Genomic DNA, 57,671 nt, shown 5'->3' with positions numbered 1-57,671 from the left:
CAAAATCAATAACAGCTCGACCATCGAATACACTGTCCAAGTCAGAAGCTAACGGCTCCTCTGATAATTTCCAAAGTTCTTTACGGTACTTAGCTTTCATAACTTGAGGAAGCATCACTTGCAGACAGGAGATGTAAAAGCTGAGGGTCTTTTTAGACAACCACATCCCCAAATCGAGTAATTCTTCTGTCAGTGTCGGAATCACATCTAATACATCTGTGATCTTCTTTACTGAAGAGAAAGAACTGGTTTCGGATAAAGAAATTACATAGCCCATGATTTTTCTTGGACCAAAAGGAACGATGACCCTGACTCCGGGCTGGACAATGCCCTCATATTTCTCTGGTATTTCATAATCAAACGGACGGTTCGTGTTTTGGGAAGGGACGTCCACAATCACATTTGCGATTGTCACGGGGATTCACTCTCCAACTCTTCTACTGTTTCTTTCAAGATATTCATTGCCAGCTCGTCTTTACTCCTTAGTGGATAAGTCATTTCCTTCCCTTTTTGGGTAATGAAAAGAGAGGCGTTGGTATCTGTGCCAAATCCTGATCCTTCTGAAGCCACGTTATTAATGACGATAGCATCCAGATGCTTCTTAGCGAGCTTTTCCCGTCCGTATCGTTCAGGCTCATCCGTTTCAGCGGCAAAGCCGATCAAATACTGATGTTCCTTCCGCTCACCTAGTTCCATCAAAATATCTTTCGTCCGTTCCATTTCTACAACATAATCTCCAGGTGATTTTTTCATTTTATGTTCGTAGGTGTTTTTTGGCCGGTAATCCGCTACAGCTGCTGCTTTTATGACGATATCACAGTCAGCATAGCGTCTGATCACTTGTTCATACATCTCATCCGCAGTAGTTACATCAATGCGGTCAACACTTTTTGGAGTGTCGATCGCGACTGGCCCGGAAATTAAGATGACCTCGGCTCCCATGGAAGCCGCCTGACGAGCCAAAGCATAACCCATTTTCCCTGTCGAAGGGTTTGTGAAGTAGCGGACCGGGTCAATCTTTTCCCTCGTCGGTCCAGCTGTGATGAGCACTTTTTTCCCATTGAGGATTTTCTCTTGTTCATATTCCCTCTCAAGAACGCGCACGATGCTCTCCGGTTCTTCCAATCGTCCTTTGCCCACATACCCGCAAGCAAGGTACCCTTCACCTGGTTCTATGAAACGAAAGCCCCAATCATCGAGTTGTTTCATATTGTTCATCACAGCCGGGTGACTGTACATATGGACATTCATGGCAGGTGCAATATACACAGGGGCTTCTGTTGCCAGCAAAGTCGTTGAAAGCATATCATCCGCCAATCCTCCGGCAATTTTCCCTATTACATTTGCCGTAGCTGGGGCAATCAACACAAGATCCGCCCAATCAGCCACATCGATATGTTGAATTTGGGAGGGATCCTGTTCATCAAATGTATCCGTATACACTGGTTGTCTCGATAAAGCCTGGAAAGTGGTAGGAGCGACAAACTTCTTCGCGCTTTCAGTCATAATCACTTTCACAATAGCGCCTGACTGTACGAGTTTACTCGTTAATGCTGCTGCTTTATAAGCGGCTATTCCCCCTGAGACTCCCAAAACGATTTTTTTATTTTTCAGCATTTGAGGTACCCCTTTGTTCAAAAATGTGGTCTCTAAAACACGTAGGAAAAGCCGCGCTAGATCTCTCAAGAAAGCGCGGCTTTTCCTACATCTTAATCATATAACGAAAAATAATTTATGTTGTTTCAGTACGTTCCTGTATTTCATCCGCTTCAATATAGTGAAGTTTACCGCTTTGGATTTCTTCTAAAGCAACACCGACTTGCTGGTGGGACGTCGGTTTGTCAATCATTGGTGCACTTCCTTGTTTCAGTTCACGAGCTCTTCTCGCTGATAGGGTGACAAGTGTGTACTTCGATTTGATCTTTTCTTGTAATGAATCAATGGATGGCTCTAACATCATGATTATTCATCCTCCAATGCTTTTTTATATTGCTGTGCTACTCGTTCGCGCTTGCAGTGTTCACTGGCAACGATAGACTCCACTTTGGTCACAGCATTGTCAATTTGATCGTTGACCACTACGTAATCATAAGCATCCATCATTTCGATTTCTTCTTTTGCAGCCAACAGACGGTTTTTAACCTTATCTTCCGTCTCTGTTCCACGATTGACAATCCTGTCTTTCAACTCTTCCAGAGAAGGAGGAATCAAAAAGACAAAGACTCCCTGTGGAAAATTCTCCCGTACTTTCAGAGCACCCTGTACTTCAATTTCAAGAAATACATCTTTTCCTTTTTCTAAGGTCTGTTCCACATATTGCCTTGGAGTGCCGTAATAATTCCCGACATATTCGGCATGCTCAATCAACTGACCTTCACTGATCAACTTCTCGAATTCATCTCTCGATTTAAAGAAATAATCGACCCCATCCACTTCCCCTTCCCGGGGGGCGCGGGTCGTCATGCTGATCGAATAGCGTAAATCTGTAGACTGGTCGAACAAAGCTTTACGGACCGTACCTTTCCCTACCCCCGAAGGGCCGGAAAGGATGAATAAAATACCTTTCTGATCTATCACTGCAGCAAGTCCTCCTAATTTTCGTCTGAAATCTCATCATTATTTATGACACGCTGACCGACTGTTTCCGGCTGTACCGCAGAAAGGACAACATGGTCACTATCAGTTACGATGACCGCACGAGTACGACGGCCATATGTAGCATCTACTAGTTTATTATTGTCACGAGCGACTGTAATGATACGTTTGATCGGAGCGGACTCCGGTGAAACGATCGAAATGATACGGTTGGCAGATACAACGTTACCAAAACCTATATTGATTAACTTTAAACTCAAAGCTGACTCCTCCTTCTTCTGGCCAAGTACAATGATCACTAACTCTATTATATGAAAAAACTAGGGATAAACACAATTGTTATTCAACATTTTGCACTTGTTCTTTCATTTTTTCTATTTCACTCTTCAAGTTGACGACCGCTTCCATCACTTCTCCATCATTGGATTTCGACCCGATGGTATTCACTTCCCGATGCATTTCCTGGACGATGAAATCAAGGCGGCGACCAATCGGTTCGTTCCGATCCAGGGTGGATGCAAATTGGATAAGATGAGATTCCAAACGAGTAAGCTCTTCGGTCACATCCCCTTTTTCCGCTAACAGGGCTACTTCCTGGAGAACTCTCGTCTCGTCAGGATGAATTTGCTCCTTCATGTATTCCTCTACTCTTGATCGTATTCTTTCTTTAAATTCTTCAATTACGATCGGTCTGCGTTCTTCTAATTCCCGGAGCAAATGACGGATATTCGTAACACGAAATCTGAGGTCTTTATGCAGTTGTTCACCTTCAACAGAACGCATTTGCATTACTTGCTTAACTGCTTCATCAACAGCCTCCAACAATGCATTTTGTAAGGTTCCTGTATCCTCTTCCACTTCTTGCACAGAAAAAACTTCTTCTAACTTGGATACCATATCAATAGTTATTTCACCCGTCAAATCATAGCGGCTCTTCAATTCATCTAATTTTCTTATGTATTGATCGACGATCGGCCAGTCGACAGTAATCTTCTTTCCGAACAAACTTTCTCCTTCAATCGTCACGAAAAGATCGACACGGCCTCTTGATAACCTGTTTTTCACTTGTCTCTTCATCTGATCTTCCAGAAATAGCAGCGTACGCGGAATTTTCACAGCGATATCAAGAAAACGGTGGTTGACCGAGCGCACTTCCACGTGCAGCCGCGATTCCCCTACTTCTATTGTCTGTTTCCCATAACCTGTCATACTCTTTGTCATAATCCATCACACCCATATGTAAAATATGTACTGGATTCTATTTTATCAAATTCCCCGGCGATTAAGCGAATCATTGAGCATTTTAATGGATTCTCTTAGAACTCAAGCTTTGAATCATGCTATACTTGCAACATTAGAGAGGTGAAGAGGATGTCTTTTGACGGAATTGTAACCCGGGCGATCACACATGAACTCAATGAAACGATCCAGTCCGGACGAATTATGAAAATATACCAACCAACAGAAACGGAACTTGTCTTTACAGTCCGTTCCCAACGAAAGAATCATACACTGCTGCTATCCGCTCACCCGAGCTATGCACGCTTCCATTTAACAGAAGATCAATACAACAACCCGAAAGAACCACCAATGTTATGTATGCTGTTACGAAAACATTTGATCGGTGGTTTTATTGAGAGCATAGAGCAAGTAAGTATGGAACGAATCGTCAAATTCCAAGTACGGACCCGGAATGAAGTCGGTGATGAAACACTGAAAACACTTGTCATCGAAGTGATGGGGAAACACTCGAACCTCCTTCTCATCGATGAAGAAGAGGGTCATATGTTAGACAGCATCAAACATTTACCACCTTCTCAAAACCGGCATAGGACGATAATGCCCGGCCAGCCATACAAACTGCCTCCAGAACAAGGCAAAATTAATCCTGTGGAGCTTGAGCCGGAAACCTTCATTAAAAAATTGGATTTCAATTCTGGGAAAATGGACAAACAAATCTTGAATATCGTAATGGGATTCTCCCCAATGATGACTAAGGAGATTGTCCATCAAGCAGGTCTCGGTGGTGCGAATGCATATATGGAAGCTTATCGAAACATCCGGAACCGGATATTGGAGCATGATTATGAACCCCAAGTCCATCTAGCAGATCGCGAACAATTTTATGTGGTACCTCTACAGGCTTTCACAGAAGAAGTCGAAAACTATGCCACTGTCAGCCAGATGCTCGATGATTATTACTCAGGGAAAGCAGAACGGGATCGTGTGAAACAACAGGCCGGCGACCTTCACCGTTTCTTGAAAAATGAGCGGGATAAGAATTTACGAAAAATCAAAAAGCACCAAGGAACGCTTAAGAAATCCGAATCTGCTGCTGAATACCAGCGACTGGGCGAGCTGTTGACCGCACACATGCACCTGGTTAAAACGGGGGATTCTGAAGTAACAGTCATCGATTACTATGATCCGGACCAATCCGAAATGACAATCGAATTGAACCCGAATAAGTCTCCTAGTGACAATGCTCAGAACTACTTCCAAACTTATCAGAAAATGAAAAAATCGAAAGAAGTCGTTCAAAAAGAAATTACAAAAGCGGAAGATGAAATCCTCTACTTCGAGCGCTTGCTTCAGCAAGTGGAATCCGCTCGTGAGGAGGACATCGAAGAAATACGTGAAGAACTTCGCGAACAAGGTTATTTAAAGAGAAAGCCCGCCTCGAAAGGGAATAAGAAAAACAAACCATCCAAGCCTTCACCAGAAAGCTTTGAATCAAGTGATGGAACTCTTATTTATGTCGGTCGAAATAATAAGCAAAACGAATACCTGACCAACCGCCTGGCGAATAAAACAGATATTTGGCTCCATGCCAAAGATATTCCAGGTTCGCACGTGGTGATACGTGATGAAGATCCTAGTGAAGATACGCTCTTTGAAGCGGCTCAACTTGCTGCCAACTTCAGTAAATCGAGCCGTTCCTCTACAGTCCCTGTCGACTATACGAAAATCCGTCATGTTAAAAAACCTTCAGGAGCGAAACCGGGTTATGTCACTTACGATCATCAGCAAACCCTATTCGTAACACCCGATGCTTCTTTCGTTAAAAAGCTGAAAAGCCGAACTTAAAGAATTACCCTCATGCTCTTGACCGGCATGAGGGTTTTTTACATAATCCCCCCTGTATATTTGCAAACTAATCATGCCGTTTACTTTTTTCGAGAGGAGGAATGAAGCAATGAGCAAGAATTCAAAGTCTAAACGCAATCCACAAAAAAGCAAAGACGCAGTCCAGCCGAGCACGGGAGAGGAAAGAATCACCATCTCAAAATCCGGGAAGACTTTTAATGACCCGCAAAGATAGACAAGTATAGGATTTTTCACAATAAAAACACGAACCAGCATGGATAGGTTCGTGTTTTTTTCTTAGCTTTATTTATCGTAACGAATTTTTTGTATCAGGTGACTCCCGTTTTATAAAAGGAGCAACTAAATTCATCCCACAAACAAGCAGGATAGAGGAAGACTTGATTCTCTGCTATAGTTTGGCTGTTCCGTCTTCAGGTGAGGAGAAGGTGGTCGGGGAAATAACTCGCTTTCCGTGGGAGCACGGTGAGCCGCCTCGGACTTCGTCGTGCGGGGTCTCACCATGTCCTCTGACCCCACAGGAGTCTTGTCATTTCCCCGGCCACCTTACCCTAAATAGGAGGAACGGAACAATGAAAAATCATAGAATTCGCCTCGCTGCCTTTGGTACTTCATTTTGTTCACATTATGCAGGGACCCCCTACTATGGTCCGTTCGTAAAAATAAGCAGGGAGGGCAGGGAAACACAGGAATCTCCTGCGGGAAAAGTTGGACTAGACGGGACCCCGCAGAGCGAATAGGAGGCCACTGAAGAACTTCAAATTTTGAGTTATGCATCAAATAAAAGAAGCCGAGTTGGACGATTGTTCATCGTTCAACCCGGCCTTCTTTATTACGATGAGATATTAGGGCTCTTACATCTCCATGAACTTTAGTATTCGTTTTGATATTGACGGTGGTTATCGCCACCGTCCCTTGTACACGTGGAGTGATTTTCTTTTATAATCAATGGAAATCACTCTTTTCAGATGGGCTTCTGTTGTTTCCACGATGAGCGTACGGTGGTGACGCCTGCGGGAACAGCGCGAGCCGAAGATCCACTTGGTCAAGGGATCTTCTTGAACAAGTTAGCTGAGGCCGTGCCCGCGGCAAGCACCCACCGACAAGCGATTCGTGAGAAGCAACAACAAACATTAACTGCTCTTCTAGATTGAAAAGTTTTTTTCAGTAGCCTCGCGAATAGCCGTCTATCCGCGGAAAGCGAGTGATTTCCCGCACCTTCAATCTATATCCTTAGTAACGGAAACTTTGTATTATATGTATAAATTATAACAGGTTACAGCTACTTCTTTGTGTATAGAATGATTGCAATAAGCATCAAGACCATCCCAGCTATCCGCTGACCATCTAATGGAATTTGTCTCATGCCCAGCCACCCATAATGGTCGATCAAAGAACTTGCAATCAACTGCGCTGAGATAAGGGTGAAAATTGCAGCACCTACCCCGATACGCGGCACAGATAAAACCATGACCGACACAAAAAAGGCTCCCAGCAATCCTCCGGTGAGCTGCCACTTCGGAACCTGAAAAACCTGTATGATGTTCCCTCTTCCGAAAAAAAGCATAACGATGAATAAGACGACTGTACCTACTAAAAAGGATACAAACGCACCTTCAAACACTCCGATTTTCTGACCTAAGCCACCATTCACCGAGGATTGTATAGCCACACCTACCCCACCGATAAAAACAAGCAGCATCAATATCCATTGCATACCGTTGCACCTCTCTCCTGCTGTATTTCTTTAAATCGATTCTTTCCATCCACCAGGAAACTTCTTTTGCAATAAGTACTAGTATTTCAAACCTGGATAATTTTCTCAATCATTACGACTCTCAAATGCTTCAAAAATGAACCCGTCCCTCTTATGAGGGGCAGGTAAGTGATCCAGCTAACTCTCTTTATTTTTTTCATCCAAACCAAGCTCCTCTCCGATCAATAGCAAGGCTTGATTGATTTTCCATATATAGTATAAATGATGGACAAGATCCCCTTGATTTTCATGATGACCAGGGGCACGGCGTTCAATTTCTTCCCGTTCTGAATGCAAATTATAGAAGGATCCGGAAATTTCCTTCGTTTCAATCAGCGCTTTAAGGACTTGGATGTTATGACTCAATTTTTCTTCCATCGAATGGAATAGCATACCGACTTCATCAGGATATTGAAAGTTCTTTTGATAGGAAGACGCCACTAAGTGCTTGGCGTAATAGTTGATCGCAGTGAATAGTGTGATCAATCTCGGTAGCCCTGAATACTTCCTCCCCCCGGGCCCCTGTAATATAGGCTTTGACTCGTCCTCGATCGCTTGAATTTTTTCATCCATATCGAAGGCGAGATCGGCTAGGCCTTTGACACTCGCCATTTTTTGAAAGCTTTTCACATACTCTGTGACATATGCATCGAGGTCCACTAAATAATCGATGAATACTTCTGATACTTTATCCATCGTTCTCGTAGGATAAATCAATGCAGAAACACCGAGAGCGATCGCTGCACCCGCAATCGTATCCACCACTCTTGCTTCAAGCAGCTCATAGCTGATACCTCCAAGAATCAAATCATACATGAAAGCAATCAACATCGTAATGAACATAGTCATCAATGTATAGGATACGGAGAGTAAATAAAAGGCAAGAAAGATGACGGTAAACAGTAACACGACTTCTAATTCTGAATGCCCCGACACCAATTTCGCTAAAATGAAACCGATTCCTGCCCCAATGACCGTGCCAATTGACCGTTCCAATCCTTTCAGGTATGTGCGGCCTACCGTTTCTGTTCCTAATTGCACAATGAACGTGGTCAATAAAACCCAATATGGTTGAATGGGGGAGATCAAATAACCGACTATGATTGCTATCGTACCAGCGATCAGCGACTGTATCGCTTTTTTGGTGGTCGGTTTCATTCCTTCATCCTCTTCTTCCTCTTCCTCCTCAGCCGGTCCTTCCTCGATAGTTTCAAAAGCAGATAGGTCCCGGATATAATATTGGACATCGATGGCGCCTTTCGTTACATGGGTCGCGATCGCCTCGATCCGACGCAATAAATAAAGCCACCCTTCTGGTTGATCCATTCTTTGTTCAAAAAGATCATCAATCGTCTGTCGAAGCGAATGGACGACCTTTTCTGCTTCCTGTAAATTCTGTTCTTGGTGTGCTTCATCAAGAACGTCGGCGTTTTTCAAAGTTGATATGACTTCTACCAATATTGTGCGTAGCTCCACCGTTTCCAGTGCGTCATCTTTTTTCAATTTCTGTAAACTATCTGACAGGGTCATTATGAACATTGCTGCATCGAAGACATAGAGACGCAGTTGATTCGGCTTCAATCCCGGCCAAAGCTTACGAATGTCCTGGGCATTCAAGTCGGTGGCTACATTGCTTGCATATTTGCGAAGCTTGCCGATGTTATAGTCCAATTTCTTCTTTCTTGACTCTTTGATTTCTGGATCCTCTATGATTTCAATTAGAAGGTGAAAGGTGAGATTCGCCTGTCGATGAAAAGACTGCATACTTCTTTTCAGCATTTGAACAGAATCCTTGAACAAAATGAAATTGTAAAGAAAGGCGTAGCTTACACCTATAACGATCGCCACATAAAACCAGGGAAATTGGTCTGGAGAAAGTTGTAAAAAAGATGAAAAATAAACAGTGAAAAAACCGATCATCCCAAGGGAAAAGTAACGGCTACCGAACCTGGAGAAATAAAAGCTGCTGAATATGATGACTATCATCAGGGTGGAAACCAAGAAAGCATTCCAAGCTAGCAAAGATCCGAGCGTAACCCCTATTCCAGCTGATAAGGCAAGTAACGCTGTCGTCACTTGCTTTTTTTCTTTCGTTTCATCCATCACTATCATAATTCCCATTAAGCCGGCAATCCCTGAAATGATTGAAGGAAGTAAAGTTTGCTGGTCCAACAAGTTGAGAATCATCATCGTTGTAAATACAGATGAAATGAGACTGACTGTGGCTTTTCCTGCCTGATTAAGTCTTTTCCGTCCCGGATCCGAAGCAAGCAGCCGGCGCAGCCAGTAAGATTGAACGAAAGGCACCTTCATGGTGACCCCCCTTCCTTTATGTAGTATGTTCGGTTACTTTACCTATCGTAATTCGTTTTCCATTCAAGGACAACTGATACACTCCTGTTTTTCTTACAGAATCAGTATTCAGGTACTGTTATTTTCAACGATAAAAAAGCCACGAGGGATTTCGTGGCTTCATGTCAAGAAATAGGCAAAAATCGCAATGGATCCAAGATAGGAAAAAATCGCCTGTGCCCAATACCGCTTCTGTTCCCTTTTCAACATATAAACATTCCATATGATGAAAATGGTTATTGAACCAGCAAGGCTAAGCAATGGTTCCCAGGACCACATCGATTCCATAAAAGAGAACGCCACCCATGTATATAAATAAACGAAACATGTCAATAAACCGAGGGAGGCATTCATGAGAATGAAAAAAGAATGTTTGTTGGATTTCATCATCATCACCAATACTCTTTGATGTCTTCATCCTACTAGGAGCTACCTTAAATAGCAACTCCTGGTTTTTTAAGATTGTGTAAAAACATAAGGGTCCTGGCGCCATTTTTCCATCAGCTTACGCTCATCTGCTTTCATGACGTTCTCTTCTACAAGTTGATCAAGAAGGTTCTCATAGCTTGCGATGGCACTATAGGTGTAACCCTTTTCCGTAAATGCTTCCTCCGCTCTTTTCAATCCGTAGGTGAAGATCGATAAAACTTCCACGACCTCTACTCCCGCTTTTTCCAATGCATCTGCTGCTGCAATGGAAGACTTTCCTGTGGAAATCAGATCTTCAATGACAACAACTCTCTGACCTGATTCAATCTGGCCTTCAATTTGATTGCCTTTGCCGTGTTTCTTAGCAGAAGATCGTACATATACCATCGGCAAGTCCATCTGGTCTGCTACCCAGGCAGCATGAGGGATGCCAGCTGTGGCACAGCCAGCTATCACACCGATAGCCGGCTCGATCCTGTTGATTTTTTTTACGAACGTTTCTGCAATCTGCCTTCGTATCTTCGGGTAAGACATTGTCAACCGGTTATCACAATAAACCGGTGACTTAATACCAGAGGTCCAAGTGAAAAAATCTTCCGTTTCTATTCTGACCGCACCGATCGCTAGTAAATCACTGATGAGTTGTTGGTTCTTCATTATGGAAAGCCTCCTTGATCTGTTCATATGCAGCTGCCGGATTGTCCGCTTCTCTGATCGCCCGTCCGACAACGATGGCGTCACTCCCTTTTTCATGTGCGACTTCTGGTGTTGCTACACGTTTTTGATCATGGGTCTCCCCACCATTCGGTCGGATGCCAGGAGTCAATGTTAAAAGGTTGGTGTGTGTTTTTACCAGTTCTGCTTCTTCAACCGAACAAACGACTCCGTCCATTCCGCTCTTTTCCGCAATCTCGGCAAAATGACGGACCACTTCTGGGAGCTTATGTGAAAGCAGCAATTCCTCTTCCACCATCGTTTGATCGGAGGATGTCAACATTGTCACAGCAAGTAGTAGTGGGCGCTTTCCTTGCGCACCTTCTTCCAGTCCTTCTTTTGCAGCTCTCATCATCGTTGTGCCGCCCTGAGCATGGACGTTGACAACATCAACATCCAGCTTTGCTATATTACGCATCGACCGTCTGACAGTTTCCGGGATGTCATGTAACTTCAAGTCGAGGAAAATGTCATGCCCCTGTTGTTTCAATTGGGTGATCACTTCAGGTCCTTCTCGATAAAAAAGCTCCATCCCCACCTTGACAGGAATTCCTTCCAGACGGTGTTTTTTCAAAAATTGAACAGCTTCAATTCCTGTTTCAAAGTCAAGAGCGAAATACACGGTTTTCAGTTGACTCATCATGTGCACCTCCAATAACTTCTTCCACCGACGTGAAGCCATATTTTTGCAGCGTATTTGGTAACTCATCAATGATTTCTTTACATATTAAAGGGTTTTTGAAGTTGGCACTGCCGACCGCTACGGCGCTTGCCCCAGCGAGAAGGTATTCAATGACATCTTCAGCACTTTCAATACCACCCATACCGATAATCGGCAAGTTGACCGCTTCATATACTTGATGGATCATCCGGATGCTCACAGGTTTGATGGCGGCGCCTGAGAGCCCACCTGTCTTATTTGACAGGATCGGCTTTCTTGTTTTCGGATCGATTCGCATTGCCGTCAATGTATTGATCATGGACAAACCGCTTGCTCCCGCCACTTCTACAGCCTTTGCCATAGTTATAATGTCCGTTACATTCGGTGAGAGCTTCACATAGACAGGCACACGGCTTGCTTCAACGACACGTCTAGTCACATCTTCGGCAAGACCTGCGTCTGTACCGAACTGGACACCACCCTCTTTCACATTTGGACAGGAAATGTTCAGTTCTAGTGCATCTACATGTTCCGATATTTTTTCAGCGACCTCTACATATTCATCCACCGTTCCTCCAGCGACATTAGCAATGATCGGCATGCCGTGTTCTTTCAAAAATGGAATTTCTTCTGTAATGATCCCTTCCACTCCTGGATTTTGCAGACCGATCGCATTCAACATACCGCTGGAGGCTTCAGCAACCCTTGGTGTATCATTTCCGAAACGCTTTTCTGCGGTTGCCGCTTTCATGATGACGGCTCCCAGCTCGGACAACTCGTAAAATTGTGCGAACTCTTTCCCGAACCCGAAACACCCGGAGGCAGGCATGATTGGATTCTTCAAAGTTAAGCCTGGCAGTGATAGGTTCATATTCATTTTAAAACAACCTCCCTGGAATCAAAGACAGGACCATCACAACAAATTCTCCTGTAGCCTTTCTCATCATGCGATTCAACTACACAAGCAAAACATGCCCCTATGCCGCAGCCCATCCGTTCTTCCATCGAAATATATCCGGGAACATCTGGAAGCTCATGAGAAACTGCTTTCAACATAACTGTCGGACCGCAGGTGAAGTACATATCGAATGTTCCTTGCAGATCAGCAAGCAGATCTGTAACTCTTCCTTGATGACCAAGCGTTCCATCATCCGTGGTCACAAACACGTCGCCCAGCGCACCGAATTCTTTTATCAAAAAGGCATCAGATCGGGATTGGAATCCTAAAATACTGGTGACGTGGATACCTTTATCTCTCAGCTGTCTTGCCAGGTTATAGAGTGGCGGTACACCGATGCCTCCGCCGATGAGGAGCGCATGTTTACATTCGACCTCATCGACCGGAAACCCTTTCCCTCCTGGACCAAGCACATCCAATTGGTTACCTGCCTTTTTTTCTGTCAAAGCTTCTGTCCCCTTACCCAACACTTTATATAGAAGAGTCATTGTGCCATTTTGCGGGTCAATATCACATATAGAAACCGGTCTTCTCAAATAGTAATCACTGCCGATTCGGATATGGACAAACTGACCAGGTTGCACTACCTCATCAGCCATAGCCCCTTTAAGAATCATCCGATACGTATCTTTCGCAACCAAATGATGCTCAGTGATCTCCATTAGTTCACGTTTCATTCGGTCACTCCTTCCATCGGGGTGATGGCTCGAGCACTGAAGGACATAGCGTTGATGACATCAACAATCGACTTAGCTGTATCCAGGCTTGTCAGACAAGCGATGCCATGCTCGACCGCTTCCCGACGAATTCTGAAGCCGTCCGACCTTGCACGCATCCCCTTGTTCAGTGTGTTCACGACGACTTGTACCTCGCCTGTCTGGATCAAATCGATGACGTCGCGCTGATCTGAGCCTACTTTCCCGACCGCCTCCACTGGAATATCCGCTTGTTGAATGATTGTAGCAGTTCCTTCTGTAGCAAACAGTCTGAAACCAAGTTCGTAAAAGGTGCGCGCAATCTCAAGCATTTCTCCTTTATCTTTATCTGCTACTGTCAAGAGTACAGAGCCTTGAGTGGGGATTTTCAATCCTGCTGATGTCATTCCTTTGTAAAGGGCTTTTTCAAGTGTCTGATCATACCCGATGACTTCCCCGGTCGATTTCATTTCAGGTCCCAGCGTTGTATCAACACTACGCAGTTTTTCAAATGAGAACACAGGGACTTTCACATAGACGCCGTCCGGTTTACGGGCTACCCCTGAACTATACCCGTGTGCCTGTAAAGAATCACCAAGGATGACTTGAGTAGCCAGCCTCGCCATAGGCACCCCTGTAATCTTACTTAAGAAAGGTACTGTTCTGCTCGCCCGTGGGTTGACTTCAAGCACATAAGCTGTCCCTTTGAAAACGACGAACTGAATATTGATCAATCCTTTCATATTCAGTTCGCGGGCAATTTTCGTTGTCGCTTCCACACATTGGTTTTCAAGTTCTTGTGTGAGGCGCTGGGTCGGATAAACAGCCATGGAATCCCCTGAATGGACCCCTGCGCGTTCAATATGTTCCATAATCCCAGGAATAAAAACATCTTTTCCATCTGAAATCGCATCGACTTCTATTTCCATCCCTGTCATATATTTATCAATCAATATCGGATGACCATTATGAACAGTTACATTGTTTTCTAAATAAGATTCTAATTCCTCATCTGAATAGACGATTGCCATCGCCCGCCCACCAAGTACGTAGGATGGTCGTACAACTAGAGGATAACCGATTTTCTCAGCTGCCTTGTAAGCTTCTTCTTCACTTGTGACGCTTTCTCCTCCTGGTTTAGGGATTTCAAGTTTGTTCAGCAACTGTTCGAATAAATCGCGGTCTTCTGTTTGGTCGATCGACTCCATTGTTGTTCCGAGAATCCTGACTCCTTCACTGGTTAATTCATCCACAAGGTTGATAGCTGTCTGACCACCGAATTGTACGATGACTCCTTCTGGCTGCTCTAAATCGATGACATTCATGACATCCTCAAGTGTCAGTGGTTCAAAATACAATTTATCTGAGACACTGAAGTCTGTGGAAACCGTCTCTGGGTTATTGTTCATAATGATAGCTTCATAACCCATTTCTTTCAGTGCCAGCACTGAGTGGACAGTCGCATAGTCGAACTCGACTCCTTGACCGATCCGGATGGGTCCGGAGCCGATAACGAGCACTTTTTTGTTCGATGAAGCAATGGATTCATTTTCGTCTTCATAACTGCTATAAAAATAAGGAGTTTCAGAAACGAATTCCCCTGCACAAGTGTCGACCATTTTATAAACCGGACGGATGCCTCTCTCTCTTCTCACTTGTAAAACTTCTGATGCGGTCGTTCCTGTTAACCTTGCAATTTGTTGATCAGAGAAGCCAGTCTTTTTCACTGATTCCAGTACCCCTGAAGTGAGTCCATGTTGACTTATTTCTCTTTCCAAATCTATGATTCGCTTCAGTTTGTGTAAGAAGAAGTAATCAATGCCTGTCATATCATGGATCTCATCTAAACGATAGCCTCTTCTTAAAGCCTCTGCCAATAGGAAGATTCTCTCATCGTCCGCACGTTTCATACGTGAGCAAAGTTCTTCCTCTGATAGTTTCAATGCTGAATTCAAGTAAAGCTCTTCTGTCTCTCCTTCCAGGGAACGGACCCCTTTCAAAAGAGATTCTTCCAGCGTACGCCCGATGCTCATCACTTCACCCGTCGCCTTCATCTGTGTACCAAGGCTCCTGTTTCCTTTGGCGAATTTATCAAATGGCCACCGGGGGATTTTTGTGACTACATAATCAAGTGCTGGTTCAAAACAGGCGTAAGTTGTCCCGGTGATTGGATTCTTGATTTCATCCAGAGTCATGCCGACAGCGATCTTGGCTGCCAGCTTAGCAATCGGATAGCCGGTCGCTTTTGAGGCGAGTGCGGAAGAACGACTGACCCTTGGATTGACTTCTATGATGTAGTACTGGAAACTGTGCGGGTCTAAAGCAAGCTGGACGTTGCAGCCTCCTTCGATTTCTAATGCCTGAATGATCTCCAGTGAAGCATTTCTCAACATCTGGTATTCCCGATCACTGAGCGTTTGTGAAGGAGCGACGACTATAGAATCTCCTGTATGAATACCGACGGGATCGAAATTCTCCATGTTACAAACGACGATTTTATTATCAAGGTGATCACGCATCACTTCATATTCAACTTCTTTGAATCCAGCGATATTCTTTTCAATTAAGCACTGATTGACAGGTGATAATGCCAATCCGTTTCTCGCTGTTTCTTTCAGCTGTGCTTCGTCATCACACATCCCGCCGCCGGCTCCTCCCATCGTATAAGCAGGTCTTACAATGACCGGGTAGCCGATCTCTTCTGCGAAAGTCAACGCCCCTTCTACTGAACTGACAATCTCACTTTCCGGCACAGGCTGGTCCATTTCATGCATCAACGAACGGAACTTCTCCCTGTCCTCTGCTCGTTGAATGGCATCCAGAGGTGTTCCTAACAGCTCTACGTCATATTGATCAAGGATTCCTGATTCACTCAGCTCTACGGCAAGATTCAGCCCTGTCTGACCTCCAAGCGTCGGCAGAATTGCCTCAGGTTTCTCTTTACGGATGATCTTTTGTAAAAATTCCAAGGTGAGCGGTTCCATATAAACTTGGTCTGCAAACGTATGATCTGTCATGATCGTTGCCGGATTCGAGTTTGCTAGAATGACTTCATACCCTTCTTCTTTCAAAGATTGACAAGCTTGTGTCCCTGAGTAATCGAACTCTGCTGCCTGACCAATGACGATCGGTCCAGAACCGATGACAAGAATTTTTGTTAAATCTGTACGCTTAGGCATGAGGCATCCTCCTTTAATGTCGTTTGGTCATTCTTAATTCTGGTCAAAAATTCATCGAACAAGTGGGCGGTATCCTCTGGCCCTGGTGAGCTTTCAGGATGATACTGGACACTGAAGACCGGATGATGGTTATGATTCAATCCTTCTACCGACTCATCGTTTAAAGAGAATTGTGTAACAGTCAAATTTGTCTGCTCCAAAGAGTGCCGATCTACGGCATAGCCGTGGTTTTGTGAAGTCATATATGTCCTTCCTGTACCTAAATCCTTAACTGGCTGATTGGCACCCCGGTGGCCGAATTTCATCTTAGAAGTATCTCCCCCACAAGCAAGAGCAATCAATTGATGACCTAAACATATACCGAACACAGGCATGCGGGTGATCAGCTGGCGGATCGTCTGAATCGCTTCCGGTACGTCTTTCGGGTCCCCAGGTCCATTAGATAACATCACCCCATCCGGTTTCAGGCGTTCAATTTCCTCTGCTGAGGTATGGTAAGGGACGACAGTGACATGACAGTGACGCTTTGTGAATTCACGTAAGATTCCATGCTTCATTCCAAAATCCATCAGTACGATTCGTTTTCCTCTGCCTGGAACGACATATGGCTTGACCGTAGACACTTGTTTGACCTGGTCTCTTTGTAAAGGAGTACTTTCGAGAATTTTTAAAGTTTCTTCAAGTGAGCGGTCGGTGGTTGTGAGCATCGCTTTCATCGTGCCGTGCTGGCGGATGATTTTGGTTAATTTCCTCGTATCGATCCCGCTGATTCCGGGAATGTTTTTAGCTTTCAGAAAAGCATCAAGCGTTTCTTCACTTCTGAAATTGGAAGGATGCTCACAATGTTCTTTAACAATCACACCGAGTATAGCCGGGTTGACCGTTTCAAAATCATCCCGGTTGATTCCATAATTTCCGACCAGTGGATAAGTGAAGGTAACAAGCTGTCCACAGTAGGAAGGGTCAGAAATCACTTCCTGATATCCAGTCATTCCAGTGTTGAAAACGACTTCCCCGATACTTTCTCTATCACTCCCGAATCCCTCACCTGCGAATACTGTTCCATCTTCAAGCACGAGTTGTCTCATATGAAGTCTCCTCCCACACTATATTTCCGTTGACAATAGTAAGTACCGGCCACCCTTTCACTGTCCATCCATGAAAAGGTGTGTTCTTTCCTTTTGACAAAAACCTGTGTCTGTCAATCGCTTCCTTTTTATCTAAATCAACAATCGTCAAGTCAGCGGGCGCTCCTGTCTTTAATGTTCCATAAGGCAAACCGAAAGTTTCTGCCGGCTTGATGGTCAGCCAGTCAATCAACTGTTCCATCGGTGCAAGTCCCTTCTCGACCACATGGGTATATAAAAGTGGAAATGCTGTTTCCAATCCAGTAATTCCGAAAGGGGAGGATAAAAAACCCTGTTGCTTATCTTCTTCTGTATGTGGCGCATGATCTGTCGCGATAAAGTCGATCGTCCCGTCCAACAACCCTTGAATCAATGCTTGCTGATCCTCTTTTGAACGGAGAGGCGGGTTCATTTTGTAAAAACCATCATCTTCCGGAATGTCACTTTCATTCAGAAGTAAGTGGTGTGGTGTAACTTCTGCAGTCACCTTTATACCCGCCTTTTTTGCATCGCGGATGACGCGGACGGATTCTTTCGTTGATACGTGGCATACATGGTAATGACACCCTGTTGCTTCTGCTAACAAAACATCTCTGGCGATCTGCACAGACTCTGCTATGTTCGCAATTCCAGGCAAATTCAAACGTTCACTCACTTCACCGAGGTGGGAGACCCCCTTATAGAGGAGGGTATTATCTTCACAGTGAGCCACAATCGCTTTGTTCAAACGGCTGGCTTCTTTCATGGCTTCATACATCTTACCCGCGGACTGCACCCCTACACCATCATCAGTGAAGGCGAACGCTCCTTTCTCACTTAACGCATCCATATCAACAAGGTCACTTCCGATTTGACGGGTTGTGATGGAAGCATAAGGGAGCACTCTCACTCGTGCATCCTTATCAATTCTTTCAAGCACATCATCCATGACTGCTGCTGAATCCGGAACAGGTGTTGTGTTCGGCATCGCGCATACAGTCGTAAAACCACCCTTGGCTGCTGATTTTGTCCCGGTAAGAATCGTTTCTTTAGCTTCCCCTCCAGGTTCCCTTAAATGGACATGGACATCTACTAATCCCGGTAAAATCAGGTTACCCTTCGCATCAATCGTGGCATCTGCCTCTCCCACTTCTTCGCCAGTTTCGACGATCGTACCTTGATCGATCAGGACCTCACCGATAATATAACTCCCATTTTCCAAGAGCTTTCCATTCGTTATTTTCATTTTCATTTATAGTTCCCCTTTCATAAGTGCTTCGATTACGGCCATTCTTACATTTACGCCGTTGGCCATTTGCTTGAAAATCCTCGACTTTCCTGATTCGACGAGCGAGCTGTCAATCTCGACTCCCCTGTTCACAGGTGCTGGATGCAGGATAATGCTGTCAGGTTTCATTCGAGCTTCTCTTTCTATCGTCAGGCCAAAGTCCTTCAGGTAGGAGGATGTCGCATCCCCTTTCTCATGCCTCTCATGTTGGATTCTCAGCAGCATCAAAACGTCACAACGATCAACCGCCTCATCCATCGTAATGTAATGGTTGGAAAGGGAATCATCCTGCCATTCAGGTTTGGTTACAAAAAACACATTGGCGCCCAGCTGTTTTAATGCAAAGGCGTTGGACCTGGCCACACGACTGTGTTTCAAATCACCAGCAATGCAGACATCTAAGCCTTGGAAATATTGAAAATGTTCATGGATCGTGTACAGGTCGAGCAGTGACTGCGTCGGATGTTCCCCGCAACCATCACCGGCATTAATTAAGGAAAGGTTCAATCCTTCTGCACAATGATCTAACAGCCCGGATTCCGATTGACGGACGACAGCGAGCTCCACACCAATGGACTCAAGTGTCTTCAAAGTGTCGTATAAACTTTCTCCTTTTACTAGGCTTGAATCCGTACCGTCCAATTGGAGCACATCCATTCCAAGTCTCCGTTGAGCGATGTGAAAACTGCTCTTAGTCCTTGTGCTTGGTTCAAGAAACAAATTGGCAGCGAACTTTCCCTTGAAGGAGGGAATCTCCTTCATCTGTTCCATTTTCCTTGCAATGGAAAACAGGTGGTGAATTTTGTCGTTCGTCATGTGTTTCATTGACAACAAGTGATGCAATGTCTTAATTGCAGGCATTCTCATCTCTCCAATCTATTATTAATAGATATATCAAAGGATAAAAAGAGCACCCCCTGGTGTCGGGGGTGCTCTGCTCGTCGCATGCCGAACGAGCCAATCCCTCGTACACCTTTTGAGCCTCACGGGACCCGGTTAAAACGTGTTTGAGTGTTGGTTGTATTTACGCTACATATTCCTTGTTCTTTTCATTTTCAAGCTCCGGCGCTTCAAACATGCTGCCGTTTCCACGCCCTTTCTCTTTACCTGGAAGAATCAGGTTCAAAATAACTCCGATGATAGCTGCAAGAGCCATTCCAGCAATCTGCACCCGATCTGTCACTTGGATATATGCGCCGCCTACCCCGATGACCAGGATGACAGAGGCGACAATCAAATTCCTTTTTTCGCCGAAATCAATTTGATTGTCGATCAGCATACGGAGCCCGCTTGAGGCGATGATTCCGAAAAGCAGGATGGATACGCCTCCCATGACCGCCGTCGGGATCGAACTGATGACTGCGGTCACCATGCCGATAAATCCGAAGACTATGGCAATGACAGCCGCTCCTCCGATGACGAAGACGCTGTACACACGAGTGATAGCTAATACACCGATATTCTCACCATAAGTCGTATTTGGCGGTCCACCCAGGCATGAGGCGATGAATGTTGCCACACCGTCCCCAAGAATTGATTTATCAAGCCCGGGATTTTTCAAAAAATTCTTCCCGACGACTTTGGATAAGACCATTTGATCCCCTGTATGCTCGGTGATCGTTACAAGGGCAAATGGTACCATCAGAAAGGCGATTTCCCAGCTGATCACATCCATCGGAGAAAAATCGACGAAAGGGACGACAAACTCGGGCATTTTGAAAATGGCTGAAAGGAGACCAGCTAATGACCCCGCGCTGGTAATGGCACTCCATTCCGCTTGGATTGCGCTTGTGTCGACAATTCCCTGAGTGAAGGCAAAGGCATATCCCCCGCAAATCCCGAAAAGAATCGGCAGTAAGGAGAAGAAGCCTTTAAAGAAAATCGAAGCAATGATCGTGATGGCTAAGGTCACTAAGGCGACCATGAAGTGTGTGCCGCTATACACATTTTCTTCCTGGCCAGGCAGATACATCGCCATGTCGATGGCAGTTGAAGCAAGCCCGAGACCGATCACAATAATGACTGGTCCGACAACAATCGGAGGAAGTAAATTCATCAACCATTTCGTTCCGAATATAGAGATTAAGAGTGCGACTAAACCGTAAACCAGACCTGCGAGGAAGCTCCCGACCATCGCTCCGGCAACTCCGCTTGATTTTGATACTTCGATGATTGGATAAATAAAAGCAAAGCTCGACCCCAGATAGGCTGGGACTTTTCCTCTTGTGATCAAAAGATAAGCAAGTGTACCAAAACCGCTTGAAACAAGGGCTACCGATGGTGATAATCCTGTTAAGAACGGAACGAGGATGGTCGCTCCGAACATTGCGAATAAATGTTGTAAACTGAGTGTCAGCCATTTATGCATTTTAGGTACTTCATTTACATCCAGAGCTGCTTCGTGTTGTTTCATGATTTATTTCCTCCTTTGTAATCAATGAAGGCCGCCTTGGGAAGCGAGCCTTTCATTCCCATCCAGCAATATATTTTTCCCTTTGACCATCCGTTTCCCATAAAAAAACCTCTTTGCGCTTAAAAGTACGCAAAGAGGTAGTCATGTACAAAGACATGAGCATCATTACGAACCTTTTAAGCCTCACGGGACTTCTATTAAAGGTCAGAAATTATTTACTTATCGTAGATTTTCACTTCATCCATCTCGTCTGTTTCAGAGAGCGTGACAGTGATGATCTCATCAAGCGATGTCGGTACATTTTTACCGACATAATCCGCCCGGATCGGCAATTCGCGATGGCCGCGATCCACTAATACGGCCAACTGGATTTGACTTGGACGCCCAAGGTCGATCAGGGCGTCCATTGCGGCACGCACAGTCCGACCTGTGTATAGCACATCATCAATAAGGATAACTTTTTTACCGTCGATATCTGCCTGGATATTCGTAGCTTTCAATTGTGGCTCCGCTTCGTTTTCCTGTGGCGTCAGATCATCCCTATACAGGGTGATATCCAGCTCTCCGTCCGGCAGATCCGCCCCTTCTATTTCCTGGATTTTATGCTTTAACCGCTGGGCGATCGGAACACCCCTGGTTTTGATTCCGACTAGTACGAGGTCTTCAATTCCTTTGTTCTTTTCGATGATTTCATGAGATATCCGCGTTAATGCTCTGCGAATCGCTGCATCATCAAGCACGGTAGCTTTTGGGTTCATAACTGTTTCCTCCCTCGTCATAGAAAAAGCCCCTCTTCCGCATAAAGGCAGAAAAGGGGCTCCTGATACACACAGTTTGTGCATCCATCGTCACCTTTCCAGCCTCACGGGACTGTGTTTAAAGGTCTGTTCAATTCTATTGATGATTATGTCAAAGCTTTCATGCTTTGTCAAGGGTGCTTTGTGTGTTCCTACCGGTAAAGTCGCAAAACTATACGGCGGCTTACAATTCTTTTGTTTCTAAATAGGAGAGCGTTTCTTTGAAGTCCTGCGGTGGTTCGACTTCGAATTTCTTCCACTCGCCCGTTCTCGGGTGTTCAAAACCAAGAGATTTGGCATGGAGCGCCTGTCCGTTCAAATCCAATGTTTTTCGCGGACCGTATTTAGGATCACCGGCAAGCGGATGACTGATATAGCGCATATGGACCCGTATTTGGTGAGTCCTTCCTGTTTCAAGAGTACATTCTACCAACGTAAAGTCTGTGAAGTGACGCAGTACCCTGAAATGTGTAACTGCATCTCTCCCACCATCCACCACCGCCATTTTCTGGCGATCTTTCGTGTCACGTCCGATCGGGGCTTCGATGGTACCATATTCGTGATGGATTTCCCCATGCACGATGGCTTCGTATTTCCGCTCCACTGTTTTCTTTGAAAGTTGTTCAGCCAAAGATTTGTGGGCGCGGTCATTTTTTGCAACCATGATAAGACCACTCGTGTCTTTATCAATCCGATGCACGATTCCGGGACGTTCGACTCCATTGATTCCTGAAAGGTCTGTACAATGATAAAGCAAAGCATTTACAAGTGTTCCTGAATGATGCCCTGCAGACGGGTGGATCACCATCCCGGACGGCTTATTGACGACAATGACGTCTTCATCTTCATACACGATATGAAGATCGACTTTCTCAGGGAGAATATCCATTGGCTCCGGTTCAGGTACAGCCCAGGTGATCGTATCTTCTGGCTGGACTTTATAATTACTTTTCACAGCTTTCCCATCTACAAGGACGACATGGTCTCTCAACCAGCCTTGAATTTGAGACCTGGATGAATCTGGAATGACTTCAGTCAAAAGTTTATCAATTCGCTTGGATTGATCGTTTTCTGTTACCACATATTTTTCACTCAAGAGTTCAAACTTCCTTTCTTTTTCCGCTCATCAATGAACGTAGCGATCATTACGAAAATGACGCCGATTACCAGAGCTGAGTCAGCAACATTGAAAATGGGAAAATTATAAGAAAAGATATACGTATTCGCGAAATCGACAACCTCTTTCCGGAACACACGATCGATGAAATTACCGATGGCCCCTGCCAAAATCAAAGAAAGGGCGATGCCGATAAACCGGCTTTCTTTTCCGTATTGATGGAGATAATAAATGACAAAGCCTATGACAACGACTGTAATGATATAGAAGAACCACATTTGGCCTTGCAAAATCCCCCAGGCTGCACCCTGATTCCTATGTGAAGTCAAATAAAAGAAGTTCTCAATGATTTGTATGCTTTGTCCGATATCCATTTTTGTCACTACGAGCCATTTTGTCCATTGATCGATAAAAATGAGCAGAATGGCGATTATATAATACACATACATAAGCGTCCTCCATGAAACTTATTCCCAGGTTATTGTATCATAAAAAGATAGGCCCTGGCTTAAAAAAACAAATAGGAAAGGTGCCGCTCCGGGGCGGCACCTTAGTAAAATAAAATGGATGATTTCAATATGTACACCAACTCTTTACGACTGTTGAGAACTGTACTCTTTTTCCATTTCTCTTTTGACTTCTGTCTCATCCTCGATTTCTGTGTCAAACAAATGGTCCCAGTCATCATTTTCAATCATGTCGATTTGGGCTTCAACAAGCATCCGTAATCTCATCTTGAACACTTTCGCCTGTTTTTTCATCTCTTCCACTTCAATTGAAATGCGGCGTGATTTTTCCAATGCTTCATTGATGATGCGATCTGCATTCTTCTCCGCTTCCTTGACGATCAGCTTCGATTCTTTATTCGCACTGTTCTTCACATCTTCTGCTGTTTCCTGGGCAACGAGGATCGACTTGTTCAAAGTCGTTTCGATATTATTGAAATGACCAAGCCGTTCGTTCAGCTGATCCACCTCACGTTCTAACTCTTTCTTTTGACGAATGACAATTTCATAATCTTTGATTACCTGGTCTAGAAATTCATTGACTTCGTCTTCATCGTACCCTCTGAATCCTCTTGTGAATTCTTTGTTATGAATATCCAGTGGTGTTAAAGGCACACCAACCACCTCCTCAACTCAATCCATTACGTTAATGGTTCGACATGAACCTACTAAATCCTGCTTTCCGTAACAATTAATTTAATTTAGCTGTCGTCACTTTATACTTCTCTTTCTTAGTCTGACCGAGAACATCATCCAAACGGCTTCTCCCTTTTCCCCGAAGAGAAATGAGATCCCCTGCTTCTAATGAAAATGCGGTATCTTCAACCGTACGGAAGTTGACCTTCACTTGGCCGCTTTCAATAAAAAGACTTGCTTTTTTACGGGACATCCCATAAATTTCCTTCACCATTACATCAAGCCGCAAGGAGGAGACCGTTGTTTCTTTCGTCAACCAGGTCTCTTCACTTTCCAAGCGTTCTGTCATCGGCTTTTCTTCAAACTGGACAGTTGAGCGTTTGATACCTGTGAGGTTCATTTTGATGTAATCACTGATTTCTTCAGCTGTGGTGATTTGTATTTTTCCATCCTGTACCACTAGGTCACCGAGTTTCTCACGCCTTATCCCTAGGGACATGAAAGCACCAAGGACATCCCTATGTTCAAGAGTTATGAATTTTACAGGATAGGTGGCTTCAAGTAATGTGAGCTTAAAGTCATCTGTTTCGACGACTTCATAATCCGGAGCAATAATCGCCCGTTTTCGTTCGCTCTGTTCACCCCCACCCTCCATTCCATACACTAGATCCGCATCATTACCCATAATGGCATGGAGAATCATCTGCTCCCTCGGGTTTAAAAAATCAGTCAGTTTACGCTGGTACTTCATGCTGACATCATCTTGCCAGGAAAGGACCTGCTCGATAAATGGGCGCTCTTCTTTTCGAAAATGCTGATAAATGTCTGACATCCGCAACAACCTCCATAATCACTAAAAGGAACAGATACCAGAGCGAGGTTAGTTGCTCTACAATCTGTTCCTCGTATTAAAGTCCCATGATCATTTGATACAATTCACCAAGACCTGCTGACGCGAAACGCAGTACAAGAATGGCGACGATCGGTGAAATATCGATCATACCTAGTGGAGGAATAATCTTGCGGAACGGTTCCAGGAAGGGTTCCGCCAATTTAGCCAGGACCTCTCCGAAGCTGGACTCTCTCGCTCCAGGAAACCAGGACAGCAGGATATAGATAATGAGAATCCAACTGTATATTTGTAGTGCTGTCATTAAAATGTTAAACAAAAACGCCATGGGTTACCACCTTCTATTCATGTCATCGTCTTCCTGTGAAATTATTTCTGAAATGGATCCAGAAATCTCCACATTATCTGGAGTGCATAGGAATGTTTGAGACCCCAATTTTTGAATGTCTCCACCTATAGCATATACCGTCCCACTTAAAAAATCTACTATCCTTTTCGCCTGTTGATGATCGACACGTTGTAAATTGATCACCACAGCTTTGCGGTTCACAAGCTGATCGGCAATGTTTTGTGCTTCATTATAACTGCTCGGTTCACTCAATACCATTTTGGATGAACTTTTGGCACTCTTCAAGCTTACTACATTACCTTGATCCTGTTTTTTTGCACTTCGCTTTTGGTTATAATCCTCTTCCATCTCATCTTCGACTTCTTCTTCAACGTACTCATATTCATCGTCCAGCGTGAAAAAAGAACGGAATTTATTTTTCATACTCATCATGATCACCTCTGTTTAGTTTTATTCCCCGACAAGGCTTGATCCTATCCGTATATGTGTAGCACCTTCTTCAATGGCAAGTGAATAATCATTGCTCATCCCCATAGATAAATATTCGCAAGGCGCATGGGAATAGTTCTTGGCCCTAACCCTGTCCCTGAGTGCTCTCAACTGACGGAAAACACCCCGCAGCTGCTCTTCATCATCTGTATGAGGGGCCATGGTCATTAAGCCTACGATTTTGACATTTTCATAATTTTGAAGGGTTTCCACAAATGCTTCTACTTCAGATGCTTGTACACCATGTTTCGATTCTTCCTCACTGATGTTGACTTGTAAGAAACATGGCACCGGTGAAACCGCTCTTTTATTGATTTCTTTCGCCAGCGATTTCCGATCGAGAGAATGGATCATCGATACTTGCTCGATTACATCTTTCACTTTTCTCGATTGCAGCGTACCGATAAAATGCCAAGTTGCATTTGCACCAATGGCTTCATACTTCTCAAGCAGTCCTTCTTTACGGTTTTCACCTAAATGCTTGATCCCTGCATCCAAAGCTTCCTGCGCTCTTTCAGTCGAGACATATTTAGTCACTGCTATGATGGTGATTTCATTTATAGGGCGTCCACAATTCTTACATGCTTGTCTGATTTTTTCTTCAATGGCTGCCAAATTCTCTTCGACCGTCATTCCGATACTCCTTCCCGTCAATCAAGTCCTCAAACCAATAAAACCGAGCATCCGCCCCGTTTTTCCCTGGTCCCGCCGATGGGAATAAAATAAATCATTTTCCTCGTATGTACAAAATCCCGATACCTGGATATTTTCAGCAGGTATCTTTTTTTCTATCATCATCTGCCGGTGGAGGTTTTTTAAATCCAGTTGATATTTTCCGTTGGTGTTTTGCGTAATACACTTGTCCCTATGAACATCCGGCACTTTATCAATAACTTTTTGGTCGACTTCATAATGTTTCATCCCGATGGAAGGGCCGATTACGATATGAATGTTTTCACGTAGACAGCCTTGCTCTGCAAGCGCTTCGATCATCTCCCCGGCCATTCCGTTGACGGTTCCTTTCCACCCCGCATGGGCGACTCCCACCCACTCGGCTTTGGAGTCGTAAAAAAATAAAGGAACACAGTCCGCATAGAAGGCCGCTAATAAAAGTCCAGGCTCATTAGTGATCAAACCATCCACACCCTGGACAGCTGTACTCAAAGAGTCAGTCCCTGCCCCAGCATATGTGTGACCGACAGCTTTCACTCCTGTACCGTGGACCTGTTCTCCGATGACCCACTGATCAAGGGACACACCCAGCTCCTCTGCAAGTCTCCTCCTGTTTTCTAAAACATTTTCCTTTTCATCATCGACATGGAGCCCCATGTTTAAAGTTTCATAAGGCCTTGGGCTATGCCCGCCATTTCTAGTTGTTAAACCTGCTAGCACTCTCGAAGATCGGTCATAGCAAGTAAGTCGTCTGTTGGATTTCTGTTTGAAGGGTTCCACTTTTACACCACCTCAATTTCACTCCATTTTAACACATAATTCAGCTTATTTCTTGTTTTATTCGTCTGAATCTGTCTTTTGGGATGTGGAAATACCTTTATAGCCGGATTTTTTCACTAAAATCACATCTGCACCGATGTTGACAATTTGGTCCCATGGAATCACCATTTCTTCTTCTTTTCCAAAAAGGCCCATTGCCTTCCCTTTAAGAGTCAACACGAGCCCTTGCAGCCGACCTCGCTGAGTATCGATATCCAAGTCACTGATATAACCTAAGCGTTCTCCTGTTTCCATTGCAATAACATCTTTCATTTGAAGCTCCGTGATTTTCATATTTAATCACACTCCTCACTTTTACTATATGCAGAGATAGCCGAGAATAGAAAAGCGTAAATGGAGTGCTTAGAAAAGCTAAGTAAGGTTGATAATGCATAACCGCTTATTCCACAAAAAAACATTTCTGCAGAGACGAGGCTACTGATAAACCCTTTTCAATCTAGAGGAACTGTTATTGTTTGGTGTTGCTTCTCACGAATCGCTTGTCGGTGGATGCTTGCCGTTGAATCAACGAGGCGAATCAAAAAAGAGACTGGGACATAAGGTTAAAAGAGTGAAATCATCAAAATAAAAACGCAGTAAATCAAGATTTTCATATCAGATTTCCTGCGTTTTATTCATTTTAAAAGGGTTATGTCCCAACCTCTGCGTGTACAAGAGACAGTGGAATATTCACCGTCAATAAAAAGCGAATACTAAAGCACATGGAGGAGTAAGTGCCCAAATGTTTCATCGAAATGATAAAAGAAGCCGAATTGGACGATAAAATCGTCCAATTCGGCTTCGTTATTTGATGCATAACTCTAGGGCTCACAGAGATAGAAGCATTTTTCCATTATTGAAACATGGAAGAATTCATCTCTTTGATGGCCGCTTTTTCTAGACGGGACACTTGTGCTTGTGAAATCCCGATTTCTTCTGCTACTTCCATTTGGGTTTTACCTTGGAAGAAACGTTTATTCAAAATCATTTTTTCTCGGTCGTTCAGTTTCTTCATTCCTTCTCTTAATGACAGCTCATCCAGCCAGACGGAATCCTTTTCACGATCATCTTTGAGTTGATCGACGACAAAAATCGGATCTCCACCGTCATTGTAAATCGGCTCAAAGAGAGAAACCGGGTCCTGAATCGCATCCATCGCAAAAACGACATCTTCAGGGGGAACTCCCATGCGTTCAGCAATTTCATGTGGGGCCGGATCTTTACTTGTTTCACCGATCATCTTCTCGCGCATCTGCAAAGCTTTGTAAGCGGTGTCCCGAAGTGACCTTGAGACACGGATAGGATTATTATCCCGTAAGTATCTGCGAATCTCGCCGATAATCATCGGTACCGCGTAAGTAGAAAATTTCACATTATGGCTCAAATCGAAATTATCGATGGATTTCATTAGTCCAATACAACCGACTTGGAATAAATCATCCCCGTATTCTCCTCGATTATTAAAGCGCTGAATGACGGACAATACTAAACGAAGATTTCCGTTGACTAATGTTTCCCTGGCCTCAGTTTCTCCACTTTGCAAGCGTTCAAACAGGGCCCTCATTTCTGGATTCTTCAGTACCGGAAGTTTTGATGTATCTACGCCGCATATCTCTACTTTATGTCGTGTCAATGTAAGACCCTCCCAGGAAGCTGTAATCAGTTCTCAGTATCTCCCTGGGAGGAAAAATTATGCATGACTCATGACATTATAATTACACCATCTTATCAAATTCGCGCTGCAGCCTCCGGATGATTTTCTTTTCAAGCCTTGATATATAAGACTGTGAAATTCCCATCATATCTGCCACATCTTTTTGAGTTTTTTCTTTTTTTCCAATTAGTCCGAATCGCAATTCCATGATTTGTTTTTCACGATCGTTCAGCTGCTCAAGGGCTGACAACAATAATTTTTTATCGATTTTCTTTTCAATTCCCTTTGTGATGATATCCTCATCAGTCCCTAAAATATCCGAAAGTAACAATTCATTCCCGTCCCAATCGACATTGAGAGGTTCATCAAAGGAAACCTCAGTCTTAAGTTTATTGCTTTTTCTAAGATGCATTAAAATTTCATTTTCGATACAGCGGGAAGCGTAAGTAGCGAGTTTGATTTTTTTCTCAGGATCAAACGTATTGACTGCTTTGATTAAACCGATCGTACCGATACTTATCAGATCTTCTATATTCAACCCTGTGTTTTCGAATTTACGAGCGATATACACGACGAGTCGGAGGTTGCGTTCGATCAACATCGCCCTCGCTGCTTTATCTCCCTTTGGCAGTAGTTCCAGCAATTCCTTTTCTTCTTCTCTGGATAGAGGTGGAGGTAAAGCTTCACTCCCTCCGATATAATAAATTTCGTCCTGTTTGATACCCAGCTTCATAAGTAAACGATAATACCATAACCTGGCCTTAAAGAACCACTTAAACATTGAATCCCCCTCCTGGATCATGCTGATTTCCCTTTTACCATCAAGTGCGGATGAATAAGCATTTGATAAAGTCGATCATGGGTCAAATCTTGATGCTGCACCCCGAGTAACGGGTGCTTCATCTCTAAATCTCCTTCACTTGTTCTCACGCTGATCTTGTCGACAAGCAACGTCACCAACAACTTTCCACTGACACCAGCGGCTTGATACGGAACTAATCGTATCGAGGATTGAACCTCTTCAGACAGCTTATCCATAGATGTGAGCACATTATCTACTTCTAAAAGGTTCAGCTCATCTTTTTCGAAAAATTGGTTCCACACAAACGGGTCTGCGAGAAATACCATTCGGCGGCTGACCGGGTCTATCAATTGGTTGCCGCTATCTACCAACCCTTTACAATGTGCTGAACGTCCGTTCCATTCCACTGTTACCTCATAAATATCCTCAAGCTTCATACGATGAACACTGACTTGACTCAAACGCCATTTGGTAAAATAATAAGAACAAGGAAACCCGACTAGAACAAACAACCAACTGATTGGATCCCCGTACCCACCACTGAATGTAACGACTGTTCCTCCCTGGACGTTGATTTCTGTCGCTAGAAAATAATGCACGCCCATCATACTTCCACCGATGGCAAAGGTAATAAAATAAAAGCTGATCCATTGGACAAAAAACGCGCGGAGAGAGGTAAAAGAAAAGGTAACCCAAATGATGAGCATTGAAAAAGTGATTTTCCCTACACTGCTCACCAACCACGAATCAGGCATATAAATCGTAATCGGGACAATCGCCGAGGCGATAAAAGCACCTGAGAGCATTCGTGTTCTTGATGATTTCGCTCTTGTCATCCCCTGTGTAAGCGATAGAATCATTCCATCCATCAACAGATTGAGCAACCAAACAGCATCAAGGTATATAATCCCCTCTCCTCCTTCCATGTCTGCTGTTACCAAAAGTATAAGCCTGTCCACTTAAAAAGTCTGTCATAATCTGAACCTGTCACTAGCAAGTTTTGTAGAAGCATGGAAAGAATATTCCCAGCCTTCCCATGAAGATCTAACTTCACTCAACATGAATACTCAGTTTCGAAATACCTTGGGTTGGAGAATGGGTTGCTGGGAACCACTCGCTTTCCGTGGGAGTGCGGTGAGCCTCCTCAGGCTAACGCCTTCCGGGGTCTCACCATGCCCTTTTTTCCCACTGGAGTCTCGCGGTTCCCCATAACCCATTAGTCTAATGAGAACATCGAAACTGCCCTGCAAAAGAGATTGGAGCTTCCATGAAAAGGCTCTATCTTTACGATAATTCTACACATGGCAAGGTGCACGAGGGAACGTCCAGACTTCTGCGGGATGAGCGATTTAGGTGAGAACCCGGAGAGCGTAAACACTTAGCTTTAAATGGGCTGGTGAAGAAGCAGCGAGACTCCCGTGAGAGAAGGAGGTAGGCGAGCTCCCGCCCGAGGAAGCTTGCCAGATCTCCCACAGGAAAGTGTTCAAATGCGGAATCGTCCTGGTAGACACTCCATACGACATTGAACCCCGGTCACCTAGGAATCGAGTCTTACGCTATCCTGGCAGATAGTTGAATAAAATGAAAAAGAAGACATAAAAAATCCCGCTGCACTTGGGAGAGTGCAGCGGGATTTTCGTGATATTATCTGCGACGATTACGATTTCTTAAGAAAGTCGGGATATCAAGAGTGTCTTCTTCTTGATTCGGCTTTTGTTGTTGTGGTTGAGGCGCTTGCCGGCGAGGTTGTTCTTCTCGTACGGGACGCTCTTTCTGTTGTTCGATCGGCTTAGATTGGTGCACAGGATTTGATGTCGGGCGTTTTTTCTGTTGACCCTGTTCAATTTGTGCTTCATCAAACCCAGTAGCGATCACTGTCACTACGATTTCGTCTTTCAAGTTTTCATTGATCACTGAACCGAAGATGACATTCACTTCCTGGTCTGCCGCAGAGGTTACGATATCAGCAGCTTCCTGGACTTCATAAAGGCTCAAATTCGCTCCTCCACTGATATTCATCAAGACGCCATGAGCACCATCAATGGATGTTTCGAGTAGTGGTGAGGAGATGGCTTTCTTCGCTGCTTCGGCTGCTCTGCTTTCTCCTGTCGCAATACCAATTCCCATCAATGCAGAACCTTTGTCGACCATGATTGTTTTCACGTCGGCAAAGTCTACGTTGATCAACCCTGGTACAGCGATCAAATCTGAAATACCTTGTACACCTTGTCGCAGTACGTTATCCGCTTCACGGAAAGCTTCAAGCATTGGTGTGTTTTTGTCAACGATTTCTAACAGACGGTCGTTAGGAATAACGATCAATGTATCTACTGCGCCCTTAAGGCTTTCAGTACCGCCACTCGCTTGTGTAGAACGTTTGCGGCCTTCAAATGTGAACGGACGGGTAACGACACCAACAGTCAAAGCACCAAGTTCTTTGGCAACTTGAGCGATGACAGGAGCCGCTCCTGTACCTGTTCCGCCACCCATACCAGCTGTTACGAATACCATATCCGCACCCTGGAGAGCTTCTTCGAGTTGTTCTTTGCTTTCTTCAGCAGCTTTGCGACCGACATCCGGATTGGCACCTGCACCCAGTCCGCGTGTCAATTTGCCGCCGATTTGCATTTTCACTTCCGCTTTAGAAAGGTTCAATGCCTGTGCATCCGTGTTGACAGCGATGAATTCAACGCCTTGGACACCGTGCTCGATCATTCGGTTGACAGCATTGCTTCCGCCGCCACCTACTCCGATTACTTTAATGGTTGCTAGTGAGTCCATGCTTGTATCAAAATCTAACATCTTCCGTTCCTCCTAATACACGAGATTACAAGATTTATTGGTTCGTCCGTCCATCGACCGACTCAAACTTGTTCATTAATCAAAGAAATACTTCAAAAGATTACTGAAGCCTGATTCCTTTTTCTTCTCTGATTTTTCATTTTCTTCCTTAGGCTGTTGTTGCTTAGCCGTACGTTTTTGCTTTTTAGGTTGCGGTTTTTCATGGTAGTCATCTGATACGGAAGGAAACATCTCTTTTCCTTGTATTTTCGCATTACGATACGCGAATTGCAAGATTCCTACTCCACTAGTGAACTGAGGTTCACGTACGCCGATATAATCCGGAATGGCGAGTCTCACATTGGCATGAAATACATCCTGGGCAAGTTCAAGAACACCCGGCATATTCATCGCGCCGCCAGTCAGTACAAAACCACCTGGCAACTCTCGTACACCCATCCTTTGAATTTCTTCAGCAGCAAAGACCAAAATTTCTTCTAGTCTAGCTTCAATCATATCAGAGATTTGCAATTGATTGAATGCCTGCTGCCGATTACTTCCGATAATCGTGACAGAAAAATTTTCCTCTTCATTGGCATCATCAAAAAATGCATGGCCGTGCTCGATTTTCACCTGCTCTGCTTCTTCGGTCGATGTCCTCAGCCCGATTGACAAATCTTTGGTTAGATTATCTCCGCCGAAAGGCACCATGCTCGTCCCTTTCAAATGACCTTCTTCGAAAACGGAGATGGTTGTCGAACCTCCCCCTACATCAATCAAGGCAACTCCGAGGTTGGTTTCATCTCCAGATAGTGAGACAGTTCCAGAAGCTAACGGTTGCAAGCATACATCCAACACTTCCAGCCCTGCTCGTTCCACACATTTAAGCGTATTATGTAAAACGGTCTTCGCGCAGGTAATGATCATGCCTTCCATTTCCAGACGGACGCCAATCATACCGCGTGGATCTGTAATTTCATCTTGTCCATCCACGATGAATTGACGCGGGATGACATCAATGATCTCGCGTTCTGGAGGAATAGACACGACCTGGGCAGCATCGATGACTCTAGTAATATCTTCATTACCGATTTCTCTGCTTTCGCTCGAAACTGCCACTACACCATGACACGGTTGAAGTTGAATGTGGTTTCCGTTCACACCGACAACGACACGGTCGATTGTCATATCCACCATACGCTCTGCTTGTTCAACAGCGGATCGTATCGAATTCACCGTTTGATCGATGTCTACGATCGCGCCTTTTTTCATTCCGTTCGATTTGGCAGTGCCTACCCCAATAATATTGAGGCTGTCATTCATAATTTCTCCTATGATCACTTTGATTCGACTTGTACCTATATCTAAACTTACTAAAATTTCATTTTGATTCACCAGTGACGCACCTCCTGTAACAAGCCATATGAGTAGTTCAAAGCATATCGAATTCACGTCAAAAAAACAATCTTTGAAATACAAACGTAAATGAATTGATATATTGTGTGGAAAAAATGAACGGTTTATGAGAAAAAAACTAGTTCATTAGTTGTTTTCCACAGACTTTCGTGAATTTCCTCTTAATTACGCTTATTTTTTTCTGATTTTCGTTAGTAATTTCTGGTCGATGAGTTTTCTTCGGATAATGGCTAAATTTTGAAACAGCCGAAAACCGAAAGCGAAGACAGCTGCCAAGTACAAATCCACTCCTAATTGGACACCAATGAAAGCCAATAGCGCTGCCAAAGAAATATTAAAGAAGAACCCCGTCAGAAATACCGTTTCATCGAAGGCCTTCTCAAGGTGTGCCCGAATACCGCCGAACAATGTATCGAAAGCTGCCAAAACGGCGATGGACAAATAATCCGAATAGGCATCAGGAATCCGCATATCTGTCAAGATGCCCAAAGATAGACCGATGACTAAGAATAAAATCGGCAACCACACATTAACCACCAGCTTCTTCTAATATTTCTAAATGGAGCGGTGCATCGTATTGTGGTAAAGTCACCTGCTCCTTCAGCTCAAATCGTATTTCCATGTTGTCCATATTGAAAATGTCCTGAGTGGGACTACCATTCATATAATCTCTTAACTTTTGAGGGTCTTCTGCAAGTACCTTCATGGTGACAGGCAGTGAACCGACAGGTCTGTTATTGACATATGTCGCACCATTCACATCCCTGATCGGTGAAATGTTTGTAATACGCTCATTCCCTATACTGACATCTGTAGCTCCATAAGTGTTGAGCTCATTCAACAAACGAGTCAGTAGGTGCTGGGAAAGTAAGGGGTAGGTTTGTTCCGTCAAGCTTTCTTCGAAGATAGGAGCAATTGTGATCACTACCCCCTCCCCTTCCTTCTTCACCAGGCCGATTCTCTTTTCCAAAGATGCTATCGATTCTTTCAAAGTCCCCATCTGTTCTTCAGAGGATTGTTCCTCATAATCTTCTATAGTCTGATCGGCGTCTGATATTTTTTCAAGAAGATCCTGTTGGGCATCTTGCTGACGTTTAAGCTCTTCACGGACTTCCCATTTATCTCTCGTATCCCGTATATCAGCTTCATGCGATGTAGTTTGGAATTGAACTGCCACCATGAAGCCGAAAAAAAGACAGACGAAAGAAACCAGCCACTTTGTTCTTCTTGGCATGTTGTTCACCCTTCAGTCGACAGCCTTGCATCCATTTCGATGCGTTGCTCTTCTGTAATCTCGACTTCTACATTTTCATTGCCGAGTTGATCCAGTACACCTCTTGTCAATTTCAAACTGGAGGAAAGGACATCTGAATCACCGATAGCGGAAATCACAAAAGGAGCAGGATGCTGAACACCGTCCACAGTAATGACAGGACCGGTACATGCAATATAGCTATCTTTCATATACCGCTGACCATTTATAGCAACCGCTTTTGCTCCTGCGCTCAGGAGTTCATTAAGAACTTTGTGGATATGACTTTCGTGAACGATGTATTGATTGGCCTGATCCTCTTCAGGGATATACGCCGCATCGCTAAGGGTCACTTGTACTCCCTCTCCCTGGATAGGAATTTCGCCTGCGAGCATCTGCAGTTTCTTCTTTCGTTCAACAAAATCTACGACCACCTGTTCACGGTCGGCCCATTCATTTTCATACCCTTGAATTTCTTCACGTTTGCTCTTCAGTTCATCACGGAGTTGCTTGTTCCTTTCCTCCATATCCAGCAGCTGTTGTTGGTAGAAATATTCTTTTTCCCATTGGGAATCGTTCAGCTGCACCATTTCAGGCTCACTTTTCGTCTGTTGATAGCTGAAACTGATGAGAAACCCCGATACGAGCAAAACCAACGACAGGATGACAGATCTACCCTTCGGCTTCATCTGTACTCTCCTCTTCCTCTGCCGCGTTACTTTCTTCGGTTGGGAATTCCTCAAAATAGGCGCCTACATCAATGTGTATGACCCCTTCAGCCCCTTCGTCCAATTGAGAAACGATCGAAGGATAGGATGGCATTTTTGTTGAAAAGCTCCGGATTGATGCTTCGACCTGAAATCCATCATTCATATAAAGCATGATTTGATAAGGGTTTCCCTCTTTCGGATCCCAATGAATTTCAGAGATCAAATGGGAAACACTTGCCGGAAGATCCTTCAGTTCTTTGGACATTTCTTTCAAATATGTTTCTTTGTTAAAGCCGACAAGGATGGGAGCATCCCCGCCCTGGACTGATGTCGCATCATCCAGCTTGGAACCGTCTTCCAGAATGGCATAGAACCCACCATCCTGTTGCACATAGCCGATTCGTTCAGCCTCTTCCACCTCTATTTTCACTGTGTTCGGAAATGACCTATCCACGGAAACAAAAGTGATTTCTTTGTGTGATTCAATTTGATCCTTCAGTTCTTCTTCATCAACTTTCCAATAATTCGTATCTGTCGTAATTCCAGCAAGCTCAATAATTTCTTCTTCAGAGACGTGATATTGGCCTTCTACGCTGATATTTCGAACATTACTAAGTGGCGACTGGAGATAAACCACTGTCGCAATCAGTATAAATAGAATAGTCAAATACAAGATCAACCGACGATTCGCCTTTTTGCGCCTCGTCTGCTTCAGTTTCGGTATGCGATCTTCTATGGAAACCACTTTTCTCTCTTCCATAACGGGCATTTCTCCTTATTTCCAGACACCCTTCCGATGCGTTTCTACAGCTGTTTGAAAGAATGATGTTCCTTGAAAAGATGTCGAGATTCGACTCTACATCTAGATGTACCCATTATATCACAAAAACAGACTCGCAGATTGAGAGAGTTTTACTAGTTTCCCTTCAAATTTTATACATAAAAAAGCTTATTTCGAGGGGAGGTACAAGGTTTCGCTAAATTCATGTACCCAATATAACCAGTGTTCAAACAACTATAAAATTGATGACGAACATTCCCAGGTGGAATAATGATAATAAAACTCTACCCACATAGTGTAATCTTAATTCCCTGACACAAAAAAGGCGTCGCCAACGGCAACGCCTTTCATCGATTGGAAAACCTGCTGACACTTAATAAAAGCCCAAGTGATCCGAGGGTCAAAGTAAGTGAGGAGCCTCCATAGCTGACCAGAGGTAAAGTGATTCCTGTGACTGGAATCAGCCCTGTAACCACACTTACATTGATCATGACCTGGATGGAAATCATACCGACGATCCCAAGTGCAAGAAGAGATCCGAACAGGTCGGGGGCCAACAAACTTGTCCTGATCCCCCTCCACAACAAAATGAAAAATAGACTCAAAACCAAAAACCCACCTAAAAATCCGAGTTCTTCAGCAAGGACAGCAAATATGAAGTCTGTTTGGGGTTCGGGTAAGTAAAAGAATTTCTGCATGCTGTTGCCAAGTCCTAATCCAAGCAAACCGCCCGGCCCGATCGCATACAGGGATTGTATGATCTGGAAGCCCGCCCCCAAAGGGTCTTCCCACGGATGTAAGAAGGCTGTAATTCTTTTTATCCGGTACGGTGCAGACGCAATCAATCCGATCATTCCTGCCATACCCGCTGCTGCAATCCACATGAAGTGGCTGATCCGTGCCCCTGCTGTGAACATCATGACAAGGCATGTCCCGACCATAACCACACCGGTTCCTAAATCTGGCTGCAGCATGATTAGGGCGAATGGGATGAGGATGAGAGCTAGTCCAGGTAAAAAACCTTCTTGAAAAGAATTCATTTTCTTTTGGCGGTCCGATAAGAAACGAGCCAGAAAGAGAATCAACCCTAATTTCATAAACTCAGAAGGCTGGATACTGAACATGCCTACACCGATCCAACTCCTAGCCCCGCCTCTCACCATTCCTACCCCGGGGATCAGTACAGCCAAAAGGCACACCAGGCAGATGATCATAATGAGTTTCGAGTGCCGGTGCCACACATAATAAGGAATTCGGGATAAGACTACCATGGCGATCAATCCAGCCGTAGCAAAAAGAATCTGCCTTTTAGCATAAAACCATGGATCATCGAATTTGTACTCAGACCAAATACTTGAAGAGCTGTACACCATCACGATCCCGATCACAAGAATTCCGATAATCGCAATGACCAACCATAAATCCGGCTTTTTCTGTTCTTCCATAAAAAAAGCCCCACCTCCCATCTATAATGGAAAACAGGGCTTAAGCTTGTCACATAAAGCCCTTACTTCAGCTTATGCACAGCTTCTATAAACATGTCGCCTCTTTCTTCAAACGTACGGTATTGATCCCAGCTTGCACATGCGGGTGAAAGCAGGATCACATCCTCTTCTTCCGAAAATTGATAGGCTTGATCGACAGCTTCCTTCATGGTATCCACTTTAACGGTTTTTTCGATTCCCGCTTTACCAGCCGTTTCCAGCATTCGGTCAGCCGTTTCACCGAAAACGACCATCGCTTTAACTGCTTTCAAATACGGTACAAGCGTCTCGAAGCTTGTGCCCCTGTCCAACCCTCCAGCTAAAAGGATGACGGGCTGTCGGAAGGACTTTAAGGCATAGGAAGTGGCAAGTATGTTCGTTGCTTTGGAATCGTTGTAAAAGAGCCGCCCATTTTTCTCCGTCACAAACTGCAAGCGATGGGGCACCCCTGTAAAAGTTTTCAGAACATGCTCGATCGACTCGTTACGAATCCCGTTCACTTTCACTGCTGCTACGGCTGCAAGAATGTTTTGCAGATTTTGCTCACCAACGAGCACGACCTCATCCTTATTCATGATGGGCTCTTCTTTAAAGTAAATCATTTCATCATCTGCCCAGGCACCTTGACCTCTTTCTTTAATACTGAAAGGCACAAGTTGTGCTTTGACCTCTGGTAAAAACGACTTGATTTTTTCATCATCTGCATTATATACAAGCGTATCTTCCGGTGTCTGGTTTTCTGTAATCTTCGCTTTGGCACGATGATAATTTTCAAGTGTATGGTGATAATCCAAGTGGGCTTCATATAGATTCAGCCAAACAGAAATACTTGGCCGGAACTTCTCTGTCCCTAATAATTGAAAAGAAGACAGCTCTGTAACCATTGTTTCGTCAGCCGTGGTCGAGCGGGCAACTTCACAGGAAACATGGCCGATATTTCCCGCGACAGCCACCGGTTGCTGATCTGCTTTAATCATTTCATGAATCAATGTCGTTGTGGTTGTTTTACCGTTGGATCCAGTGACAGCTATGAGCTTTCCTTCATGTAGAAAGCCGGCCAGTTCAATCTCGGTGACTGTTGGTATTTGCCTTGTCACCGCTTCTTCAATGATCGGGTTTTCATAAGGAATGCCAGGGTTTTTCACTACATACTCGATATCATCAAGGACGGAAAGCGGATGTCCTCCAGTGACAATGTCCGCTCCCTGATCGATCAATTGACGGACTGCCGGCTGGTCAAGGTCTGCCTTCAAATCATTGATCCTCACTTTTACCCCGCTGTCCAATAAAAGCTGCGCTGCGGCCGTACCGCTTTTTGCAAGCCCTAATACAAGCACATGAGCATATGGAAAGTTTTTCAATGTTTTCATCCGAACATCACCTCAATATAAATCCCTAGCACCGCAAAAATCAGTCCTACACTCCAGAACGTCGTAACAACACGCCATTCAGACCAACCTTTGAGCTCATAATGGTGGTGAAGCGGACTCATCTTAAACACCCGTTTCCCTGTCGTTTTAAAAGATATGACTTGTATGATGACAGAAAGCGTTTCTAATACAAATACTCCGCCTATAATGACAAGAATCAATTCCATCTTCGTTAAAATCGCTATGATGGCTATTGCGCCGCCTAAGGCAAGGGAACCGGTGTCCCCCATGAAAACTTTAGCCGGGTGAGCGTTGAAAACGAGAAAACCAAGTAATGCGCCAACAATCGCTAAGGAAAAGATCGTGACTTCAACATTCATTTGCCCTGTCCAGGCAAGGATTCCGAAAGCACCGAAAGCGATAGCCGCCGTACCTGCCAGCAGACCATCAAGCCCATCCGTAAGGTTCACAGCATTGGATGCTCCCACAAGCATGAACAAAATGAGTAATGCATACCCCCACCCAAGCTCAAGATCGAAAGAGGTCCCCGGGATACTGATATATGTCGGAAAATCAGTTTGCCTTAGAATGAAATAAACGACAAGAGCTATGACGATTTGACCGAGCATCTTCTGTTTGGAAGTCAAGCCAAGATTCCTCTTCAGGGCCACTTTAATATAGTCATCCAAAAATCCAAGCAGTCCATAACCGAATAACACAAATAAAACAAGGAACAATTGGATGCTCCCTGTGTCAGGATTGAACAAATAAGAAGCGATGAGTGTCGTGGCGAGCACCGATATGATGATCATCACGCCCCCCATCGTAGGTGTTCCTGACTTCTTCTGATGAGACTCCGGCCCATCTTCCCTGATGCTTTGACCGAATTTCAATCGTCTTAAAAAAGGGATGATCATCGGCGATATCACGACGGTGAGAGCGAATGAAATAGCCATAGTGATTAGTAGTATGTATTCGTTCATTTATCTTTCTCCTCCTTATGCTTCATCATCATCGCCTATCGATCAATCCACAAGACCTGTAAGCAGCTCTTCCAATTTCATTCCTCGTGATGCTTTGATGAGTACGACAGTGTCCGCCGTTAACAAAGAACGGACATGATGACTTAGAGCTTGTTTATCGTTGTAATGGTGTGTTTCAATTTCAGCATGATGGTCCCTGACAGCTTTTGATATTTCCTCAGAATGATCTCCGATTGTGAAAACTGTGTGGATGTTTTCATCTATAGCCGCGGCGACACTCGCATGAAGAACCCTTGAATGCTCTCCCAATTCAAACATATCACCTAATACTAACACTTTTTTACTTTTAGATGTCAAATCACGAATAACTTCGATAATCGCTTTCATGGAGGTCGGTGACGCATTGTATGCATCATTGATAATCAATGACCCCTTATGACCTTCATGTTTCTCGAAACGCATAGCTGACATTTGAAGCTGTTGGAAACCTTCCTGAATTTCCGCTGGTGTCAACTCGAGACGTTCCGCTAAAGCAATCACAAAAGAAGCGTTTTTCACATTATGTTTTCCTGCCAATGGAAGTTGATAATGATGTTGCCCGATTGTGAATTTGCTCATATCATCGGTCATCTCTTCTATGACAGCCACATAATCCGCTTGTTCTTTAAAACCGCAGGAAATGGTCTGTTTCTCTTGGTTCTTCAATTCCAGTAAAGGTTCATCGCCATCAATGATCAAAAGACCACTCTCAGATAACCCTTCCGTTATTTCTAATTTCGCCTGCGCGATCGCCTCCCTTGACCCGAGGTTTTCAATATGGGATTCTCCGATATTTGTAATGATTGCATGATGGGGATGAGCGATTTTCGATAACACCGCGATTTCACCTGCACGGTCCATCCCCATTTCCAGCACAACAGCCTCTGTCTCTTTCTCCATAGACAAGACCGTCAGGGGAAGTCCGATATGGTTATTGAAATTGCCTGCTGTTTTATGCGTGATAAAGCGGGTCGCCAATACGGAAGCGACCATATCTTTTGTCGTCGTTTTCCCGTTTGAACCGGTCACCCCGATGACGATGGGCTCAACTTCTTCTAAATAATAGGAAGCCAAATCCTGCAATGCCTTCGTCGTATCCTCTACGAAAAAGACCGGAAAATCCGTCGGCACTAGCTTGGGGAGCGGTCGGTCATTCTGCCAAAGTGCAGCGACAGCGCCTTGTTTAATCGCTTCACCAATAAACTCATGGGCATCGAAATTCTCACCGACGATCGGCACGAACAAACTTTGCTTTGCCGTTTTTCTAGTGTCTGTCATTACCCCATCTATGGTGATCTGATCCGTAGCGGCTCCTTTATATTGCGAAAACAATCGAGTCAATTCTTTTACTTCTAAAATCATGATGGACGCTCCTTCATATCCCTTAATATCTCTCTTGCAATTTCACAGTCATCGAAGTGATGACGAATGCCTTTGATTTCCTGATACGTTTCATGGCCCTTGCCTGCGATCAGTACTACGTCGCCTTTTTTTGCTGCTTTGAGCGCTTTTTGAATCGCTTCTTTCCGGTCTTCGATGATGTCATGATTTCCTTTGAGATGGTTCGTCATGTCTCTGAAAATCTGTTTAGGATCTTCAGAGCGCGGGTTATCATTGGTGAAAATGACAGAATCGGCGAATTCCATACTCACTTCTGCCATCAGTGGACGCTTACTCCGATCCCGATCCCCCCCACAGCCGATGACTATGATGATGGAACCGTGACAAATTTCCTTGATCGTCTTCAAAACATTCTCTAAAGAATCAGGCGTATGGGCGTAGTCGATGACCACTCCGAAATCCTGTCCTTCTCTTACCGGCTCGAACCGGCCCCGGACGCCTTTCGTCTGCATGAAGGCCTGTTGAATGGCGGGTAATGAGACATCAGATAAGAGGGCAGCCCCGGCAGCAGCTAACATGTTATAGATACTGAACATCCCCATCAAGGGACTATCAATAAATATAGAGCCGATCGGAGTGAGCATTGTAAATGTGGTACCCGTTTCGGTCAACGAATAATCCTCCGCCATTACATCTGCTTCCTCATGGATCCCATAGGTGAGGAGCCCCTGAGAAGTCGAGCGGATAAAGCGATGAGCAGAGGGGGAGTCTTTATTTATGACTGCAAATTTCTCACGTTCTTTATTATACCCATTTCCTAATTGGGCGAACAATAGGGACTTAGCACGAAGATAATCATCAAAATTTTCATGATAATCCAGGTGATCACGTGTGAGGTTAGTGAAGATAGCGATGTCGATATCACACCCATACACCCGCCCCTGGTCTAAAGCGTGCGAGGAGACCTCCATGATAGCCTGATCAACTCTTGCCTTTCGCATTTTATGGAAATAACGCTGCAGAGTCAAGGCATCTGGTGTGGTATTTTTGACTGGGAAGGTCTTTCCATCGATGTTCACCTGTATGGTACCGATGATTCCTGTCCGTTTTTTCTGAATACGGAATATTTCTTCCAGCAGATAGGTGATCGTCGTCTTCCCATTTGTCCCTGTTACACCGATGACGCGCAGATGCTCTGAAGGTGTTTCATAGAAAGCGGCAGCAATCATGGCAAGTGCACGAGATGTATCATTCACCAGGATCACAGGGACCGCCACATCGACCGGTTTTTCTGCCAATATGACAACAGCCCCTCTAATGACCGCATCCTCAGCATAGCGATGACCATCCACTTCTACCCCACGCATGCAAATGAAAACATCACCAGGCTCAGTGGTTCTTGAGTCCATGGAGATCCCGGTGACATTCAAATCAGAAATCGGTCGATTTTCTTTATAAAAAGGAATGAATCGCAACAGCTTCTTCATTTTCATATGCGTCACCCTTACCTACATGCAAGTTTTATTATATCAAAACTGGGCTTAATCCCCGAGATATACACGAATCGTCGATCCACTCGGAACTTTCACTCCTGCTTCAGGTGCCTGTGTAATTACTTTCGAACCACTGCCACTAGCTTCAACATTCAGGTTCATCAACATTTGACTTAAGTCTTTTTTCTCCATTCCTGTCACTTTCGGAACTTCGACTAACGGTTCATCAGGCCAAGCGTATTCTTTTTCCAAGCCATCTTCCCTAGGTTCAACACCCATCGCACGCAGGCTGTCCCCCATAATATTCCCAACAATCGGAGCCGCAACAACTCCACCGAATTGCACGGTGTTTTTCGGGTTGTCGATCGCAAGGTAAACGACTAGTTCAGGATCATCAGCAGGGGCAAATCCAATGAAAGACACGATATGATTATTTTCCATGTATCTACCGTCTGGTCCGACTTTTTGCGCTGTTCCTGTTTTACCACCAACACGATATCCTTCAACGTAGGCGCCCCGCCCTGTTCCTTTTGCGACAACACTTTCAAGAGCACGCCGGACTTCTGCAGACGTTTTCTCGGAAATGACCCGCTCTTTTAAGTTCGGTTCATTTTTTTCGAGCACATCGCCGCTGATCGGGTCAAGCCAGGCTTCCTGAATATAAGGCTCGTAATAGTATCCACCATTCACTGCAGCTGCAACAGCCATGACCTGTTGAATCGGAGTCACGGAAACCCCTTGACCGAACGCTGTGGTGGCCTGTTCGACAGGCCCGACATTTTCCGGTTTGAATAAGATCCCTTTTCCTTCACCTTCAAGGTCGATGCCTGTCTTTTCTCCGAAACCGAAGCGATCGATATACTCGAACAACTTCTCTTTTCCTAAACGTTGACCAAGCGTAACGAACCCAGGGTTACATGAATTTTGTACGACTTCTAAATACGTTTGATCGCCATGGCCGCCGCTTTTCCAGCAGTGCAATGTAGCGCCATCGACTTTGATTGCTCCGGAATCATGGAAATGTTCTTCATCAAGGTCTACGAGCTGCTCTTCCAAAGCTGCAGCCAGTGTGATGATTTTGAACGTCGACCCTGGTTCATACGTGCTCCAAACAGGTAGGTTACGGTTGTATACTTCTGGCTTCACTTCTTGATAGTTCGCCGGATTGAAGTTCGGCCTTGTCGCCATCCCGACCACTTTTCCTGTGTCAGGGTCGACTCCTAAAGCCACCGCCCCATCCGGATTGTATTTTGCTACGGCTATGTCCAGCTCACGCTCCATGATCGATTGGACTTTATAGTCGATGGTCAACTGCAGATCCTTACCATCGACAGGAGGCTTATATATGTCAGCCATGTCGGGCATTCGCTTCCCTTTGGCATCAGAGAAAAAAGAGAGCGCGCCCTTTTCTCCTTTCAACTCTTCATCATAATAAGCTTCCAAGCCTAATAAACCCTGATTATCAATCCCACTGAATCCAAGGACGTGGGAAAGAAATGAACCATGAGGATAGTACCTCTCTGAATCCTCTGCAATATAAACCCCTGGCATCTGCAGCGACTGGATCGCTTCCGCCTGCTGTTCACTGATTTTTCGGCCTTCAGGGTGAATCCTTTCAATCGAAGTCACCTTTGTCACATGAGTATAGGCCTTCTCAACGCTCATCTCTAGAATCTGAGCTAAGTTTTGGGCGGTCTTGTCCGGTTCTTTCACTTGCCTCGGGACCACCATCACCGTGGGTGCCGACTGGTTGCCGACTAACACTTCGCCATTTGCATCAAGGATCTCTCCACGCTCAGGTTCAAACGTGATGTCACGACTCCACGATTCCTCTGCCTTCGAAATCAAGAAATCACTAAGGAAAAACTGGACGTACCCGAGCCTGCCTGCAATAACACAAAAAATAACCATTCCAACAAGAAAAACAGTGACTAATCGTTTCTTTACGATCACTTGTGATACTCGTCTCATCTCGATAACTCCTTTTGCTAGTCGATAGAGTCAGCTTGTATCACTATATGCAATCTGGAAACGATTAGAACACTGCCTGGAATGGTGTCACTCTGACTGAGGCGGCGATAATTCTACCACTAAATATCCGTCTTCTTTTATTTTTGAGCCTGCGGGAATGCTTTGTTTCTGTACATACCCGTTGCCCATCGTTTCAATATTCAAGTTAAAGTGTTTAGCCAGCCGGTGCACATCCCTGACTGAGTAACCTGTCAGATCAGGCATTGTCGGTTGGTCGGTTACAAGGAGTATGCGCTGGTTTTCAACCACTTTGGTGCCAGGGGCGGGTAACACAGCACTCACTTCGTTCCCATCACCGATGACTTCCACATTCTCGAACGTCTCTTTCAGTTTCTTCTCTGCTTCCTTGGCGCTTTGATTGGTCACATCAGGAAGAGAAATAGGCGAGAAGGATTCATCCACTTCCTTGTCAGGTTGGATGTTCAAATAATGCAAACTGTTCTCCATAACGGTTCTGACAATATAAGAAACAGGCTCAGACCCGAGTTCCGTCGCTTCTAATTCAGGCTGCTGGACAGCGACATACATCAGGAGTTCCGGATCCTCTTTCGGAGCCATCCCCATAAATGAGAACACATAATTATCCCGGCCATTCAAATATTTACCATTTTTGCTGATCTGAGCTGTCCCGGTCTTGCCTGCCAATGAATAGTCATCCAATTTGAATGATTGACCTGTTCCATCTTCTGAAGTGACGACACTTCCTAATAAATCACGCATTTTTTCGGCAGTATCAGCTGAAATGGGCTCTCCGATCTTTTCCGGTTCGCTTTCCTTCAAGACTTTACCGGTGTCGCTTGAAGTGATTTTGGAAAGCATATAAGGCCGCATCATTTCACCATCATTGGCTATGGAGGTAGCTGCTGTCATCAACTGCATAGCTGTGAAAGTCGATCCCTGACCGAAGGAAGTCGTAATCTGTTCAATCGGCTTGTCAAAAACGAATTGTCCGATTTGTTCATTCGGTAAATCAATCCCTGTTTTCTGATCTAAATGAAAGTCAGTCAAATATTCGCGCAGCTTTGTTGGACCAAGTACTTCATAAGCGAGTTTAGAAGAAGCTACATTCGAAGACCGCCTGAAACCTTCATCAAAGGTAATCATGTCCCAACCCTTACCATTGTTATGGTCACCAATTGTCGGCGAGTTTTCCGTTACCTTGTAGGTGCCTGACTCATATAAGTCACTCCCGTTGTAAACCCCTTCTTCAATCGCACTTGCCCATGTGAACATCTTCATGGTTGAGCCCGGTTCAAAAGGATATGAAACGATGTCATTGTACCAGTTATCTACATTTCCGATATCATTCGGGTTATAACTCGGACGGTTACTCATGGCAAGAACTTCACCGGTCTCAGGATCCATCACAGCTGCCATGATCTTTTCAGGGTTATATTGCTTGTGGACCTGTGACATGGCATCTTCTAAAAATGTCTGGATTTTTTGATCGATGGTCAAGTAAACATCATCGCCATCATCTGGTTCTGTCATCACTTCATTGGGGTCTAACAGCTTTGTGCCATATTTATCGCGCTCATAGCTGATTTTCCCTTTTTCTTCTTTTAGATACTTCTCCATTTGCTTCTCTATTCCCGTCACGCCGGAAATGTTACCATCTGTCGTCCGTGCAAAACCTATGAGATGAGAAGCGAACAACCCGTTCGGATAGTATCTTTTCGATTCCTGCTTGAATTGGATTCCGTTTAGTTCCAAGTCTTTAATCTCTTCCATTTTCTCCTGGGAAATTTCCCGTCCATTTGGACCGAACTCGACCTGGAAGCGTTCATTTTCCTGCCCTTGTTCAATCCTACTCTCAATTTCATTCGCTTTCATATCTAAGAAAGGAGCCAATTTAGACGCTGTTTCATCTGGATCCGTCACATGCTTGGGCTCCTTCAGGTTCTCGGAATAGTTTGAATCCACAATGGCATACAGGCGGTACGTTGGACGATCATAGGCCAGGACCATGCCGTTCTTATCAAAAATCTTCCCTCGATTTGCATCGATTTCATAGGAGCTTGTCCGTATATCCTCCGCCCATTCTTGTAAATCGACACCTTCTATAGTCGCAGCCGTTTCAATATACAGAAAACGACCGCCGATGATGAGAAATATCACCGAAAAGATAAGAATCAGAAAGGCTGCACTACGGTGCGTGTTTCGTTTATTCATTTCGCATCACCAATTATTAGTCATTATTGATTGTGCCTGCTTGTTTCACTTGTGCATTTTGAATGTCCAGTCCGTTTTCTTTCGCAATACTCAAAATCCGGTCTGGATTGCTCAATTCTTTCACCTGATAAGCCAGGTTTTCATTTTGTGACTGCTGTTGTGAAATATCTTGTTCTAAACTGCGGATATCACGGTTAAGTGAATCTGTCGATGAAGAAAATTGCACGAAAAAAACGGAGGCTGCCAGAACACCGGCAGTTGTGATTGAATATAAGAACTTCTCGCCAGTACTGATCCATTTCTTTTTTTTATGTACCTTTACTTTCACCTGTTTCTGTTTGTCAGGCTGATGTAAAGGCTGTTGTTTTCTTATTTGCTCTGCGCTCATGTTTGCTTCCACCCTTCATTGAATTCGAATTCTTCATTCCAAGGCTTGACCTTCTCGATAATTCTTAATTTCGCTGAGCGTGAACGACGGTTTTCCTCAAGTTCTTCCTCTTCGGCCACAATAGGCTTTCGGCTTACCAGTCGAAATGGCGGCTGTTTGTCTTCTGGAATCATCGGTATGTTCTTCGGTAATGGAGGGTTCGAACTCCACTTCTTGAACGCTTGCTTACAAAGTCGGTCTTCTAGAGAATGGAAGGTGATGACTGCGATTCTCCCACCCACACCAACTACTTCAGCCGCTTGATGAAGACTATCCTGGAAGGCACCAAGCTCATCATTGACAGCAATACGTATCGCTTGAAAGATCCGTTTGGCCGGGTGGCCTCCCTTCCTTCTTGCTGGTGCCGGAATGCCATCCTTTATTAATTCCACCAGCTCCCCAGTCGTCTCGATCGTCTTCGTTTCCCGGGCGGCTTCAATTTTCCTCGCGATCTGTTTAGAAAACTTCTCTTCGCCATACTTGAAGAAGATTCGGACGAGGTCCTCATACGCCCACTCATTCACCACTTCTTTTGCACTCAGTTCTTCCGCCTGGTTCATACGCATATCCAAAGGAGCATCCTGATGATAGCTGAACCCGCGTTCTTCTACGTCTAACTGCGGACTTGAAACACCTAAGTCATAGATGATGCCATCCACTTCCGTAAACCCTAATTCCTCTAATTTCTCTTCCAACTGCCGGAAATTAGCGTGGACGAATGTGACACGGTCTCCATATTCTCGCAAACGCTCTTTTGCTGCTTGGAGAGCTGTTTCATCCTGATCAAATGATAGAAGGTGACCTTTGTCGGACAAATGAGAGGCAATCGCTTCTGAATGGCCTCCGCCACCTAACGTACAATCGACATAAATGCCATCCGGGTCTACATTCAAATGTTGTATGGTTTCACTTTTAAGTACACTATAATGTTCAAACATGATTTCACTCGTTTCTGATGGTCAGATATCAAAATCCAACATATTCTCTGCAATTTCTGAGAAGGACTCTTCCGATGCCTCGAAGTAACTTTCCCATTCATCATGACTCCAAAACTCAATCCGGTTCGATACGCCAATGACGACACATTCCTTATCTAATGAAGCATATTTTCGCAGTGGTGGTGGGATGTTGATTCTTCCTTGCTTGTCCACTTCACACTCTACTGCACCAGAAAAGAAAAAACGGGTGAAAGCACGGGCATCTTTCTTAGTAAGGGGGAGTTTCTTCAATTTCTCTTCAAGCAGTTTCCATTCGTCCATAGGATAAGCAAACAAGCATTGATCTAAACCTCGCGTCAGTACGAAGCTGTCCCCGAGGTCCGGTCGGAATTTCGATGGAACGATGATCCGGCCTTTCGTATCAATGTTGTGTTGAAATTCACCCATGAACATAGTGTTTCCCCACCTTCTGATTTCACCTTACCACATCGCCCCACTTTTCTCCACATACTTTTTATTCATTCTCCCTGCACAAAAAAAATCCTGCCCAAAAGGGCAAGATTTTCAAGGTTTTTCATGATTTTTTCAAGGTGGGGGGAGGTGGGGGGCTTCACCTACAAATATACGACATAATGGTCGTGTTCAAAGCTCAAATCGTGTCTGTTCATCTGTTGGAATAAGCCTTTTCCATATTGGTTGATCCATGGGACGATTCCCCACACCCGCTCTTGAAGTCCATTCAATGGATGGAGGGTCAATTCTATATCATCAAAAAGATCCATTTCGTATTGATGACGTTCTTCCAATGATTGGTTAAGACGTTTCTCCATAAAATCGATGTTTTCAAGCAAATATTGAAGGTTTTTATCTGCCAGTTGTTCAAGGTCTGCTCCGAAATCAGCGGATTTTTCTCTTATAGGGGCATGAACACGTTTGATTTCATGCTTCACCTGTCGACTGAGCTGCTCAATAGGCGGATAACTCATCGACGCCACCCACTTCAACTTCTGTTCTGCCACGCCATGACGAATGGCCTGATTTGCCTCGATCTGGAACTTTTCTAAACTCTGTTCCGTCTTTCTGTCCACCAAAGTGAAAGATATTCGTGGAAGAACAGGCGGCATACATAGGTCTGCCGCGTCAAACGCAGGCTTGAGCGCAGACCAATAATTGATTTCCCCCGGCCCTCCGATAAATGCAAGCACAGGGAAAAGCGCCTCCTGCATGAGCGGGCGTGTGACGACGTTGTTGCTCAATTGCTCTGGTGATTCCTCTGCCACCTGCAGCAATTCTTCCTTCGTGAAAGCCACTTCGTTATGTTTCCCGCGGAAATCCCCCTCCTCATCTCTCATAAGAAGAATGCGTTCAATACCACGGTGGTAAAACAGATGAGCATCTTCCATCTCGCTATCCAAAAGGGTTTCGTACCCTTGCTGTCTATTTTTCTGCAAGGCGGCATAAACCCCATGAGCCATTTTCTCATTTTGATTGATCATCGTTTTGAAATATGGGGATTCGATTGCTCTCACTGCCGGGTCATGAGCATCAATGATCACTAGACCTTCGTCTGGGAAAAGCGCATAAACGAGTTTTGCGAAAAAGTCGCTGTAGGTTTCTGATTGAGACAACACTCTTTGAAGCTCATGATAGAAATCCTGCGTGTATTCTGTTTCATTTACAGCCAGAAAAACATCTCTCAACCATTGAGGTGCTTTCTCCTGATCGATGGCAATGTCTGATACCGAAGCTTTCGTTTCCGGGACATGATCGATGGTCATCTTCTTCATCCGGCCTTCATTTTTCATCATCACATGGTTGATTTCATCAAAGTCATGATCTTCCCCCGCCAGCCAAAAAACTGGGATGACAGGTTTACCCAGAGCTTTCTCTTTTTGCTTTGCAAGCTGAAGGACAGATATGATTTTATGAACTGAATACAAGGGACCTGTCAGTAAACCTGCCTGCTGACCGGCGATCACCACAACACTGTCTTCATCTCTCAGCTTCCCGATATTCTCCAGTGATTGTTCCGGAGCTTGCCAGCGCATATTCATCTCGTGCAAAACGTCAGCCAGCCCCTCCCTTGGATACGTTTGATTCTTCAAGTGGGATAAGCGTTCTTCCCACGTCCCCGCTTCATATGGGGAGTATGCAAACCTATCAGAAACAGCTTGGTAATTATATTTATAATCGTAAAACATGGATTGCTTCGAAGTTAATTGAATCGGATCGATACGCATCTTTATACGGCTCCTTTATCGGCAAAAGTTACATCAGTACTATGTATCTTCTTGTATTGTACAAAAAAAGAACCAAGAGTTCACATTATCTGTTTGATAGTAAAAGGGAGCCCGCCCCGGTTTGGTCTGAGACGCTAATGCAATCCTGGAGGGAAATGAACATTCCGCCACCTCAACAGGAAGGGGAAACAGCCTGTAAGGAAGCAGTCTGAACTCCCGGGCGAATGCTTATCAGCAGAACCCGATAAAAGCAGAGAGAAGTTTTTTACAGTGCTTATTCGTGAACAAGGAAACATAATCTCCCCCCCTTCTATTTAGCTGCTATAAAACAGAGACACAAGAGACCATTCTTAATCAACTAAAGAAAAGCCTGTCAATCAACCCGAAAACAGACAGCCCCATATAAAAAAACATGAACAGAAGAAAACTGACTCGCCAGAAACCTTTGAAGGCTCTGATCAAGCGCACCTCTTCATTCAATTTATATTGCGCTACCAACGACAATCCTAGTAGTAACAACAAGAAAATGACGATTATTGGAAAGAAGCTGCGTTCAAACAGGACAATGAGGAGTACATGGGACGCCAAAATGAAGATCGGCGCGGTGAAATTTGCTGTCCGGTGAAGGGCTTTCAGTTTATGTCGACTCCATTTCCGAGCACAGAGGTAAAAGATGATCAGGAATGGAAGCGGGAGTGTCAAAATGATGGCAATACAAAAGGCGAATATATCACTCATAATTTCTCACCCCTTTCTCATGTTCGATGGCATGGATCGCGTGGACGATGAATTGATGATAAGGAAGCGGATCGGAACTACGTCGTAATACATATCCGTTGATTGCATCAATCTCGGTCAACCTGTTTTCTATTAGATCCTTCAGCATTGAAGATTGATTGAGAGCGGTCTTCTCTGCAATCTTCTTCACCCTTTCCCACTCCTCCGCAAATGAAAAGTCCAGTATGCCGCAAGCTTCACGGCAAAGTTCCCGTGCGATTGTCTGGAGATGGGGGTTAGTCACTATGCTGCCGTTCTTAAGCTGAAAAAGAGCTGTGACAGGATTGATTACTGTATTGACGACAAGTTTTGATGCAAGCATCTTTTCGTAGTCTTCCTGCAGGAAAATAGGGAAGTTTTCTTTATGTAGAACAGCGACCACTTTTGGAAGAGCGGTTTCCTCTTCGTCGGAAATACGGGCGATTTGCACATTTCCTTTGCCGGTATGAGAGACGCTATTGTGGCTTTGTTTCAATGCTCCATGTTCTACAACTCCTACCCAGCAGCTGTAAGGAGACCGTGATAGCATGTCCAGGTGGCCCATCCCATTTTGTAAAAACAGCAATGGTACGTTCCGCGGGAAACCCAAATTCATCACTTGCTCCAGCTGGTGCTGTTTCACGGTAATGATCCATAAATCAAATCCGGCCTTGACCTCTTCGGTGTAATGAGCTTCTACTCTCGTAGGGTTTTGGAGAGCATCACAGACAATACCATCCTTCTCAAGGCGATTTTTCTGCTGCTGATTTCGTACAAACATATGAACTTGGTGATCTTTACCTAAGTAGGCACCGGTCAATAAACCTACGGATCCCGCACCTATAATTCCTATTTTCATGCTATTCTCCCTCTTTCATACCAATCTAATTTCCTATTGTAGCAGATTCCGATTCTCTATTGCAGTCGATTCTTGTCCTTATCATAATTGTTCATTCCATTCTGAATATTTTTATATTATAATGAGGATAGATACAGATATTAGAAAGGGGATTCTGGGATGATGACGAAAACAAAAGTCCAGCCATTATTAGTTAATTATAAAACGCTCGAAGAGTTCAAGCGTTTCAAAGAATACGGGAACCAGGAACTTGCCATGCTCGAGGATTTGGAGAGTAATATAGTTGAAAACGATAGCGAGTCGCCATTTTACGGGGTATATTATGGAAGCGCTTTAGTTGCACGTATGAGCCTTTATCGCGTACGGGCGAAATATGACAACTATTTCGTTCCCCCACAGGACTATTTAGCCCTATGGAAACTCGAAGTACTTCCGGATTATCGCGGCCTCGGGTACGGGAAAGCTTTAGTGGAATTCGCAAAGAGCTTCGAATTGCCGATTAAGACGAACCCACGCATCAATTCTCACGATTTTTGGGAAAAGATGGGCTTCCAAAAAGCCACCTACGATGTGGAGCGTGATTTAGGGGAGAATCCATTGATTTGGATGCCGTCTGGCGTAGAAGAGAGAGATGTAAACGCATAGAAACATGAATGAGGCCACTACACAATGTTGTAGGGGCCTTTTTTTATAAAGATTTTATAATATTATGGAAGTGAATATTTGTTATTACTTGTGGCACATCTGTCTTGGTGGCAAAAATTCTAAACGCCACTTTCGCTTTTTCGCCGCTCCCTCACCCAATGTACGAGTTTATCCATTTCATTCCACGCCGTTTCCCACTGCTTTAACTCTTCTTTCAGTTTTTCATTCGCCTCATTCAGCTGCTTGAGTTTTGATTCCAAGTTTTCTTTGCCTTGCGCTTCAAACTGTTTGATTTTCATTTCTTTTAAAAATGAAATAGCAGCATCCAGGGACATAGGGGTATCATCAGAAGTCGGCGGGGGTGTATATAGGGTGCGTGTGGCTTTTCTGCTATTTTTCGCTTCTTGAATCTCTTTCTGATATTCTTTTCTCACTGTAGCATTCCACCTGAATCCACATGCAGCCGGAGTGCGTTGCAGCTTGTCAGCGACTTCCTGGAAGGCTTCCAGCTGCGTTTTTCCTTCTCTAATATATTTCAGTACCGTCTTAGCCAGTAAAACGTCCTCTTCTTCCTTCCAGGCATCCTGTCTTGGGGCATCCATAGCATCCCTCCTCTATCGTTTGCTTATAGTTATGCGGGAAGGATGATTGATAGAATCGTATTCATGATCTTTTTCTCATCTGAGCGAAGTTACGTACCGCCGTTTTGTGTTCTTCCGACTCCCAAAGCTGCGAGCATGCATAGACCTCCTGATCCATCCGTTCTGACAAACCCTCTGTATGTATATGTGTCAAGTATTGCTGCTTGAAGACTTCCATCTGCTTTAATGTCTTATTTAAAAAGGAGGAAAACAAGACTTTTTCAGCTTTTGAGTTGTCTGTAATCATCTTATGTAACCAACCGATTCGATAGACTTGCTCTGTTTGATACATTTCAGCATCCATTAACCAGTGTGCCGCAAGATCTGCTTTGATTCTTTGGTATAAAAGGGTGCCGCCACCCCAGCCCGGGGTTATCCCTAAATTGCCTTGAACAAATCCAAAAGAAGACGATTCCACGCCATACCTGAAATCACATGCCGTTGCAATTTCACACCCACCGCCGCGAGCCTGTCCATTCATCAGGGCGATTGTCGGTACAGGAAAAGTAGCCAACTCATATAAAGCCTGTTTCATCGGATGTAAGAGTTGATAGGCATCCTCGGCTGACATTTCGCCATGAAGCTCGTTTAAATCACCACCAGAACAAAAGGCACGCTCCCCCGCTCCTGTCACCACCAGGAACTTCACACCTCCATTTTGTTTCAAATCGACGATGGCCTGATAAAACTCTTGAGTCATCTGCTTTGTGATTGCATTCATTTTATGCGGTCGATTCAAAGTCAACACAACATATCCTTCTTGATTCTTTTCTACTAACACTTGCGACATTTTCATCCACCATCCTTTACTAATAATGTATCAAAAAATGACTCATTGTGCGTTCATCATTAAAAGTTCCTCACCTTCTTACAATAAAGAGATGAGAAACAGAATGACAGTGTAAAGTGCCGTTACGCCTGCGCTATTGTCTTGTATTTTGAATTCCCCTTAAAAGAAATCATAGGTATTTTGATGAGCAGCCCCCCTGAAAAGCATATACATACCTTCTTTGAGCAAAAAAAAGAGACTGACCGAAGTCAGACTCTCTTTTGAAGAACTAGTTGTTCACCACTTGTTTTCCGTTATATTGTCCACAAGATTTGCAAACATGGTGGGGTTTTGAGTACTCACCACAGTTATCGCATTTTACCATACCAGGGGCATGTAGTTTCTTGTGAGTACGACGTTGGTTTTTAACTTTTTTAGACGTTTTACGCTTAGGTACTGCCATGTTGTACACCTCCTTTAATTTACGATTCTGAGAACCATGAAGATTTTCTTAGTCGTTCTCTTCTTCATCTAATAATGATTGCAGTTTAGCCATTCGAGGATCCACTTTCTTTTCCTCAGGTTCCTCTGTAACCACCTGCCAGCCTTTCCCTTCATGGGGGGCTGCTTCATGAGCCTCATCATCTTCGGAAAATACGCGAGTCGGAATCTCCAACTGTACATTTTCCTTGATATAAGGCGTTAAGTCAAGCACTTCTCCATTTACGGAATGAACTTCAGAGTCATCTTCTTCTGTATGGTAAGGTGACAGATTGAATACCTCTAGAGCATCAATGTGAAATGGATAAGTCACATCGACTAACGTCCGGGCACAAGGCAACACCATTTCTCCATCAATCGAAAAAGTTACCGTTATATCATTTCCTCGTGTAATTGCTTGACCTTCGACATGAACAGGGGAAATCCTGCGAATGTCATTGTTCAATTGTTCTAATTCGCGAATATCTACATCTTCCTCAAATACGAACGGTTCCTCGCCCGTTTGTTTGAGCTTTTGTAGAGGAAATTTCATAGTTATCACCTCATGGCAACAAGAGTTATTGTAAAAGGATTCAGCTGATTTGTCAACATTTTTTCTTTACAGCTATCCTCTTTTTGATGCCGGATTTAATTAAAATAACACATTTCAGCTGGAAGAAGCGAATTTTTCCTTCTTCCATGATAAAATAAACCAAACACTTGTTCAATAGAAAAGAAACGACCTAGGAGGATTTCTATGAAATCATGCGGTGTGGTTGTCGAGTACAACCCCTTTCATAATGGACATCTTTATCATCTGGAAGAATCCAAAAAACATACAGAGGCCGACTGTATGATAGCCATCATGAGCGGAAATTTTCTGCAGCGGGGCGAACCTGCTATTATCGATAAGTGGCACAGGACGGAGGCAGCGCTGAAAGGTGGCGCAGATCTCGTTCTTGAACTCCCTTTTCTTTTTGCCGTCCAACATAGCGACTACTTCAGTCAAGGGGCAGTGGCTACTTTAGCGGCCATCGGTGTCGAGTCCCTTTGCTTCGGTAGTGAAAACGGCAAAATAGAGGCCTTTACGAAAGCGTACTCACATATGAAAAACAACAAAGAAGATTATGATCTCACCGTGAGAAAATACTTGAATGAAGGATACTCTTTTCCTGAAGCTTCACGCCTGGGCTACGAAGCAGTTGAATTCCCCACCAACACCATCGACTTATCACAGCCGAATAATATTCTTGGCTACAGCTATGTCAAACAAATCCTTACCCATGCACCTCAGATGGAACCTTTGACGATTCAAAGAAAAAATAACCATTATCACGAGGATACAATTTCAGGATCGATAGCCAGCGCCACAAGCATTCGTAAAGAATTATTGAAACAACGCACCCTGACCAACCAGGCGACTCAATCTATACCGAATGGTACTGCCGAACGACTGACCGCGTACAAAGAAAAAACGTCCAGATGGCACGACTGGGAAGCATATTTCGACCTTCTTCAGTACAAAATCTTGACCATGGACGAAAGTACGCTGCGGTGCTTCCATGGGGTTGATGAAGGATTAGAATACCGCATGAAACGCACAATGAAAGAATCGACTTCCTTCAACGGATTCATGAACGCGTTGAAAACTAAGCGTTATACATGGACAAGATTGCAACGTACTCTCGCCCATATCCTGGTCGGCACTGACAAAGAGGAAGTAAGACAAGGTCTGCGAGAAAATCCAGTACCCTATGCCCGGGTCCTCGGCATGACAGCCCGCGGGAAAGAATATTTACGCGCAGCAAAAAAACAAACAGATATCCCTTTGATCACCCAGCCCCAGCAGTTGGAGCATCCCGTGCTTGATTTAGAAGAACGGGCTTCTGCTGCCTACTACAGTGTTTTAAGCCCTGAATTACGGGTAGAACGGATGAAAAGGGAATACGGGGCTCCGGTCATCTTATAAGCTTTTTTTATGACTTTATAAAAGAAAACATACTAAGATTAGTGGGTAATGTCATCGACGGGTGACGTTACCCACTATTTCTTTTTTAAGATATAGTGAGAGGTGAAAGGAAGCCCGACCACAGCCTCAGGGATCGCGAATCCGTATAAAAA

60 protein-coding genes (1 of these 60 running past the window's edge) are annotated in these 57,671 nt (G+C 44.4%); 6 read left to right on the top strand and 54 right to left on the bottom strand.

Going from position 1 to position 57,671, the window contains the following annotated elements:
* From priA to ACTWPX_RS03490, 6 genes are all read right to left on the bottom strand, one after another.
* Positions 1-415 carry the 5' end (the start) of a primosomal protein N' gene (priA, locus tag ACTWPX_RS03515; protein WP_443118536.1) on the bottom strand. The gene continues 1,997 nt to the left of window position 1, outside the view, so the window shows 415 of its 2,412 coding nt (coding positions 1-415); it begins with the start codon at positions 413-415; its stop codon lies off the left edge, out of view.
* Positions 412-1,617 carry a bifunctional phosphopantothenoylcysteine decarboxylase/phosphopantothenate--cysteine ligase CoaBC gene (gene coaBC / locus ACTWPX_RS03510; protein WP_443118535.1) on the bottom strand — a complete coding sequence of 402 codons (1,206 nt, stop codon included), beginning with the start codon at positions 1,615-1,617 and terminating at the stop codon, positions 412-414. The genes priA and coaBC overlap by 4 nt, the downstream gene beginning before the upstream one ends.
* 115 nt (positions 1,618-1,732) lie before the next feature.
* Positions 1,733-1,960, bottom strand: coding sequence for a DNA-directed RNA polymerase subunit omega (gene rpoZ / locus ACTWPX_RS03505; protein WP_128522823.1), 228 nt, complete (start codon positions 1,958-1,960; stop codon positions 1,733-1,735).
* A 2-nt stretch (positions 1,961-1,962) separates the two neighbouring features.
* Positions 1,963-2,577 carry a guanylate kinase gene (gene gmk, locus ACTWPX_RS03500; RefSeq protein ID WP_128522824.1) on the bottom strand — a complete coding sequence of 205 codons (615 nt, stop codon included), beginning with the start codon at positions 2,575-2,577 and terminating at the stop codon, positions 1,963-1,965.
* A gap of 14 nt (positions 2,578-2,591) precedes the next feature.
* Positions 2,592-2,855, bottom strand: coding sequence for an extracellular matrix/biofilm regulator RemA (remA, locus tag ACTWPX_RS03495; protein ID WP_035545527.1), 264 nt, complete (start codon positions 2,853-2,855; stop codon positions 2,592-2,594).
* Positions 2,856-2,934: 79 nt separating this feature from the next.
* Positions 2,935-3,816 (bottom strand): YicC/YloC family endoribonuclease, encoded by an 882-nt coding sequence (locus ACTWPX_RS03490; protein WP_443118534.1) that lies wholly within the window; start codon positions 3,814-3,816, stop codon positions 2,935-2,937.
* A gap of 150 nt (positions 3,817-3,966) precedes the next feature.
* Here ACTWPX_RS03490 and ACTWPX_RS03485 point away from each other — a divergent pair, with 150 nt between their 5' ends.
* From ACTWPX_RS03485 to ACTWPX_RS03470, 4 genes are all read left to right on the top strand, one after another.
* Positions 3,967-5,682, top strand: a complete 1,716-nt coding sequence (locus ACTWPX_RS03485; protein WP_443118533.1) for an Rqc2 family fibronectin-binding protein — start codon at positions 3,967-3,969, stop codon at positions 5,680-5,682.
* A gap of 109 nt (positions 5,683-5,791) precedes the next feature.
* The gene (locus ACTWPX_RS03480; protein WP_277750300.1) at positions 5,792-5,917 is read left to right on the top strand and encodes a hypothetical protein; all 126 of its coding nucleotides are present in this window, start codon (positions 5,792-5,794) and stop codon (positions 5,915-5,917) included.
* 355 nt (positions 5,918-6,272) lie between these two features.
* On the top strand, positions 6,273-6,440 hold the full coding sequence (locus ACTWPX_RS03475; protein ID WP_443118532.1) for a hypothetical protein: 168 nt from the start codon (positions 6,273-6,275) through the stop codon (positions 6,438-6,440).
* Between the two features lie 261 nt (positions 6,441-6,701).
* Complete coding sequence (locus ACTWPX_RS03470) at positions 6,702-6,854, top strand: hypothetical protein (RefSeq protein WP_443118531.1); 153 nt, start codon at positions 6,702-6,704, stop codon at positions 6,852-6,854.
* Positions 6,855-6,982: 128 nt separating this feature from the next.
* On the opposite strand, the gene ACTWPX_RS03465 is transcribed toward ACTWPX_RS03470, so the two are convergent.
* From ACTWPX_RS03465 to ACTWPX_RS03250, 44 genes are all read right to left on the bottom strand, one after another.
* Positions 6,983-7,417, bottom strand: a complete 435-nt coding sequence (locus ACTWPX_RS03465) for a DMT family transporter (RefSeq protein WP_443118530.1) — start codon at positions 7,415-7,417, stop codon at positions 6,983-6,985.
* Positions 7,418-7,594: 177 nt separating this feature from the next.
* The gene (locus tag ACTWPX_RS03460; RefSeq protein WP_443118529.1) at positions 7,595-9,769 is read right to left on the bottom strand and encodes an FUSC family protein; all 2,175 of its coding nucleotides are present in this window, start codon (positions 9,767-9,769) and stop codon (positions 7,595-7,597) included.
* A gap of 159 nt (positions 9,770-9,928) precedes the next feature.
* Entirely contained in the window at positions 9,929-10,201 is a 273-nt protein-coding gene (locus ACTWPX_RS03455) for a hypothetical protein (protein WP_443118528.1), read from the bottom strand.
* Positions 10,202-10,264: 63 nt separating this feature from the next.
* On the bottom strand, positions 10,265-10,894 hold the full coding sequence (pyrE, locus tag ACTWPX_RS03450; protein WP_443118527.1) for an orotate phosphoribosyltransferase: 630 nt from the start codon (positions 10,892-10,894) through the stop codon (positions 10,265-10,267).
* Positions 10,869-11,591, bottom strand: a complete 723-nt coding sequence (gene pyrF, locus ACTWPX_RS03445; RefSeq protein ID WP_443118526.1) for an orotidine-5'-phosphate decarboxylase — start codon at positions 11,589-11,591, stop codon at positions 10,869-10,871. Before pyrF ends, pyrE begins: the two co-directional genes overlap by 26 nt.
* Positions 11,557-12,489: a dihydroorotate dehydrogenase gene (locus ACTWPX_RS03440; RefSeq protein WP_443118525.1), complete on the bottom strand. Its 933-nt coding sequence runs from the start codon at positions 12,487-12,489 to the stop codon at positions 11,557-11,559. The genes pyrF and ACTWPX_RS03440 overlap by 35 nt, the downstream gene beginning before the upstream one ends.
* Positions 12,486-13,247: a dihydroorotate dehydrogenase electron transfer subunit gene (locus ACTWPX_RS03435; RefSeq protein ID WP_443118524.1), complete on the bottom strand. Its 762-nt coding sequence runs from the start codon at positions 13,245-13,247 to the stop codon at positions 12,486-12,488. Before ACTWPX_RS03435 ends, ACTWPX_RS03440 begins: the two co-directional genes overlap by 4 nt.
* Positions 13,244-16,444, bottom strand: coding sequence for a carbamoyl-phosphate synthase large subunit (gene carB, locus ACTWPX_RS03430; protein WP_443118523.1), 3,201 nt, complete (start codon positions 16,442-16,444; stop codon positions 13,244-13,246). Before carB ends, ACTWPX_RS03435 begins: the two co-directional genes overlap by 4 nt.
* Complete coding sequence (locus ACTWPX_RS03425) at positions 16,423-17,532, bottom strand: carbamoyl phosphate synthase small subunit (RefSeq protein ID WP_443118522.1); 1,110 nt, start codon at positions 17,530-17,532, stop codon at positions 16,423-16,425. The genes carB and ACTWPX_RS03425 overlap by 22 nt, the downstream gene beginning before the upstream one ends.
* The gene (locus tag ACTWPX_RS03420; protein ID WP_443118521.1) at positions 17,513-18,802 is read right to left on the bottom strand and encodes a dihydroorotase; all 1,290 of its coding nucleotides are present in this window, start codon (positions 18,800-18,802) and stop codon (positions 17,513-17,515) included. Before ACTWPX_RS03420 ends, ACTWPX_RS03425 begins: the two co-directional genes overlap by 20 nt.
* Positions 18,803-19,681 (bottom strand): aspartate carbamoyltransferase catalytic subunit, encoded by an 879-nt coding sequence (locus tag ACTWPX_RS03415; RefSeq protein ID WP_443118989.1) that lies wholly within the window; start codon positions 19,679-19,681, stop codon positions 18,803-18,805.
* 181 nt (positions 19,682-19,862) lie between these two features.
* Positions 19,863-21,251 (bottom strand): solute carrier family 23 protein, encoded by a 1,389-nt coding sequence (locus ACTWPX_RS03410; RefSeq protein WP_281975604.1) that lies wholly within the window; start codon positions 21,249-21,251, stop codon positions 19,863-19,865.
* Positions 21,252-21,466: 215 nt separating this feature from the next.
* Positions 21,467-22,009 carry a bifunctional pyr operon transcriptional regulator/uracil phosphoribosyltransferase PyrR gene (gene pyrR, locus ACTWPX_RS03405; protein WP_443118520.1) on the bottom strand — a complete coding sequence of 181 codons (543 nt, stop codon included), beginning with the start codon at positions 22,007-22,009 and terminating at the stop codon, positions 21,467-21,469.
* 223 nt (positions 22,010-22,232) lie between these two features.
* Entirely contained in the window at positions 22,233-23,144 is a 912-nt protein-coding gene (locus tag ACTWPX_RS03400; protein ID WP_443118519.1) for an RluA family pseudouridine synthase, read from the bottom strand.
* Complete coding sequence (lspA, locus tag ACTWPX_RS03395) at positions 23,141-23,614, bottom strand: signal peptidase II (RefSeq protein WP_443118518.1); 474 nt, start codon at positions 23,612-23,614, stop codon at positions 23,141-23,143. Before lspA ends, ACTWPX_RS03400 begins: the two co-directional genes overlap by 4 nt.
* A 144-nt stretch (positions 23,615-23,758) precedes the next feature.
* Positions 23,759-24,286: a DivIVA domain-containing protein gene (locus ACTWPX_RS03390; protein WP_128522841.1), complete on the bottom strand. Its 528-nt coding sequence runs from the start codon at positions 24,284-24,286 to the stop codon at positions 23,759-23,761.
* A gap of 76 nt (positions 24,287-24,362) precedes the next feature.
* Positions 24,363-25,139, bottom strand: a complete 777-nt coding sequence (locus ACTWPX_RS03385; protein WP_281975608.1) for a YlmH family RNA-binding protein — start codon at positions 25,137-25,139, stop codon at positions 24,363-24,365.
* 76 nt (positions 25,140-25,215) lie between these two features.
* Positions 25,216-25,485 carry a YggT family protein gene (locus ACTWPX_RS03380; protein WP_128522843.1) on the bottom strand — a complete coding sequence of 90 codons (270 nt, stop codon included), beginning with the start codon at positions 25,483-25,485 and terminating at the stop codon, positions 25,216-25,218.
* 3 nt (positions 25,486-25,488) lie between these two features.
* Positions 25,489-25,935, bottom strand: a complete 447-nt coding sequence (locus ACTWPX_RS03375) for a cell division protein SepF (RefSeq protein WP_443118517.1) — start codon at positions 25,933-25,935, stop codon at positions 25,489-25,491.
* Positions 25,936-25,956: 21 nt separating this feature from the next.
* The gene (locus ACTWPX_RS03370) at positions 25,957-26,628 is read right to left on the bottom strand and encodes a YggS family pyridoxal phosphate-dependent enzyme (RefSeq protein WP_443118516.1); all 672 of its coding nucleotides are present in this window, start codon (positions 26,626-26,628) and stop codon (positions 25,957-25,959) included.
* A gap of 21 nt (positions 26,629-26,649) precedes the next feature.
* A complete protein-coding gene (pgeF, locus tag ACTWPX_RS03365) occupies positions 26,650-27,447 on the bottom strand; it encodes a peptidoglycan editing factor PgeF (protein WP_443118515.1) in 798 nt (265 codons plus the stop codon).
* Between the two features lie 57 nt (positions 27,448-27,504).
* On the bottom strand, positions 27,505-27,780 hold the full coding sequence (locus ACTWPX_RS03360; RefSeq protein ID WP_443118514.1) for a YlmC/YmxH family sporulation protein: 276 nt from the start codon (positions 27,778-27,780) through the stop codon (positions 27,505-27,507).
* 559 nt (positions 27,781-28,339) lie between these two features.
* On the bottom strand, positions 28,340-29,119 hold the full coding sequence (gene sigG, locus ACTWPX_RS03355; RefSeq protein WP_443118513.1) for an RNA polymerase sporulation sigma factor SigG: 780 nt from the start codon (positions 29,117-29,119) through the stop codon (positions 28,340-28,342).
* Positions 29,120-29,201: 82 nt separating this feature from the next.
* Positions 29,202-29,921: an RNA polymerase sporulation sigma factor SigE gene (gene sigE / locus ACTWPX_RS03350; RefSeq protein WP_128522849.1), complete on the bottom strand. Its 720-nt coding sequence runs from the start codon at positions 29,919-29,921 to the stop codon at positions 29,202-29,204.
* A 17-nt stretch (positions 29,922-29,938) separates the two neighbouring features.
* Positions 29,939-30,883: a sigma-E processing peptidase SpoIIGA gene (gene spoIIGA / locus ACTWPX_RS03345; RefSeq protein WP_443118512.1), complete on the bottom strand. Its 945-nt coding sequence runs from the start codon at positions 30,881-30,883 to the stop codon at positions 29,939-29,941.
* Positions 30,884-31,586: 703 nt separating this feature from the next.
* Complete coding sequence (gene ftsZ / locus ACTWPX_RS03340) at positions 31,587-32,744, bottom strand: cell division protein FtsZ (RefSeq protein WP_443118511.1); 1,158 nt, start codon at positions 32,742-32,744, stop codon at positions 31,587-31,589.
* Between the two features lie 75 nt (positions 32,745-32,819).
* Positions 32,820-34,118 (bottom strand): cell division protein FtsA, encoded by a 1,299-nt coding sequence (gene ftsA, locus ACTWPX_RS03335; protein ID WP_128522852.1) that lies wholly within the window; start codon positions 34,116-34,118, stop codon positions 32,820-32,822.
* 192 nt (positions 34,119-34,310) lie between these two features.
* Entirely contained in the window at positions 34,311-34,667 is a 357-nt protein-coding gene (locus ACTWPX_RS03330; protein WP_128522853.1) for a small basic family protein, read from the bottom strand.
* A 1-nt stretch (position 34,668) separates the two neighbouring features.
* Positions 34,669-35,373: a DUF881 domain-containing protein gene (locus tag ACTWPX_RS03325; protein WP_443118510.1), complete on the bottom strand. Its 705-nt coding sequence runs from the start codon at positions 35,371-35,373 to the stop codon at positions 34,669-34,671.
* A gap of 5 nt (positions 35,374-35,378) precedes the next feature.
* Complete coding sequence (locus tag ACTWPX_RS03320) at positions 35,379-36,080, bottom strand: DUF881 domain-containing protein (RefSeq protein WP_443118509.1); 702 nt, start codon at positions 36,078-36,080, stop codon at positions 35,379-35,381.
* Positions 36,064-36,861: a cell division protein FtsQ/DivIB gene (locus ACTWPX_RS03315; protein ID WP_443118508.1), complete on the bottom strand. Its 798-nt coding sequence runs from the start codon at positions 36,859-36,861 to the stop codon at positions 36,064-36,066. The genes ACTWPX_RS03320 and ACTWPX_RS03315 overlap by 17 nt, the downstream gene beginning before the upstream one ends.
* A 368-nt stretch (positions 36,862-37,229) precedes the next feature.
* Positions 37,230-38,327: a stage V sporulation protein E gene (spoVE, locus tag ACTWPX_RS03310; protein WP_443118507.1), complete on the bottom strand. Its 1,098-nt coding sequence runs from the start codon at positions 38,325-38,327 to the stop codon at positions 37,230-37,232.
* Between the two features lie 62 nt (positions 38,328-38,389).
* A complete protein-coding gene (murD, locus tag ACTWPX_RS03305; protein ID WP_443118506.1) occupies positions 38,390-39,736 on the bottom strand; it encodes a UDP-N-acetylmuramoyl-L-alanine--D-glutamate ligase in 1,347 nt (448 codons plus the stop codon).
* The gene (gene mraY, locus ACTWPX_RS03300) at positions 39,733-40,719 is read right to left on the bottom strand and encodes a phospho-N-acetylmuramoyl-pentapeptide-transferase (RefSeq protein WP_128522859.1); all 987 of its coding nucleotides are present in this window, start codon (positions 40,717-40,719) and stop codon (positions 39,733-39,735) included. The genes murD and mraY overlap by 4 nt, the downstream gene beginning before the upstream one ends.
* Positions 40,720-40,761: 42 nt before the next feature.
* Positions 40,762-42,120, bottom strand: a complete 1,359-nt coding sequence (locus tag ACTWPX_RS03295) for a UDP-N-acetylmuramoyl-tripeptide--D-alanyl-D-alanine ligase (RefSeq protein WP_443118505.1) — start codon at positions 42,118-42,120, stop codon at positions 40,762-40,764.
* Complete coding sequence (locus tag ACTWPX_RS03290) at positions 42,117-43,592, bottom strand: UDP-N-acetylmuramoyl-L-alanyl-D-glutamate--2,6-diaminopimelate ligase (RefSeq protein ID WP_443118504.1); 1,476 nt, start codon at positions 43,590-43,592, stop codon at positions 42,117-42,119. The genes ACTWPX_RS03295 and ACTWPX_RS03290 overlap by 4 nt, the downstream gene beginning before the upstream one ends.
* Before the next feature lie 48 nt (positions 43,593-43,640).
* Positions 43,641-45,563 carry a stage V sporulation protein D gene (locus tag ACTWPX_RS03285; RefSeq protein WP_443118503.1) on the bottom strand — a complete coding sequence of 641 codons (1,923 nt, stop codon included), beginning with the start codon at positions 45,561-45,563 and terminating at the stop codon, positions 43,641-43,643.
* 87 nt (positions 45,564-45,650) lie between these two features.
* Complete coding sequence (locus ACTWPX_RS03280; protein WP_443118502.1) at positions 45,651-47,795, bottom strand: penicillin-binding protein; 2,145 nt, start codon at positions 47,793-47,795, stop codon at positions 45,651-45,653.
* A 16-nt stretch (positions 47,796-47,811) separates the two neighbouring features.
* Complete coding sequence (ftsL, locus tag ACTWPX_RS03275; RefSeq protein WP_128522864.1) at positions 47,812-48,183, bottom strand: cell division protein FtsL; 372 nt, start codon at positions 48,181-48,183, stop codon at positions 47,812-47,814.
* Entirely contained in the window at positions 48,180-49,160 is a 981-nt protein-coding gene (rsmH, locus tag ACTWPX_RS03270; protein ID WP_443118501.1) for a 16S rRNA (cytosine(1402)-N(4))-methyltransferase RsmH, read from the bottom strand. Before rsmH ends, ftsL begins: the two co-directional genes overlap by 4 nt.
* A gap of 21 nt (positions 49,161-49,181) precedes the next feature.
* Complete coding sequence (gene mraZ / locus ACTWPX_RS03265; protein ID WP_128522866.1) at positions 49,182-49,613, bottom strand: division/cell wall cluster transcriptional repressor MraZ; 432 nt, start codon at positions 49,611-49,613, stop codon at positions 49,182-49,184.
* A 161-nt stretch (positions 49,614-49,774) separates the two neighbouring features.
* Positions 49,775-51,400: a bacillithiol biosynthesis cysteine-adding enzyme BshC gene (gene bshC, locus ACTWPX_RS03260; RefSeq protein ID WP_443118500.1), complete on the bottom strand. Its 1,626-nt coding sequence runs from the start codon at positions 51,398-51,400 to the stop codon at positions 49,775-49,777.
* A 354-nt stretch (positions 51,401-51,754) separates the two neighbouring features.
* Positions 51,755-52,138: a DUF3397 domain-containing protein gene (locus ACTWPX_RS03255; RefSeq protein WP_128522868.1), complete on the bottom strand. Its 384-nt coding sequence runs from the start codon at positions 52,136-52,138 to the stop codon at positions 51,755-51,757.
* Entirely contained in the window at positions 52,131-53,015 is an 885-nt protein-coding gene (locus ACTWPX_RS03250; protein WP_443118499.1) for a ketopantoate reductase family protein, read from the bottom strand. The genes ACTWPX_RS03255 and ACTWPX_RS03250 overlap by 8 nt, the downstream gene beginning before the upstream one ends.
* 159 nt (positions 53,016-53,174) lie before the next feature.
* On the opposite strand from ACTWPX_RS03250, the gene ACTWPX_RS03245 reads away from it, so the two are divergent.
* Complete coding sequence (locus ACTWPX_RS03245) at positions 53,175-53,660, top strand: N-acetyltransferase (RefSeq protein WP_128522870.1); 486 nt, start codon at positions 53,175-53,177, stop codon at positions 53,658-53,660.
* Between the two features lie 119 nt (positions 53,661-53,779).
* Here ACTWPX_RS03245 and ACTWPX_RS03240 read toward each other — a convergent pair whose 3' ends face one another.
* The 4 genes from ACTWPX_RS03240 to ACTWPX_RS03225 form a co-directional block, all read right to left on the bottom strand.
* Positions 53,780-54,262, bottom strand: a complete 483-nt coding sequence (locus ACTWPX_RS03240; protein ID WP_128522871.1) for an RsfA family transcriptional regulator — start codon at positions 54,260-54,262, stop codon at positions 53,780-53,782.
* 61 nt (positions 54,263-54,323) lie between these two features.
* A complete protein-coding gene (locus ACTWPX_RS03235) occupies positions 54,324-55,091 on the bottom strand; it encodes an enoyl-CoA hydratase/isomerase family protein (RefSeq protein WP_443118498.1) in 768 nt (255 codons plus the stop codon).
* Between the two features lie 268 nt (positions 55,092-55,359).
* On the bottom strand, positions 55,360-55,533 hold the full coding sequence (gene rpmF / locus ACTWPX_RS03230; RefSeq protein WP_128522873.1) for a 50S ribosomal protein L32: 174 nt from the start codon (positions 55,531-55,533) through the stop codon (positions 55,360-55,362).
* 48 nt (positions 55,534-55,581) lie between these two features.
* Positions 55,582-56,103: a YceD family protein gene (locus ACTWPX_RS03225; RefSeq protein WP_128522874.1), complete on the bottom strand. Its 522-nt coding sequence runs from the start codon at positions 56,101-56,103 to the stop codon at positions 55,582-55,584.
* 204 nt (positions 56,104-56,307) lie between these two features.
* Here ACTWPX_RS03225 and ACTWPX_RS03220 point away from each other — a divergent pair, with 204 nt between their 5' ends.
* Positions 56,308-57,519: a nucleotidyltransferase gene (locus ACTWPX_RS03220; RefSeq protein ID WP_443118497.1), complete on the top strand. Its 1,212-nt coding sequence runs from the start codon at positions 56,308-56,310 to the stop codon at positions 57,517-57,519.
* Positions 57,520-57,671: the final 152 nt, after the last annotated feature.

Source organism: Halobacillus sp. H74 (assembly GCF_052246715.1).
Taxonomy (GTDB): domain Bacteria; phylum Bacillota; class Bacilli; order Bacillales; family Halobacillaceae; genus Halobacillus; species Halobacillus litoralis_A.
This window is presented reverse-complemented; position numbering and strand designations above follow the sequence as displayed.

Excerpts from the sequence above, each read along its gene's own strand:
- carB (WP_443118523.1), bottom strand. The coding sequence starts at position 16,444 with ATGCCTAAGCGTACAGATTTAACAAAAATTCTTGTCATCGGTTCTGGA.
- ACTWPX_RS03380 (WP_128522843.1), bottom strand. The coding sequence starts at position 25,485 with ATGGCGTTTTTGTTTAACATTTTAATGACAGCACTACAAATATACAGT.
- ACTWPX_RS03385 (WP_281975608.1), bottom strand. The coding sequence starts at position 25,139 with ATGTCAGACATTTATCAGCATTTTCGAAAAGAAGAGCGCCCATTTATC.
- sigE (WP_128522849.1), bottom strand. The coding sequence starts at position 29,921 with ATGTTTAAGTGGTTCTTTAAGGCCAGGTTATGGTATTATCGTTTACTT.
- ACTWPX_RS03420 (WP_443118521.1), bottom strand. The coding sequence starts at position 18,802 with ATGAAAATGAAAATAACGAATGGAAAGCTCTTGGAAAATGGGAGTTAT.
- ACTWPX_RS03370 (WP_443118516.1), bottom strand. The coding sequence starts at position 26,628 with ATGACGGTCGAAGAGAATTTGGCAGCCATTGAAGAAAAAATCAGACAA.
- ACTWPX_RS03410 (WP_281975604.1), bottom strand. The coding sequence starts at position 21,251 with ATGAAACAACACGAAGCAGCTCTGGATGTAAATGAAGTACCTAAAATG.
- ACTWPX_RS03320 (WP_443118509.1), bottom strand. The coding sequence starts at position 36,080 with ATGAAGCCGAAGGGTAGATCTGTCATCCTGTCGTTGGTTTTGCTCGTA.
- ACTWPX_RS03225 (WP_128522874.1), bottom strand. The coding sequence starts at position 56,103 with ATGAAATTTCCTCTACAAAAGCTCAAACAAACGGGCGAGGAACCGTTC.
- ACTWPX_RS03315 (WP_443118508.1), bottom strand. The coding sequence starts at position 36,861 with ATGGAAGAGAGAAAAGTGGTTTCCATAGAAGATCGCATACCGAAACTG.
- ACTWPX_RS03440 (WP_443118525.1), bottom strand. The coding sequence starts at position 12,489 with ATGAATATGAACCTATCACTGCCAGGCTTAACTTTGAAGAATCCAATC.
- rpmF (WP_128522873.1), bottom strand. The coding sequence starts at position 55,533 with ATGGCAGTACCTAAGCGTAAAACGTCTAAAAAAGTTAAAAACCAACGT.
- ACTWPX_RS03295 (WP_443118505.1), bottom strand. The coding sequence starts at position 42,120 with ATGATTTTAGAAGTAAAAGAATTGACTCGATTGTTTTCGCAATATAAA.
- ACTWPX_RS03465 (WP_443118530.1), bottom strand. The coding sequence starts at position 7,417 with ATGCAATGGATATTGATGCTGCTTGTTTTTATCGGTGGGGTAGGTGTG.
- ACTWPX_RS03220 (WP_443118497.1), top strand. The coding sequence starts at position 56,308 with ATGAAATCATGCGGTGTGGTTGTCGAGTACAACCCCTTTCATAATGGA.
- ACTWPX_RS03285 (WP_443118503.1), bottom strand. The coding sequence starts at position 45,563 with ATGAGACGAGTATCACAAGTGATCGTAAAGAAACGATTAGTCACTGTT.
- rsmH (WP_443118501.1), bottom strand. The coding sequence starts at position 49,160 with ATGTTTGAACATTATAGTGTACTTAAAAGTGAAACCATACAACATTTG.
- ACTWPX_RS03485 (WP_443118533.1), top strand. The coding sequence starts at position 3,967 with ATGTCTTTTGACGGAATTGTAACCCGGGCGATCACACATGAACTCAAT.
- ACTWPX_RS03255 (WP_128522868.1), bottom strand. The coding sequence starts at position 52,138 with ATGAGTGATATATTCGCCTTTTGTATTGCCATCATTTTGACACTCCCG.
- murD (WP_443118506.1), bottom strand. The coding sequence starts at position 39,736 with ATGAAAACATTGAAAAACTTTCCATATGCTCATGTGCTTGTATTAGGG.
- mraZ (WP_128522866.1), bottom strand. The coding sequence starts at position 49,613 with ATGTTCATGGGTGAATTTCAACACAACATTGATACGAAAGGCCGGATC.
- ACTWPX_RS03240 (WP_128522871.1), bottom strand. The coding sequence starts at position 54,262 with ATGGATGCCCCAAGACAGGATGCCTGGAAGGAAGAAGAGGACGTTTTA.
- ACTWPX_RS03455 (WP_443118528.1), bottom strand. The coding sequence starts at position 10,201 with ATGATGATGAAATCCAACAAACATTCTTTTTTCATTCTCATGAATGCC.
- lspA (WP_443118518.1), bottom strand. The coding sequence starts at position 23,614 with ATGTATGTGTATTATATAATCGCCATTCTGCTCATTTTTATCGATCAA.
- ACTWPX_RS03280 (WP_443118502.1), bottom strand. The coding sequence starts at position 47,795 with ATGAATAAACGAAACACGCACCGTAGTGCAGCCTTTCTGATTCTTATC.
- ACTWPX_RS03325 (WP_443118510.1), bottom strand. The coding sequence starts at position 35,373 with ATGCCAAGAAGAACAAAGTGGCTGGTTTCTTTCGTCTGTCTTTTTTTC.
- bshC (WP_443118500.1), bottom strand. The coding sequence starts at position 51,400 with ATGCGTATCGATCCGATTCAATTAACTTCGAAGCAATCCATGTTTTAC.
- mraY (WP_128522859.1), bottom strand. The coding sequence starts at position 40,719 with ATGAACGAATACATACTACTAATCACTATGGCTATTTCATTCGCTCTC.
- pyrF (WP_443118526.1), bottom strand. The coding sequence starts at position 11,591 with ATGAGTCAACTGAAAACCGTGTATTTCGCTCTTGACTTTGAAACAGGA.
- ACTWPX_RS03375 (WP_443118517.1), bottom strand. The coding sequence starts at position 25,935 with ATGAGTATGAAAAATAAATTCCGTTCTTTTTTCACGCTGGACGATGAA.
- ACTWPX_RS03235 (WP_443118498.1), bottom strand. The coding sequence starts at position 55,091 with ATGTCGCAAGTGTTAGTAGAAAAGAATCAAGAAGGATATGTTGTGTTG.
- spoVE (WP_443118507.1), bottom strand. The coding sequence starts at position 38,327 with ATGGAAGAACAGAAAAAGCCGGATTTATGGTTGGTCATTGCGATTATC.
- pyrE (WP_443118527.1), bottom strand. The coding sequence starts at position 10,894 with ATGAAGAACCAACAACTCATCAGTGATTTACTAGCGATCGGTGCGGTC.
- ACTWPX_RS03245 (WP_128522870.1), top strand. The coding sequence starts at position 53,175 with ATGATGACGAAAACAAAAGTCCAGCCATTATTAGTTAATTATAAAACG.
- ACTWPX_RS03460 (WP_443118529.1), bottom strand. The coding sequence starts at position 9,769 with ATGAAGGTGCCTTTCGTTCAATCTTACTGGCTGCGCCGGCTGCTTGCT.
- pyrR (WP_443118520.1), bottom strand. The coding sequence starts at position 22,009 with ATGAACCCAAAAGCTACCGTGCTTGATGATGCAGCGATTCGCAGAGCA.
- ACTWPX_RS03425 (WP_443118522.1), bottom strand. The coding sequence starts at position 17,532 with ATGAGACAACTCGTGCTTGAAGATGGAACAGTATTCGCAGGTGAGGGA.
- ACTWPX_RS03480 (WP_277750300.1), top strand. The coding sequence starts at position 5,792 with ATGAGCAAGAATTCAAAGTCTAAACGCAATCCACAAAAAAGCAAAGAC.
- coaBC (WP_443118535.1), bottom strand. The coding sequence starts at position 1,617 with ATGCTGAAAAATAAAAAAATCGTTTTGGGAGTCTCAGGGGGAATAGCC.
- ftsL (WP_128522864.1), bottom strand. The coding sequence starts at position 48,183 with ATGAGCGCAGAGCAAATAAGAAAACAACAGCCTTTACATCAGCCTGAC.
- ACTWPX_RS03475 (WP_443118532.1), top strand. The coding sequence starts at position 6,273 with ATGAAAAATCATAGAATTCGCCTCGCTGCCTTTGGTACTTCATTTTGT.
- ACTWPX_RS03290 (WP_443118504.1), bottom strand. The coding sequence starts at position 43,592 with ATGAAAATGAAGAAGCTGTTGCGATTCATTCCTTTTTATAAAGAAAAT.
- ftsZ (WP_443118511.1), bottom strand. The coding sequence starts at position 32,744 with ATGTTAGATTTTGATACAAGCATGGACTCACTAGCAACCATTAAAGTA.
- rpoZ (WP_128522823.1), bottom strand. The coding sequence starts at position 1,960 with ATGATGTTAGAGCCATCCATTGATTCATTACAAGAAAAGATCAAATCG.
- ACTWPX_RS03360 (WP_443118514.1), bottom strand. The coding sequence starts at position 27,780 with ATGAAAATCACGGAGCTTCAAATGAAAGATGTTATTGCAATGGAAACA.
- ACTWPX_RS03490 (WP_443118534.1), bottom strand. The coding sequence starts at position 3,816 with ATGACAAAGAGTATGACAGGTTATGGGAAACAGACAATAGAAGTAGGG.
- ACTWPX_RS03250 (WP_443118499.1), bottom strand. The coding sequence starts at position 53,015 with ATGAAAATAGGAATTATAGGTGCGGGATCCGTAGGTTTATTGACCGGT.
- ACTWPX_RS03435 (WP_443118524.1), bottom strand. The coding sequence starts at position 13,247 with ATGAAACGTGAACTAATGGAGATCACTGAGCATCATTTGGTTGCGAAA.